This is a genomic window from Nocardia altamirensis NBRC 108246 (assembly GCF_001612685.1).
In the GTDB taxonomy this organism is placed as follows: Bacteria; Actinomycetota; Actinomycetes; order Mycobacteriales; family Mycobacteriaceae; genus Nocardia; species Nocardia altamirensis.
The window spans coordinates 1-42,837 of record NZ_BDAY01000098.1 but is presented as its reverse complement, the minus strand read 5'-3'; the positions used below and the strand labels follow the sequence as shown (position 1 = coordinate 42,837).

The following is a 42,837-nucleotide window of genomic DNA, read 5'->3' as shown; positions in this document are numbered from 1 at the left end:
AACCGACCAATCCAGCGCCGCAGTCGAACCGATCGGATAGCACTACTTCCGAAGCGGGCGCCGGGCTTCCAGCTTGGCGTCATCAGCGGCGGCACGGCCATCGTCCCAACCGTTGGCGTTGCCGATGGCGACGCCGCGATTGCGGACTGTCGGGAAGAGGGTGTCGAATGCCTTGTCCACCTGCACCTGATGGGAGGCGAGCACCGGCAGTAGACGCGCCGATTCGGTGGATTGCGCGATGGTGGTCTCGGTGGCGGCGGTCAACCGCTCACCGATCCGCGTGGCATAGGCGAGCAGGAACGACTTGCGGTACGCGCGGCTGCGCGAGTCCGCACTGCGCTGTTCCTGATTGCCGCTGGCGATCATCGCCCTGGTGGCCTGCACGAGTAGCGATGTCGTCAACAGCTCGATGACCTCCAGATCGCTGTCGTCCCCGACGACGGTCATGAATCCCCATTCCGAACTGAAGATCGCCCGGCTGCGGTTGGCTTGGGCGACCGTGTCGACGAGCAGCGCCTTGGCTTCGAGATACGGAGTGTCCAGCCAGATCCTCTGTGCGCCGGGCAGATCGGGCGCAGCGGTGTCCGCGTCGATCAGCACGCGGTCGAGTGCGTATTTCGTCATCAGCTCTTGTGCCTTCGCCGAAAGCGCTTCGGCCTCTTCGGGAAACGAGGTGGACTCGGCCTTCGCGAGCAGCCCACGGACCCGGCCCAATACCTTCTCGTCGACGTGATGGTGCGAGGCGGTGTTCGGTCGCGCGGTGCCAGGAAGCGGACGGATGAGTTCGAGCCGCGGCAGCCGGATCAGCAGCGCCAGCGCCTGGACCGCGGTGGTGAGCGCTTCGGTCGGAGTCAGGAGGTGCTTCGTCGCCCACTGACCGAGGTGTGGTGCCGACGTCGACCACCAGACAACAGCCTCGAGTTGGTCGAGCTGTGCGCGCCAGGTCTCGTCGACCGATGCGGCGGCGAAAGGCTGCATGTACGTGGTGATGACGTCGGTGAGCAGCGCGATCGCGTGCTCGTCGAGGTGCCGCCGCGCGGCCCGGTGGACGTCCCACGGCAGCCATCCGTTCTGGAAGATCCGGGCGATGATGCGCTGACCCGCTAGGTGCACGCCGTGCTCCACCTGCGGTGTCAGTCGATCCCGACCAGCGAGCGCCGCCGCGCAACGCTCTGCTGCCGCCACAGCCCCACGTGCGGTCTCCATCGCAGCGGCCATCAGCATGTTGGCGATCTCGGCCGCGTCCGCCGATGAATCTGGGGTCTTCTGTTCAGACCAGAAGTCGCCGCCCCCAGTCGGACCGCTGTGCGGCCGTCGGCCGGTGCGCCGCCGACGGTTCTGCTTGCCCATGTACCCAACCTATTCGCGATCCGCCGGCATCGATGCCTCGCAACGATAGAGCAACCTACCGACCTCGAATCCACCTGAGTCAGTGATATTGGGTGGCAGTGTTCCAGCCGTTGAACATTCGCATGCCGTAGAGCAGTGGCCTGCCTGCGGCGTCGCTGTGGGTGATCTGGATGGGCCGCCCGAAAATTACTGTGTGCGTTTCTATTTGGAGATGGCCGACCACCTTGCAGTCGGCGACCGCGAAGGCATCGGATGTCAAGGCAGGCATGCCGTTCGGAGTTCGATGCCATTCGACCGAGCGGAACCGCGCGCTGGTCGGTGCCGCGAACAGTTTCGCGACCGCGGTGGCGCCGACATGCAGGAGGTTCACCGCGAAACCGCCACTCGCCACGACCGCCGCGCCCGAACGACCCGCCTGGTTCGCGCAGACGAGCAGAGTCGGCGGATCCATCGAGACGCTGCACAGCGATGTGCAGGTGAAACCGGTGGGACAACCGTCGGGGAGCACGCTGGTCACCACGGCGACTCCGCTGGGGAACGAGCTCATGAACTGCCGGAAATCGCTTGTGTCGTACTGCTGCTGACCGGTCATCTTGTTGCTTCCTGTTGCCCGGACGTCGTCGGGGTCACACCCCGCGGAAAATCAATGCGGCCATCACGATCATCAAGATTCCGCCTGCGGCATTGATCGACGCGATGGATCCGTTGGTGCGCGCAAGCCACCCCTTCATCCGATGAGCGCCTTCGAGCCAGAGCGAGTCGACGAAGAACCCGACCAGTACCGGAACGAACGCAAGCACGGTCAGGCCGGGGAATACCGCTGTTCCGGCAGGCAGAAAACTCGGCGTGATGGTCCCGAAAATGATCATGGCCTTGGGATTGGTTGCGCCGACCAGCCAGCCGGTGGCCAGCGGTCGAGTAGAGCCTGCGGTCTCCGGCATCGAGGCCTCGGCAACCTTTCTTTTTCGGAAGGCCGCCAGCAGAAACGAGAGGCCGAGCAGGATCAGTACGACGGCGCCGACGGTTCGAAGGGCTGTTTGTACGAAGCTGCTCTGCTGTATCGCCACTCCCAAGAATGTGGTGATGAGAATGCCTGCCGTCAGCGTGCCGAGCGCGTTCCCGAGGACACTCCGGAACGCCGTGGCCTTTCCTGCCGCCAACGTCTGACCGACGATATAGAGGATGCTGGGACCTGGAATGGCGATCAGGGTGACGACAGTGGCGGCAAGTGCCCCGACTGCGGCGATCACCGGACCATTGAATCACGGGTGAGATGGTCCAGATATTCGTAACACGAGGGCAAGCTTTCGACCGCGGCAGCGGCTCGTTTGCGTACGTCGGCGAACCCGGCATCGGCGGCGCCGGTGCGGAAATTCCGCAACGCAGGCCGCGGTGTCTCGGGTCCGATGCCGAGACCGAGGATCATCGTGTTCCAGGAATACGATTCGAATCCGTGGTACTCCGGGTAGATGTTCTGCTCGTCGAGCAAGCCGTTCTCGGCGAACTTCAGGATGCGCTCGAGCTCTTGCGGAAGTGGTGTCAGTTTCACGTCTCGCCAATATTCGGTGTCGTTCCGTGCGGCGCCGACGAAATGCATGACAAGGAAGCTCTTGACCCCTTCGACCACGTGCCGAACTCGCCTGTTGTACTCCTCGCGCAACCAGGCATTGTCGTCGGTGCCGGGGAAGAAGCGGACCAACTCCTCGATGCCGTGCTGGATGAAGAAGATCCCGGTGGATTCGAGCGGCTCGACGAACGCGCTGGCGAGCCCGATGGCGACGCAGTTGGCGACCCATGATCGCCGACTACGTCCGATGCGCATGCGAATGTGGTTGGCTTCCAGGCCCGAGGTGTCGACGGGTATGGATGCTCGCAGTTCCGCCTCGGCCTGTTCGGGTGTCGTGTAGCGGTCGCAGTACACGTACCCGTAGCCGTTTCGTTCGTAGAGTGGAATCGTCCAGCGCCAGCCGCAATTCATGGTCTGGGCGGTGGTGTACGGTTCCATCTCCTCGGTGACGGCGCGGGGGACACGCAGTGCGACCGCGCGATTGTTGGGTAGCACGTCGGCGAAGGATTCGAACGGCTCGGCGAGTGCGTCCGCCAACATCAGCGATCGGAAGCCGGTGCAGTCGATGTAGAGGTCCGCCGTCAGCGTGCCGTGCTCGGACGACTCGACACCGGAGATTCCGTCGTTGTCGGTCCGCACGTCGGTCACGTCGTCGACGATGTGCCTGACTCCCCGCTCGATGGCGTACTTCGACAGAAATGCGGCTACCTTGTCCGCGTCGAAGTGATACGCATAGGGGAACTGTTCGACCTGATCCAGCATGGTCGACTGCCCGAGATCTTCGGAAACTGTTCTGCCGTAGAGACTTCCGTCGATGGCCCGCGGTGAACGTCGGGCGGCGCAGAGCGTCGGTGTGATGAACGCTGCCTCGTCGAACCGGTCCGTTCGATCGCCGGCGAGCCACCATTCGGCCAGGCTGAACCCGTGCACTCGATTCCAGCGTTCGAACGGATGATAGAAATGGTCGCCGTCGCCGCTCCAGTTCTGAAATCTAATGGCGAGCTTGTAGCCCCCTGCGCACTGCGGCAGCCACTCGCGCTCGTCGAGTTCGAGGTAGTCGAAGAAATGCCGGATGGTGCTGAATGTTGCCTCACCGACGCCGATTCGGCCCGTCGTTGCGGATTCGATCAACGAGACGGATACACCGGGCAAAGCCTTGGACAAATATGCGGCGGTCATCCAACCCGCCGTCCCGCCGCCCACGATCAAGACATTACGTGCCATAACGATAGCTCCCCGCTTATGTTCCCCCCGGCACGGCGTGCAAATGTCGGGCCTGCGGCATTGCTGTCCCTGCGGCACGCCGATGATCGCACGTGTATTTGCGCACGAGAGCTCGATTCAGCGCAAAGCTCGATTGTCTGCTGAGGCTCTGTGTGCCCTATTCGCAGGAAACGCACTGCGCGCATCGTTGCGCGACAAGATGTTTCACATGCCGAAGGATATGTCTACGCAGTTGCGTGGACCCCCCAATTCCCGTTGCCGGAACTGTCGCCTCCCTTTCTACCGATTGGAATCAACCGTGTCAACGGTCGACTTAGGCATTTCGGCATACCTGGTGGTAGGTAGAATTGGTTGCACCACAAGGGGTTTGCCGTCCTGGATGGCGACTGCGTGTTTCGAATGGGCGCTGCCGGTGGTTGCCGCCTAGGCCGGCAAGTCGAGCGCCGGGCTGTAGTCGATCTTCCAGTCGGCGTAAACACCCAGCGTGCCGTCAGCTATACAACGCAGGCCGACGCTGATCCACCGGATGTCCCCGTTGTCGCGTAGGGCATATCCGACGGCGACCGCGAATTCCATACCGCCACACGGGCATGCGCACTCGCCGTGATCGGCGTCGTCCCAGTACTCCGCGCTGTCGGCGATGAAACTCGCTGTGCCGCAGCCGGTGCAGGTGCGCCGCGCGGCGCCTTCGTCGTCATCGGCCTCGACCCGGAAGGCGCGCCCATCGCACTGCGCACACACCGACTCGAGAACCCGGTCGACCTTGTAGCCGTTCGCCCGGAACGCACGGACGAACTCGGCGAGATCCGTGAGATCTTCACCGCGCCACCATTGACCTGACTTGTCTATAACCACGAGGCCTACAGTGCCACGTGACCGCTACCGGCGGCAGCCCCCTGTCCTGCCTGCAGCACGAAGGCCCCCAGCACGCGCCGGAGGCCTTCGGCATCTCAATTACCTACGGGTGCAGCAGGACTCACTCGCTCTCGGCGCCACTTTCCTCTTCGCCGTCTTCCTCGTCGTCTTCGTCGCTTTCCTCGGTATCGGTCTCCGCGGCGGGTTCGTCGTCGCTGTTTTCGTCGTCTGCTTCGTAGCCGGTTTCATCGACCGGAGCGGCAGGTGCGTCTGCTTCTTCGGCTGCTGGCTCGTCGGGAACTTCGGGTGCGGGTGCGGGGTCGGTCATGGATCAATCGTCCTCCGCGCGTGTCCCGCAATCGATGGATCGAAGTCACGATCGCATAGCGCTACCGCGTGTCTGACGTTTTATCTTGTGTCGCAAGAGAATCCGAATCGTCGGTTTCATCAAGTATTGGCTTTGCCGTTGCTTGACAGTGTCGCCGAGAGCTGACGTGCGGCGTCCAGTGTCGCCGAGATGTATTCGTCGCGTTCGGGTTTCGAGGTCGCCGACTGGAGCGGGCCGAGCTGGACTTCGTAGGCCGCGATGCCGGTGGCGTCGAAGACGGGGGCCGCGAGGTAGCTGAGGGGGAGTGCGTCGGTGGAGTCGAGTTCGGACTTGGTGTAGGGCCGGGAGGTGAGTTCGGCGAGCTGGCGGAGCACGCGGGAGCGTAGATGTGGTTGCAGGAGTTCGGTTCCCACGGCGCTGAGCAGATCGGCGAGCAGGTCGACCATGCCTGCGTCGTCGGCACGCGGACGGAAGACGGCGACGCCGTTGGCGCGGACGAGGGTGAGGAGCGCGCCCGCGGTGCGTTGGTCGGCGCCTGCGGCGGTGCGCAGCCAAGTGTTCTGTTCGGTCGCGGTACGCCAGGGCATGACGCTGGCGCCTGCCGGGAATTGGAGTGGGATGCGGTGGCCCACCGGGATTCCGGGGACGACGCGGTGGGTGCCGTGCCGGATGTCGAGCACGGTGAGGCGGTCCGGCTCGATGCGGCTGAAGGTGGCGCCGTAGCCGGTGCGGGTGGCGAGGGCGGCGATGATGTCGCCGACGCCGGGCGGGAGCGCGGCACCGTGCAGGCCGACCAGCGCGGGGCCGATGGCGTAGCCGCGGTGCTGGTCTCGGGCGACCCAGCCCGCGTCGTCGAGTTCGGCCAGGATGGCGGTCGCGGTGGCGCGGGCGATGCCGAGGCGTTCGGCGATGCCTGCGACGCTGACCGGCTCGGTGGCGGTGGTCAGGAGGGACACGATCTCGATGACGCGGCGCGTCGGCGGGGACGCGGAGCGATCGGGCATTGGCGGAATCCCTTGTCTCGATTCGAGCGGACGACCTACTATGTCGAATATTAGATCATCCAGTGTCGAATATTCGACATCCGAAGGTTCGACACCTCGGCGCGAATGGAGCGCGAATGATTCTGGACCGGTTCCGCATCGATGGGCAGGTCGCCGTTGTCACGGGCGCGGGTCGCGGGTTGGGTGCGGCGATCGCGGTGGCCTTTGCCGAGGCGGGCGCGGATGTGCTGATCGCGGCACGAACCAAGAGCCAGTTGGACGCGGTGGCCGAGCAGGTGTCGCAGGCCGGGCGGCAGGCGCATGTCGTTGCGGCGGATCTGAGCGATCTCGACGCGACCGCCGCGCTGGCGGAGGCGGCGGTGCAGCGGTTCGGTCGCCTGGACATCGTGGTGAACAACGTCGGCGGCGCGATGCCGTGCCCGTTGCTCGACACCACACCGCAGGCGCTGGTCGATGCCTTCAATTTCAATGTCACCAACGCGCACGCACTGGTGCGGGCCGCGGTGCCGCACATCCTCGCGACGGCGGGCGGCGGCTCGATTCTCAACATCACCTCGACCATGGGCAGGCTCCCCGGCCGGGCCTTCGCGGCCTACGGCACGGCCAAGGCCGCGCTGGCGCACTACACGAAACTCGCCGCGCTCGACCTGAATCCACGCATCCGCGTGAACGCGATCGCGCCGGGCTCGATCCTGACCTCCGCGCTGGAAATCGTCGCGAGCAACGACGCGATGCGTACCCAGCTGGAGTCGAAGACACCACTACAGTCGATCGGTGATCCCGACGATATCGCGGCCGCCGCGCTCTATCTGGTCTCGCCCGCCGGAAAGTACCTCACGGGCAAGGTGCTCGAGCCCGACGGCGGCCTGATCGCCCCGAACCTCGACCTTCCGATCGGAGACCTCTGAGATGACCTATCGCGTAGTGCAGTGGGGGACTGGCAACGTCGGCAAGCACGCGCTGGCAGGCGTCATCGCCAATCCTGATCTGGAATTGACCGGCGTCTGGGTGTCCGGCCCCGCGAAGGCGGGACAGGACGCGGGAGCCCTTGCGGGACTAGATCATTCGGTCGGCGTCGCGGCGTCGATGGACGCCGACGCCATCCTCGCGGCGAAACCCGATTGCGTCGTCTACTGCTCGATGACCGACAACCGCCTGTTCGAAGCCGTCGGCGACCTGCAGCGGATACTCAGTGCCGGAATCAACGTGGTCGCCTGCGCGCCGGTGTTCTTCCAGTACCCGTACGGCGTACTGCCAGACGAACTGCTGAAGCCGGTGGAAGAGGCGGCGGCACAGGGCAATTCGTCGCTGTTCGTCAACGGCATCGATCCTGGTTTCGCCAACGACCTACTGCCGCTGGCACTCGCGGGCACCTGTCTGCGCATTGATCAGCTGCGCTGCATAGAGATCGTCGACTACGCCAGCTACGACAACCGTGAAGTCATGTTCGACATCATGGGTTTCGGTAAGCCGGTCGACGACATCCCGCTGCTGCTGCAGCCCGGCGTGCTCTCACTCGCGTGGGGTGGCGTGGTACGCCAGCTGGCCGCGGGCATCGGCGTCACCCTCGACACGGTCACCGAAACCTACGAACGGATCCCGGCAGCCCATTCCTTCGACATCGCCACCGGTCACATCGCCGAGGGCACCGCTGCCGCACTGCGTTTCGAGGTCCGCGGCATGGTTGGCGACGATGTCGTCACCGTCCTGGAGCACGTGACTCGCCTGCACCCTGACCTCTGCCCCGACTGGCCGCAGCCTGCTGAGCAGCAAGGCTCCTACCGCGTCGAAATCACCGGCGAACCCAGTTACGCCATGGATCTGGTGACATCGAGCCGCAACGGCGACCACAACTACGCCACGTTGGTCGGCACGGCCATGCGCATCGTCAACGCGATCCCCGCCGTGGTCCAGGCACCGCCGGGCATCGTGACCGCCCTCGACCTGCCGCTCATCACCAGCCCTGCGGCACGGAACGGAAAGCCCTAGCGGCGGTGGCTCATTCGCGCGATCGATACCGTTCCAGCAGCCGCACGTGGTTCGGTTCGAGTTCGGCGAGTGTGCCGACACCGAGCAGCTTCATCGTCCGCACGATCTGCGTGCGCAGGATGTCGATGGCCCGGTCGACGCCTGCCTCACCGCCCGCCATCAGCCCATACAGATAGGCCCGCCCGATGAGGGTGAACCGCGCGCCGAGGGCGACGGCGGCGACGATGTCGGCACCGTGCATGATGCCGGTGTCGAGGTGTATCTCCATGTCGTCGCCGACCTCACGCACCACCGACGGCAGCAGATGCAGCGGCACGGGCGCGCGATCCAATTGCCGCCCACCGTGATTCGACAACACGATGCCGTCGACACCGAGCCCGGCCAAGCGTTTCGCATCCTCGACGGTCTGCACGCCCTTCACCAGCATCCGCCCCGGCCAGTGCTCCCGGAGCCAGGCCAGGTCGTCGAAGCCGACCGTCGGGTCGAACATGGCGTCGAGCAGTTCACCGACCGTCCCGGACCAGCGGTCGAGCGAGGCGAAGGCCAGCGGTTCGGTGGTGAGGAAGTCCCACCACCACCATGGCCTGCGCAACGCATCGAGCGCGCCGCTCAGCGTGATCGACGGCGGCACCGTCATGCCGTTGCGCGCGTCGCGCAGCCGGGCGCCTGCCACCGGCACGTCGACGGTGACGACGAGGGTGTCGAATTTCGCTGCCGCAGCCCGTTCTACGAGCGCGAGGGAACGATCGCGGTCGGTCCACATGTAGAGCTGGAACCAGTTGCGGGCGTCGGCGCCGGTGCCTGCGGCGAGATCCTCGATGGCCGTTGTCCCCATGGTGGACAACGTGAATGGGATGCCTGCGCGTTCGGCGGCCCGCGCACCGGCCAGTTCGCCAGCGGTGTGCATCATCCTGGTGAACCCGGTCGGCGCGATGCCGAACGGCAGTGTGGCGGTGGCTCCGAGCACCTGGGTGGTGGTGTCTGCCGTCGCGACATTGCGCAGGATCGCGGGTCGGAACTCGATGTCGGAGAACGCTTCCCTGGCCCGGTTCAGGCTGATCTCGGCGTCGGCGGCGCCATCGGTGTAGTCGAAGGCGACCTTCGGGGTGCGGGTGCGCGCCATCTCCCTGAGGTCCCAGATGGTTTGGGCGCGTGCGAGTTTGCGTGCCCGTCCGCCGAACGGACGCTCGAATTTGACCAACGGCGCGAGTTCGCGCGGCCGTGGCATCCGGCGCGCGGTCACCGGCCTGCCCCGGCGGCGTGCGCGGCGGTGCGCAGCCGCAGCGAATGCATGCCGCTGTCGACTTCGAGCATGGTCCCGGTTGTCGACGCGGCCGTCGGACCGGCCAAATAGGCGACCGCACCGGCTACTTCGGCCGCGGTGACCAGCCGTCCGTGTGGCTGTCGCGCGCGGAGCGCGGCCATTTCGGCTTCGGGATCCGCGCTGGCCGCAAGCAGCCGTTGCACCCATGGTGTGTCGACGGTGCCCGGATTCACGCAGTTCACCCTAACGCCCTCGCCGAGGTGGTCGGCGGCCATCGCGCGAGTGAGTGCAAGGATGGCGCCCTTGCTTGCGCTGTAGACGGCACGGTCGGGCAGCCCGGTGGTGGCGGCGATCGAGCAGATGTGCACGATCGCGGCGGCGGGCGAGCGCCGCAGGTGGCGGAGCGCGGCGCGGGAGACGCGCACTGTGCCGAACACATTCACGTCGAATACTCGTCGCCAGTCGGCGTCGGTGCTGTCTTCGATGGTGCCCTGCGCGCCGATGCCTGCGCAGTTGACGAGGATGTCGATCCGTCCGAACGCGTCCATCACCGCCGCCATCGCGCGCCGCACCGAATCGTCCTCGGTGACATCGCAACGCAGGGCCAGTCCCGACGCGGGTGCCGTGCCGCTCGGCTCGAGATCCAGCACCGCCACCCGCGCGCCCGCGGCCGCGAACGTCTCGGCGACCGCCTGCCCGATCCCGGACGCGCCACCGGTGACTACGGCCACCAGCCCGTCGAATGTGCCATGCGACGACATACCGTCCACCTTCTCGCGTCGATCCCGGTGCGAGCAACCGCCCAGAACAGATCCGATGTTTGACCCTGGCGAAGATAGCACCGCACCCCGCGATACGGACCAGATTGCCACTGGGAAGCTGAGATTGGTCGATTTTTCTGCTCCCATTGCGTAGACAGACATCCGATGTATAGTCGTGACCCAGATCACTATCTGGAACGAGGATCCCCCATGGCGCGTCTCACGGCGCTGGACACCTTCGATGTCCGGTTCCCGACGTCGCGAGAGCTCGATGGCTCGGACGCGATGAACCCCGACCCCGACTATTCCGCGGCGTACGTGATCCTGCGGACCGACGCGGAAACGGGCGAGGACGGCCACGGTTTCGCGTTCACCATCGGCCGCGGCAACGACGTGCAACGTGTCGCCATCGAATCGCTCGCACACCTGGTTGTCGGCCGCTCAGTGGCCGAGGTCGTCGGGGACCTCGGGGGTTTCGCCCGCGCGCTTGCCGGGGACTCCCAATTGCGTTGGCTCGGCCCGGAGAAGGGTGTGCAGCACATGGCGGTGGGCGCGGTGATCAACGCCGCGTGGGATCTCGCCGCGAAATTGGCCGGAAAACCGGTGTGGCAGTTGGTCGCCGAGATGTCGCCGGAACAGATCGTCCAGCTGATCGACTTCCGCTATCTCACCGATGCACTCACGCCGGACGAGGCGCTGGCCATCCTGCGCCGCGCCGAGCCGGGCAGGCGGGAGCGGACGGATCGATTACTCGAGGCGGGCTATCCGGCCTACACCACCTCGCCAGGCTGGCTCGGGTACTCCGACGACAAGCTGGCCAGGCTGGCCAGACAGGCGGTGGCCGACGGTTTCGGCACCATCAAGATCAAGGTCGGCCGCGACGTCGACGAGGACGTGCGGCGGATCAAGGTCGCCAGGGAGGCCATCGGGCCCGACATCGGGTTGGCCGTCGACGCGAACCAGCGCTGGGACGTCGGACCCGCGGTGGACTGGATTTCCCGGCTGGCGTCGGCGAATCCGGCCTGGGTCGAGGAGCCGACCAGTCCGGACGACATTCTCGGGCACGCCGAGATCCGGCGTCGCGTTGCGCCCGTGCGGATTTCGACCGGCGAGCACGGCCAGAACCGGATCCTGTTCAAGCAGCTGCTGCAGGCAGGCGCGGTCGACATCCTGCAAATCGACGCGGCCAGGGTGGCAGGAGTCAACGAGAACCTGGCAATTCTGTTGCTGGCGGCCAAGTTCGGGGTTCCGGTGGTGCCGCACGCGGGTGGCGTCGGACTGTGCGAGCTGGTGCAACACCTGGCGATGATCGACTACATCGCGATCAGCGGCAGCATCGAGGGGCGGGCGATCGAATTCGTCGATCACCTGCACGAGCATTTCCGGTATCCGGTGCGCGTGCGCGGCGGACGCTACCTGGCGCCGCGTGAGCCGGGCTTCAGCGCCGAAATGCTACCGGCTTCACTACAGGACCACACCTACCCGACCGGCGCCGCCTGGCGCGACACCGACTCGAATTCGACACCGGGAGTTGATCTCTCGACCCACCCGCAGGAGAAATCATGAAAGCCGCCAGCATCATCGGCATAGCCATCGGCGCGACGCTGATCATCGCCAGCACAGCGTGTTCGCGGGATCCGATCGATACCGGCAAGAGTGGCGCAGGCGTCACCGTCGGCAGCGGTGCGGAATCCGGCGTCCTCGTCGGTGCGGATCAGCCACGCTCGGACTCCGACTTCTGGAGCGCTTACGCGGGCTATCTAGGCCCGAAAGCCGCTGCGGCGGGGGTGAAACTGGAGAACACCTCCTCCGACAACGACGCCAACCGGCTGAAGTCGAACGTCGACACCCTGCTGTCGAAGAACGTCAAGGCGATCATCATGGCACCGCAGGACACCGCAGCGGTGAAACCCGCACTCGCCGCCGCCTCCGCGAAAAGTGTGCCGGTGGTCAGCGTCGACACCCGGCCGGACAGTGGCGGTGTGTACATGGTGGTGCGCGCCGACAACCGCGCCTACGGCACCAAGTCCTGCATCTACCTCGGCGAAACACTCAAAGGCACAGGCAAAGTCGTCGAGTTTCAAGGTGACCTGAGCTCGATCAACGGCCGCGACCGGTCTGAGGCGTTCGCCGAGTGCATGAAGACGCGCTACCCCGGCATCAAGGTCATCGAGATCCCCACTGACTGGAAGGGCGACCGTGCCGTCTCGGGCCTGCAGGACAAACTGCTGACCGATCCCGATATCAACGGCATCTACATGCAGGCGGGTGGCGTGTTCCTGCAGTCGACACTCGCCTTGCTGAAGCGCAGCGGCAAACTGGTGAAAGCCGGTGCGCCCGGCCATATCACGATCGTGTCGAACGACGGCATCAAAGCCGAGCTGGATGCCATCGAGGCGGGCGAGATCGACGCGACGATCTCCCAGCCCGCGGATCTGTACGCGCAGTACGCGGCGGTGTACGCGAAGGCCGCTGTCGACGGCCGCACGTTCACGCCAGGCCCGACCGATCACGGATCGACCATCATCGACACCGGCATCGGCGGGATGCTCGAAGACCAACTGCCCGCTCCCGTCGTCACGAAGACCGGCGGCAAGGTGGGCGAACTCGACACGCTGACCACCTCGGCGCCCGGCCTGTGGGGGCACGGCGGCTGATGACGGCGACCGGGGAACCGATCGCCGAGGCGATCGACGTATCGAAGCGATTCGGCCGCAACGTGATCGCACTGGATCGGGTCGGGCTGCGGGTGACCGCGGGCCGCACGCACGCGCTGGTCGGCCGCAACGGCGCCGGGAAATCGACCCTGGTGTCGATCCTGACCGGACTCGCAGCTCCTGATGAGGGGGAGGTGCGCTTCAACGGTCGCCCTGCGCCGTCGCCCGCCGACCGGGACGGGTGGCGTGCCAAGGTGGCGTGCGTCTACCAGAAGTCCACGATCATCCCCGACCTGTCGGTGGCGGAGAACCTGTTCGTCAACAATCAAGGGTTCGGCGGTCGAATCATCAAGTGGCGCACCGTGCGTCGCCGCGCTCGCGACCTGCTCGACACGTGGTCGGTGCCGGTCGACGTCGACACCGTCGCCCGCGATCTCTCGGTCGAGCACCGGCAGCTGGTGGAGATCGCGCGCTCGCTGTCGCACGGCGCCCGGTTCATCATCCTGGACGAGCCGACCGCGCAGCTCGACGGGCCCGCGATCAAACGGTTGTTCGCCAGGATCGGGGACCTGCAATCGCAGGGTGTCACCTTCTTGTTCATCTCGCATCACCTGGACGAGACCTACGAGATCTGCCGGGACATCACGGTTTTCCGGGACGCCAAGCATGTGGTGACCGCTCCCGCCGAGGAGTTGGGGAAGCGGGAACTCATCGCCGCGATGACCGGTGACTCGGTGGAGCTGCAGACCTCGGTCGCCCGCCGCGACCCCGACCGCTCGGCAGCGCCGACCTTGACAGTCGACGGACTCACGCGCACCGGCGAATTCGCCGATGTGACGTTCGCGGTCCGGCCCGGTGAGATCGTCGGCCTGGCCGGCGGCGGCAGCAGTGGCCGGATCGAGGTCGCCGAGACGATCGTCGGATTGCGCAAGGCGGCAACGGGTTCGGTCCTCGTGTCCGGCAGCGCGCCGCGCGGCGGCGGCGTGCGCGGCGCGCTGGACGCGGGTATCGGCTTCGTGCCGCGCGATCGGCACGAGGAGGGCCTGGTCCCGGAAATGAGCGTCGCCGACAACGCAACGCTGACCGTGCCGCACCGGCTCGGACGGCTCGGCCTGCTGTCCCGGCGCACCCGGAACACGGTGGCGGGCAAGGCCATAGACGAGCTCGGCATCAAAACCGAAGGGCCGGACCAGAGCGTGGCGGAACTGTCGGGCGGCAACCAGCAGAAGGTGGTGTTCGCTCGTGCGCTGGCCACCGATCCCGCGGTGCTCGTGTTGATCACCCCGACGGCGGGCGTCGACGTCCGGTCGAAGGAGACGCTGCGCGCGGTCGTGCGCGCGGCCGCCGACCGCGGCACCGCCGTGCTGGTGGTGTCGGACGAACTCGACGATCTGCGCGACTGCGACCGCGTCGTGGTGATGGTGCAGGGCGCGATCGTGCAGGAATTCGAGCAGGGCTGGGGCGACAAGGAACTCGTCGCCGCGATGGAAGGATTGTCATGACCCCGATCGCGACCGGGCGCGAACCCGCGACCCGCGAGCCGACCGCGACCCGGCGCACGGTGCGCTGGGGTGCGCTGCGCGATTTCCTGCTGGTGCCGCCGATCCTGCTGGTGCTGGTGGTCGGCTACTTCATCAATACCAACTTCGTCTCGCGCGACAACCTCACCAACGTGCTGACCACCATGAGCGGCATCTCGCTGATCGTGCTTGCCGAGGTGCTGGTGCTGGTGGTCGGCCGGATGGACCTGTCGCTGGAATCGACGTTCGGGCTCGCGCCCGGTGTCGCCATCTGGGCGACCATGGGCACCGCGCAGATGGGCGCCTACGCGTGGACGTCGCCGTGGATGGCCATTCCGATCGCGCTGCTCGTCGGTCTTGCGGTCGGCGCGCTGAACGGGGTGCTGATCGTGCGCTTCGGGTTGAACGGCTTCATCGTCACCCTGGCCATGCTCATCGCGCTGCGTGGGTTGCTGACCTTCCTCACCGAGGGGTTCACGCTCACCAAGATTCCGCCGTCGGTCGAATGGTTGGGCAACACCAGGGTTTTGGGGGTGCCGGTCGATGTGGCGCTCTGTTTGGCGCTGTTCGTCCTCGGCTATCTGGTGTTGACCTACACGACGGTGGGGCGGTCGTTGTATGCGGTCGGCGGCAACGAGGCTGCCGCGCGGGCCGCGGGCATTCGCACCGATAACGTCGTTATCGGCGTGCTGGTCATCGCCGGTGGGCTCGCGGCGATCGGGGGCCTGATCTACTCGGGGCAGTTCGCCAGTGTGCAGGTGAGTCAGGGCGACGGGATGATCTTCCAGGTGTTCGCCGCCTGCGTGATCGGCGGCGTCGCGCTCAACGGCGGGCGCGGTTCGGTGCTCGGCGCCTTCTTCGGTGTCCTGATCCTGACCTTGATTCAGAAGCTGCTGTCCTACGGCGGAGTGAGTGCCGACTCGCTCAAGTTCATCAACGGTGCGCTGATCCTGGTCGCCTTGGTGATCACCCGGGTCGCCAGTGGACGACGGCAGGAGTAGCGGTGCGAATCGCGTTGCACACCAGGCTGAAACCCGGCGCCGAAGCCGAGTACGCGGCGGCGCATCGAGCGGTGCCCGCCGAGTTGGTCGCGGCGATCAGGTCTGCCGGGGCCACCGACTGGACCATCTGGCGCAGCGGCAGCGAGCTGTTCCACGTGATCGACTGCGCCGCATACGATGTGCTGCTCGAGCGGCTGGCCGAGCTGCCGGTGAACATCGCATGGCAGGTGCGGATGGACGAGTATCTGGCAGCGGCGCACGACTATTCGGCCGCGGGCGCCGGCGCGGGGCTGCCGGTGGTGTGGGAGCTGAATCCCGCACCGGTAGCGGGAGAATGACGTGGCACAGCGGTACGACGAAGAATTGCCAGTGCGATCCGGTGGCACGACGACGCGGCACAGCGGAGTGACGCAAGGCCTCGAGCACATTGTGCTCGGCGGTGCCGGGTATGCGGGGTTGTTTCGCCCGGTGCGGGCCGAGGACGCGCAGGCGGCGCTCACGGCGGCCTGGGAGGCGGGCATCCGTGCTTTCGACACCGCGCCGCACTATGGCGCAGGCGGCAGCGAGGAGCGGCTCGGCGCGTTCCTGCGCGAGCGCCCACGAGGGGCCTACCGGCTCTCCACCAAGGTCGGACGTCTGCTCTATGACGATCCGCTGGCTCCCGACGGTGCGGCCGACTTCTACGGCATGCCGAAACGTTCACGGCGACGGGACTATTCGGGGGGCGGTGTCCGCCGGTCGCTGATGGAGTCGCTCGACCGGCTGGCCCTGGATCGGGTCGACCTGCTCCTGATTCATGATCCCGACGACTACCAGGAGGAAGCGCTGGCCGGGGCGATGCCCGAGCTGCAACGAATGCGGGACCGCGGCGTGGTCGCGGAAATCGGCATCGGCGTCAACGACGTAGCGGTCGCATTGCGCTTCGTTCGGGAGGCCGACATCGATCAGGTGATGATCGCGGGCCGATACACCCTGCTCGACCGGCGTGCAGAGGCTGAGCTGCTCCCCGAATGCGCGCGCCGTGGGATCAGGGTGCAAGTGGCCGGTGTGTTGAACAGCGGCATCCTGGCGGATCCCGTGCGTAAGGCGACCTTTGATTACCGGCAGGCCGTTGGCGAGGTTGTCGAGCGTGCGCTGGCGATGGACCGGCTCTGCGCGGCCTATGACGTTCCGTTGCGGGCGGCGGCGTTGCAATTCCCGCGTCGCAACGCCGCGGTCACCGCGACGGTGATCGGTGCGGGTACCAGTGAAGAGCTCGCCGATACGATCGCGATGCTGAATACTGTTGTGCCGGTGGAACTCTGGGATGAACTAGACGAGGTAGCGCCGTGCTGATCCGCAGGCGAGTGTCACCCTGCCGCGCGTTGCAGCCACTCCATCACGCCAGCCACGTGGGCGAGGGCGCGCGCATGCGCGAGTTCGGGGTCGCGCGCGGCGATCGCGTCACAGATCCCGCGGTGCTCGGCAACGGTCCGCTCGAACGCTCGCTCCTCGGTGATCCCCCGCCAGATCCGCGCCCGCATGGTCGGCATCGACAGCGAATCCAACAGCGAGCCAAGCACTTTGTTGCCGGAGGCGGCGGCGATCGCGGCGTGGAATTCCAGGTCGAGGGTCACCAGCTCGGTCACCGAGGACGTCTCGGGCACGACCAGCGTCCGCAAGTGCTCGATGCGCTCCTCGGGCATGTGTTGCGCGGCCAGCGCGGTGGCGGCGGGCTCGAGGATCCGCCGCACGCCGAGAATGTCCAAAACCGAATCGTCCTGGTGGAATTCGAGCAGGAAGCTCATCGCGTCGAGCAGCGACTTGGGCTCGAGGCTGGACACGTAGGTGCCGTCGCCTTGGCGCACGTCCAGGATCCGCACCAGCGACAGCGCCCGCACCGCCTCGCGCAGCGAGTTGCGCGAGACGCCGAGCTCGGCGGCCAGATCTGCCTCGCGGGGGAGTCGCGAGCCCGGCTCGAGATCGCCGGAGATGATCATCGCCTTGATCTTCGCTATCGCGTCGTCGGTGACCGACACCTGTTTCCTTCGCCTTCGAGGATGTGAAGCTATGCCTCCGATGACTGTAGACTCCCACGTCCATGTCTGGCAGGTTGACGGCGGAAAATTCGACGTACAGTACGATTGGCTGAACGAAACATCGGATGTATTGCGCCAAAACTACACTTTGGCCGACGTGGATCCGACACTGGCCGACCACGGTGTCGGCGCGATCGTGCTGGTGCAGGCGGCCGATTCGCTCGCCGAGAACCACGCACTGCTTGCCGCGGCCGTCGCCACCCAGCGCCCCGCGGCGGTGGTCGGCTGGTTGCCGCTGCATCGGCCCGAGCTCGTCGCCGCCGAATTGCCGCGCTGGCGGGCACATCCGGAGTTCGTCGGCGTCCGGCACATGATCCATCGCGATCCGGACCCGAAATGGTTACTGCGCCAGGAAGTTTCCGAGAGTCTGGCACTGCTCGCCGAAGCGGGCTTGGCGTTCGACGCGGTGGCCGAACGGCCGGATCTGCTTGCCCAAGTTCCGTTGATCGCGGGTGAACACCCCGACCTGACGATCATCCTCGACCATCTCGGCAAGCCGCCGATCGCGTCGAATGGCTGGCAGCCGTGGGCCGACCTACTCGCCGACGCGGCGGCCGCGCCGAACGTGGTGGCCAAGATCTCCGGATTGGCGACGGTATCCGGCACGGAGATCAGCGCCGCACGCTGGCAACCGTATGTCGACCACGCACTGGCGGTCTTCGGGCCGGGACGCCTGATGGTCGGCGGCGATTGGCCTTTCACCCTGACCGCTGCGTCCTATCCCACCGTATGGCGCACCACCATGGCCACCCTCGCCCACCTCGATCCGGCCGAACGGGTGCAGGTGCTGACCGAAGTGGCTTGGCGGACATACCAACTGCCCCTCGCGCCAACCTGGATGACCTTAGGAGAACTCGAATGAAGTTGCAGCGCATCGGTGCACCCGGCGCGGAACAGCCGATCGTCGTCGACGGCGAGTACGCCTACGATCTGCGACCACTCACCGGCGACATCGACGGCGACTTCCTCGCCGCAGGCGGCATCGAGACCGTCGCCGCCGCACTCGCGGCCGGACAGCTGCCCCGGGTCGACATCGACGGGCAGCGCATCGGCGCGCCGATCGCGCGGCCCCAGGCGGTGTGGTGCGTCGGCATGAACTACGCCGCGCACGCCGCGGAATCGGGTTCGGCGCCGCCGCAGGCGCCCGTCGTGTTCTTCAAGACGCCCAACACCGTGGTCGGGCCGTACGACGACGTGCTGATTCCGCGTGATTCCCGCAAGACCGACTGGGAAGTCGAACTCGCGCTGGTGATCGGGCGGCGGGCGCGCTACCTCGACTCGGCCGAAGCGGGGCTGAATCACATTGCCGGATACACCATCTCGAACGACGTCTCGGAACGTGCGTTCCAGCTCGAACATTCGGGCGGGCAGTGGTCGAAAGGTAAGTGCTGCGAGACATTCAATCCGCTGGGCCCCGCGCTGGTGCCGCGCGACCGGCTCGACCCGGCCGATCTGCGGCTGCGGTCGTTCGTGAACGGTGAAGCGAGGCAAGACTCCAGCACCGCCGACCTCATCTTCGACGTCGGCTTCCTCGTCTGGCATCTGTCGCAGTACGCCGTCCTCGAACCCGGCGATGTCATCAACACCGGAACGCCTGCGGGGGTTGCACTTTCCGGCCGGTACCCGTATCTGCGCGACGGTGATGTGGTCGAAGTCGAGATCGAAGGGATCGGGCGCGCGAGGCAGCTGTTCCGGGACGCTGCGTAGGTGCGTAGGTGCGGTGCGGTGGTGCCGCGGGGTCGTGGCGGAGGGTGCCCTACGGCCCCGGTCCGGTGGCGGGGGCTGCGGTGCGGTGATGAGTGGCCGCGTTGCGGTGGCTGGGTGCCTGCCCCCGCCCGCCGAAATCACTTGTCGGCGAGCACCTCCAGCGCCCGATCGACATCGTCGATGTCGTTGTACAGATGGAACGAGAACCGCAGCCCGCCGTTGCGTGCCGAGGTCATCACCCCAGCCCGCTCCAGCCGCTGCGCCGCATCGCCCGCCCCTTGCACCGACACGATCGGCGAACGGTTCGGCACGAACGCCACGTCGAGCGCGGACAACCCGGCCCGGAAGCGGTCGGCCAGGTCGAGGTTGTGTGCGTTGATCTTCTCGACCGTGAGCTCCTCGATCAGCGAGATGCCCGCACTCGCGGCGATCACACCGAGCCAGTCCGGAGTCGAATCGAATCGCCGTGCGGCGGTCGACAAGGCGACCGGCTTGTACAGCTCGGCCCACCGATCCTCGGCCGCGTACCAGCTCAAGTTGACCGGGCGCGCGGCAGCAGCGGCCTCGGGTCCCGCTGCGAAGAAGGTGACGCTGCGCGCACCGATCAACCATTTGAACGTCGCGCACACCCAGTAGTCGGCGTCGGCGAAGGTCAGCGGCAGCCAGCTCGCCGCCTGCGTGGCGTCCACCAGCAGTCTGGCGCTGTTCGCCGTGGTGGCCGCGCGCAGGGCGGGCAGATCGGTCATCCGGCCGTCCGCCGACTGCACCACACTCACCGCGACCAGATCGGTCTCCGGCCGCACCTCCTCGATGATGCGTTCCAGCGGCACGACCCGCACCGTGAGATCGCCGCGATACAGGAAAGGCATGGTCACCGAGGCGAACTCGCCCTCGGCCACCAGAACTTCGGCGTTGGGTGGCAGCGCGACGGCGATCGGTGCGATCAACGGGGCGACGCCGCCGCCGAGCGCGATATCGTCGGCGGTCGCGCCGTCGAGCAGCCTGGCGAACGACTCGCGCAGTTGTGGTACCAGGTGATCCTGTGTCGCCGGTGCGCCTCGGCCGCTCGACCACCGCGCGTTGGCTTCTTGGACCGCGGTCAGCGACCGCGCGGACGGCAGGCCGTAGGAGGCCGTGTTGAGGTAGGTGGCTTCGGGCGCGAACTCATCGGGGGCGAGGGAGGTCATAGTGGCAGCATTCGCCGCCCGCGACGCGTCGTCCAGCGCCAGGGAGCCGAAAGTGGACCGTTCTACCTGCCGCTACTCCGGTGCCGATGTTGCCCACATGTTCGCCAGCAGTTGATAACTGGGGGTGTCCGACAGCGTCTGCATCGATTCGTAGATCCGTTGATACTTGGTCGAGGTGATCCGCCAGTGGCCGTCGTTGTCCAAGCGGTAAGTGTCGGAATAGTATCCGGCACCCCTGATCAGCACCCCGTACTGCGTCGCGATCACAGTATCCTCGAAAGCCCATGAGCCGCTGGCGGTGTCGCCGTCCACGCTGATCTCGGGATGGTTCGCGATATGCACGGAGACAACCTCGGGGCCGAGGTTCTCTCGCATGAATGCGGTAATCGCCGCCCGCCCATCCAATTCGAGCGGTTCGCCGAGCGCACGGGTGCCGTACCGCCCGATCGCGTCGACGGCGAGAGTGTCCGCGAACCCATCCCACTGCTTCAGATCCAGCGTGCGGAAGTATCGATACTTGAGCTGCCGAACCGCTTCCATGGCCTCGAGATCCATGGATCCAGCCTGACACATCAAACAGTAACCTGTTCTACTTTCACGGGACGATGTCGCGGATTGCGTGCCGCTGCTGAGCGTTCAGCCCGTCACCCCCAGTACTCGCCGCGCTCCTTGCGTCGCTCGACCTCGGCCAGATACTCGGCCTCCTTGGATGTGCCCAGCCGGTCTTCGTCGCCGTACTTGTCCGGCAGGTGCCTGAGCTGGTCGGGAGGTATGGCGTCACGAATGCGGTCGAATTCGGCGACCAGCGCCAATGTCTCGGCCTTTTGCTCCTCGGTCAGCGGGTCCTCTACCTCATGTGCTTCATGAAAGGTCTTGCCGTCTATTTCTTTCGGCATTGATCTACTCCTCCTTTGTTCACTTTTCTCGCAATATGATGACAGTCCGTCCGCCGTCGATGGTTTCGTTCTTGATTACCTCGAATCGGGTGTCGGTTCTGAACAGTACTTCTAGCTCTTCAGGACTGCCGCCGTTGTGTCCAATGTATTTTCCGTTGACCGATTGGATCTTGAATTCTACGTTGCGGTCTTTAGCGGCGTCGGGCGATGCGGAAGAGGACGTGAACGAGTGCTCAGTCACGTTGTCACCCTCCTTGTATCGCGCGATCTCGTCGGGGGTGAGCTCGACACGGCGGGTAACCACACCCTCGTACGGTGGCATCTTGTCCAGCCCAGCGTTGACATTGGCGACCCACGCCTTCTCATCAGCGCTCAGCTCGCGTCCCTCTCGAATCGCCTTGTTGATCACCGACCCGTCACTGACGTACCGATTCAGCGCGGCTTGCTCAGTGGGCGACAATTCGGTTCTCGCAGTGCCGGGTGGATGCCGAGTCGGCAGTATCTCGACCGGATCCTTGACAGTCGGAGCCGATTTCGGATCCGGTTTCGGCCGCAGCGCCGCTATGCGGTCCATTTCCGCGGAGTACCGCGCAATGTCTTGGTCCATCTTCACCCCGGCGCGAATGCCGCGTTCACGCAGCCAACTCTGGATCAAGGCGCGCATGGGCCGCGCGTAGCGGGCGCAGATGGCCGCCGTCGCGGCCAACCCGATAGCCGCACCTGCCCCGAAGGTGATGAACGAGGACGCCACCGAAATCGCGGCGGTGACCGCCAGCTCTTGGATGAGCGCGTCCCGCACCATCTCGAGTTGCTGTTTGAGTTGGTCGCGAAGTTCATCCAGCGCGGCGCGGTGATCGCGGCACGACTGCGCTAGATCTCCCATGGCTGCCAGGGTCGTTTCCGCCGCAGCTTTCATCGCGCGCAGGTCTTCGTCGATGTAGGCCGCTTCCGGCGCGATCACCACCTCGAACGCGACTGCGGCGGCTTCGAGCACCGCAGGGAACCCGGCTGCGCCTTCAGCATTCTTCGCGGCATCCCAGGTATTGGCGGCGTTGCTGATGGTGGTGGCGTTGCCGTCGGGAACCGTGAGCCCGATCTCCCGCACCAGGCCGAGTCCGCCGTCGACCAACCCGTTGCCGGACCCGCCCGCCGACGGGAGCGGTACCCGGCAGTTGAGCACGGGATACATCGGTGCAGTCGGTTTGATCGGCGAGGGTCCGGCGTTGACGGTCGCACCGTGCTCATCGAGGGCACGCTGATAGCCCATGCTGTTGAGCAGGACCGCGTAGGAGTGCGCGGCATCGGCCACCCGCGTGACCATCTGCAAGATCTCTTTGGCCCGCTTGTCGTAGGACTCGGCCCATTTCACCGCGTCCTCGTACGAACCAGCCATCTGGACGGTTTGCTCCATGGCGGGCCATTGCGCGTCGACCGCCGACCACCATGCGGACGCGCCAGCGGCAATCTTGTTGGCGGCGTCGTAGTAGACGGCTGTGTCGACGTCCAGAACTGTGCCGGTCACTGGCTGGTTCCACCGCCGCGGCCGAGCATCGCGAGATTGGCAGCGGTGCCGCTCTCATAGGATTGGCGTGCCGCAGCGGCAGCCCGCTTCATCTTGTCCAGCCCCTCGTTGACTTTCGCGGCGGCAGTAACCCATTCAGCGTGTGCCGTCGCGTGTGCGTCGGCTGCCTGACCGGTCCATGTCTGCTGCACGGTGGCGACGCGTTCGTCGATCTCCCGCAGCGTCTCGGCGACGAACGCGGTGAGTCCGCCGACTTTCGCCGTCACAGCTTCGAGTTGTGCAAGATCGACGCGGTATTGATCAACCATGTGCGTTGTACCCCAGCCACTTTCGTTGGTGAATGGATGATGCGGGCGGTCAGGGCAGATCGAGCGAGCTGACGGTGCTCGCGGTGTTGGTATCGGTGGCCTGGCTCCGGTCGACCACCACGCCAAGCAGTTCGGCCATTTCGGCGAGGGCTTCGAACACATCCAATGCCGCAGTGTGGGTTTCGTCCCATGCCACGGCGTAGGCGATGGCAGCGCTGCCGCGCCAACTCGACATCAGACCGTCGACGTCCGCGGATGCGGTGCGCAGACCGCTGATCAGATGCTGTGCGGCCTGCTGCACGTAGCGTCCGGCGTCGGTGACTTCATCGGGCACCAGCGCAAACGTTGGCGCTGACTCTGTCATGCTGCGAACCCCCTCATTAACCCGGAACCGACGTGCGATCTGATAGCTGACAAACATACGGCCAGTTGGTTCCATGCGAAAGTTCGCGGACGGCTTTGGCAGCGTCGGGGAGTGTCCGATCCGGTTGGGTGGGTACTCGGTAGAGCGAGGCATGCCGATGCCATGCATGCGCTCATCGCATCGATCGTCACGGGAGCCTGCTGTGAACGAGAGTCCTGTCACCCCGACCACGACCCGCCTGCATGATCCTGCCTTGGATCAGTCCGTCGCCTTGGATGCCGCGGCGGACCGTTTGGAGAAGGAGTTCGACGGCATTATCGAGGACGACGCCATCGAGAAGTTCCTCCATTCGGCCTACGACCATGTCGCCGACCACGCGACCATCGACACCTTCCTGCCGCTGCTTGCTGAGCGTTACACCCGAGAGTGGTTGTACGCCTTGGTCGGTCAGCGGGTCGGCTCCGCATAGTTGTCAACACTCGGTTCCGGCTACCGAGAAGATCCGTAGTGGTCTCCGTAGTTTCCGGGATTCCACTTCGTGCTCGCCGAGGCATTGTGATGGGGGACACAAAGGTGTGTGCCGAAAACGCACATGCCTAATAGAAATACTTCTAAGCTCTAGGCGAGCACACGTGGAGGTGAGCTATGACGGTCGAGGCGGTGACCCATCCCGAGTCCGGAGAGTTGTGGACGGGATCGGGACCAGCGTCCGCTCGGCCGCCACAGCCGCCGGTGTCCATGATCGAGCGAATGACGCTGATACTGGAGGCTTTCGACGGCGCGACGCCGACGCTCACCCTACTCGGTCTCGCTGAACGCACCGGCCTGCCCCGGTCCACGGTGCATCGCATTCTCGATCAGATGATCCGCTTGCGCTGGCTCGCGCACGCGCCCGGCGGCTATCGGCTCGGCATGCGCAATCTGGAGCTGGGCGGACTTGCCGCCGACCACAACGAGATTCGCGATGTGGTGAGCCCGCTGCTGCACGATCTGTGTCAACGCACCGGCATGGTCGGGCATCTCGGTGTGCTGGACGGTCGCGAGGTGCTCTACCTGGACAAGGCAGGCGGTCGGTGTACCGCGAGCGTGCCGACCCGGCTCGGCGGCCGGATGCCCGCGCACAGTACGGCTTTGGGTAAAGCGCTGCTCGCGTCGCTGGAACCGAGCATCGTGGAAACCTCGTTCCGGGACCGACTACCGCAGCTCACGCCGCGAACCATTTGTGAGAGAACCGAATTGCACCGGGAACTCGCGCGGGTCAGACACCGGCAGGGTGTCGCGGTGGACAACGAAGAATCGGTGCTCGGCATCGCCTGCGTCGCGGTGCCGATTCGCGGGCGCGGCGCTGCGGTGGCCGCGTTGTCGTTGTCCGGGAACATCGGTGGTGAGCGAACCACGTTGGACACCGCCCGCCTCGCCCGCGTCCTCGTCGAGGTCGCACACGAGGCAGGCCGCTCACTGTTCCCGCGCCACGCTCGGTGGCGCTGAATTCCGCAGCTGAACTCCTGCCCGCTGCGGACTTCCGCCCGCCGCGGAACACCCGTCCGCTGCGGACTCCCGCCCGCCGCGGACTTCCGCTCAGTGCGGAATAGAGTCGATCAACGCCCGCGCACCCTGGCGAAGCAGATCCGCGCCGACGAAGAACCCGAGCGCCTGCGGATCCTCCGGCACACCCCAGTGATGCGAGTCCAACCACTGACTTCCGTCCAGGTTGAACACCTTGCCGTGCAACGTGAGCCGACCGGTGCGGTCGGTGGTCGCATAGCCCGCGATGGGGGAGTTGCAGTGCCCTTGCAGCGCGTGCAACATCGCGCGTTCCGCATCCGCCTGCCGGTGCGTGTCCGCGTGATCCAGCTTCGCACCGAGTTCGAGCAGTTCGGTGTCGTTGTTGCGGCATTCGAGGACGATGATGCCCGCGCCGATCGGCGGGCACATGGTGTCGAGGTCGAGGGTCTCGGTGATCCGATGCGCCTGGTCGACGCGGTGCAGTCCGGAGACGGCCGCGATCAGCACATCGATGTGCCCCTCTTCGAGGCGAGCCAGGCGGGTATTGACGTTGCCGCGCAACGGCCGCACCGTCAGTTGCGGGTAGTGCAGCCGAAGTTGAGCGGTCCGGCGCACCGAACTGGTACCGACCACGGTCCCCTCGGGCAGCTCGGCCAGCGGCGCGCCACTGCTGGTGATGACCGCGTCGTGCACGTCGTCGCGGGGCAGATAGCCGGCGAACGCGAGCCCTTCCGGCACCGGGATATCGCCGGGGATGTCCTTGAGGCAGTGCACGGCAACGTCGGCCTCGTCGACGAGCAAGGCATGGTCGATCTCTTTGACGAAGGCGCCTTTGCCGCCGAGCTTGGCCAGGTCGCCCATCCACCGATCCCCGGCGGTGGTGACCTTGACCAGTTCACTGTCCATTCCGAGCCCGGCAAGCAGCCCGGCGACCTGTTCGGCCTGGGCCAACGCCATCGGACTCGAGCGGGTGGCAATGCGAATAATGCGCGAACGCGACATGCCGACCGACATTACTCCCGGCGCCGACTCGTTCTCGACCGAGGCCCGCCTTACCTATCGGACTATCTCTCCCGCGGAACCTGCCGCGCGCATCCCCGAGGCGACGACAATGGGAGGGCCGGGGCGAGACTGGCCGGGGTAAGGAGCACCACGTGCTGTACAGCGACGAACATCAGGAATTCCGGGCGATGGTCCGGCGCTACCTGGAACAGAAGATCAACCCCCACGTCGACGCGTGGGAAGAAGCCGAAATGATGCCGCTGCACGAGATTTTCGCCGATATGGCGAAACTCGGGATGCTCGGGCTCGAATACGACCCCGCCTATTCGGGCCAGGGCGCTGACCACCTTTTCACGGTGGTGCTGTGCCAGGAGCTCGGCCGGGTTGCCCACGGATCGTTTCCGATGGCGCTCGGCGTGCACGTCGCGATGGCGACGCCGTCGCTGCACGCGCATGGCAGCGAGGAGCTCAAGCAGGAGTATCTCGCACCGGCTATGCGCGGTGAAACCGTTTGTGGCGTTGCGGTTACCGAGCCGGAGGCCGGTTCGGATGTGGCGGCCATCCGGACGCAGGCGCGCCGCGACGGCGACGACTGGGTGATCAACGGCTCGAAGATGTTCATCACCAACGCCGTCCAGGCGGATTGGCTGTGCACGTTGGTGCGCACCTCGCCCGAGGGCGGGTATCGGGGCATCAGCCAGATCATCGTGCCGACCGACGCTCCTGGCTTCAAGGTGCATCGCAAGCTGGACAAGCTCGGCATGCGCGCCTCCGACACCGGCCTGCTCACCTTCGAGGATGTGCGAGTTCCGGTGCGCAACACGATCGGTGAGATCGGCCGCGGCTTCCAGCAGCAGATGTCGCAGTTCGTGATGGAGCGGATGTTCGCGGCCTACAGCGCGCCGATCAGCTGCGCTCTGCAGCTGGAGATGACTCGCGATTATGCCAAGCAGCGCAAGGTATTCGGCCAGCCGCTGACGGCGAACCAGTATCTGCAATACACCTACGCCGAACTGGCCGCCAAGGTCGACATGCTTCGCGTCTACACCGAGGCGATCGGGCAGTCCTACGCCGACGGCGGCGATGTCATCAGGATGGCGACGATCGCCAAGCTCGACGCGGGCAGGCTGACTCGGCAGGTGGCGGACTGGTGTCTGCAGGTGCACGGCGGGATGGGTTATATGTCGGAGACCTGGACCTCTCGGGCGTTCCGGGACAGTCGTCTGCTCAGCATCGGCGGCGGCGCGGACGAGGTGATGCTGCGGGTGCTTTCCCTGATGGACGGCTTCGCCTGACCCTCCGGTATATGCCTAGGCGATATAGTCCTAGTCGTGACCGATGCGCAGCCAGACCCGGCGGACGCCGAGGTGCCCGATCTCCCGACGACCAGCTGGGCCGTGCTCGGCATGCTGTCGCACGCCGACGAGCTCTCCGGTTACGACCTGAAGAAATGGGCTGACAGCAGCCTGCAGTTCTTCTACTGGAGTCCGTCGTTCAGTCAGATCTACGCCGAGCTCAAACGGTTGGAGAAGCACGGCTACGCCAGCTCGCGCACGGTGCTGCAGGAGGATGGCGTGCGCGGCAAGCGGATGTATGCGATCACCGCGAGTGGGCGTGCGGCAGCGGCACATTGGGTCAATCACGCGCCGGTGGAGGCGCCGGTGCTCAAGCACAGCGTGATGCTGCGGGCCTGGCTCGGCCATCTCGCCGAGCCGGATCGGCTGCGGGAAATCCTCACCGAGCACATCGGTTACGCGGAGCGGATGCGCGGGCTCGCCGAGGCGGATGCCGCGACCGAGCAACCACAGCGTCCGTATCCCGCCGCTGTACTGCGCTGGTGCGTCCGGCATTACGAGGCGGAGGCGGAGTTCGGCAGGGAGCTGCTCGCCGATGTCGACAAGGGCGCGGCCAAGATCACCAGGAAGGCGCGGAGCCGCGCGTCGTGACCGGACGATTTCCGGTGGGCTGCCGGAGTGTCCAGTTGGATGCTGGGGATTTGCCCCATGCTTGCTGAAGCGTGAGTCTTTCACTGCGAAGAATTTTCGTTCATCGCATGCGGCGGGCGTTCGGCTGCTTTCCTAAGGGACGTCAGGATGGACAGTCCGTGAGGGAGCGCAGCGAGCGAGGTTGCCGCGTACCCTGCGCGTGACGGAGCCGAGCGTGTGTGCGGCGCAGTCATGCATAGGTGAGCCGGAGTCGGGGAGCGATGCACCGGATACCGATCAACCAGCGACATTTCCGTTCCGGATGGCTGTGGACCGGCATCGGGCTGGTAGCCATCGCAGGCGCCGCCGTCTGGCTCACCCGCCCCGAGCCGGTGCGCTGCGACGCGCGGGACGCGATGATGGCCCAGTCGGCGACGTCGCGAACGCCCGCTGTCACCATGACTTTCGGCCCGCTCACCACCTCCGCGCCGCCGCCGCAGCCGGTCGTTTCGGGGGAGGCGCGCTATTACGCGTTCAGCAGCGGAGTGGCGTGTTCGTTCCCCGGACTGCCGCTGGACGGCTTCTACGTCGGGATGTCGACGCCGGAATACGGCACCGCCGATCCATGCGGTGCGTTTCTCGACATCCAAGGTCCGCACGGCGACGTGCGGGCACAAATCGTCGACCGTTGCCCGGGATGTGCTCCGGGACAACTGGATCTGAGCAAGGCAGCGTTCGACCAGATCGCCGACCCGGTCGAAGGGGTGGCGAAGGTCCGCTACTCGGTGGTGCGCAATCCGGAGCCGCCGTCGGAGCTGTCCTATCAGGTGAAGCCGGACTCCACCTCCGTGTGGTTCTCGATGCTCGTCAGCGGAGCTGGAAACCCATTGCGGGAGGTGACTATTCGGCCCGCGGCCGGTGGCGCGTGGCAGACCCTGTCCCGCGGCATGGACAACTACTGGTCCATCACCGGCGCCGGGGCAGGGCCGTTCGCCGCGCGGATCACCGATGTGCACGGCAACCAGGCGGAGATCCAGGGCATTACGTTGGATGCGGGAGCGCGAGCGAGCGGTGCCCGGCTCTATACCGGCGAACCACTGATCACGGCCCCGATCTCGCCGCCGCCACCGATCACCTCACCGACCACGCTGGCGGCAGCGCCACGACCGCAACCCGACTCGGAGCTGACTGCGATCAGCTGTAAACCGTAGACCCCAGCCGTAAGTCGTAGATGTCAGCCGAAAGTCGGTGGGGTAGCCGTCGGCGGTAGCTCCTACCTGTAAACCCCAGTCCCTAACCGACTTTCGCCGCAATCGCACGCCCCGCGGCCCGCCCGGAGAAGATGCACCCGCCGAGGAACGTGCCCTCCAACGCGTTGTACCCGTGCACACCGCCACCACCGAACCCGGCCACCTCGCCCGCCGCGTACAACCCGGGGAACGCGCTGCCGTCCTGCCGGATCACCTGCGAGTCGAGGTTGGTCTGCAAGCCGCCCAACGTCTTTCGGGTCAGGATGTTCAACCGGACCGCGATGAGCGGTCCGGCCGCCGGGTCGAGGATCCGGTGTGGTTTGGCCACCCGGACCACCTTGTCGCCGATGTACTGCCGCGCGTTGGTGATCGCCATCAGCTGGCTGTCCTTGGAATACTTGTTGGTCACCTCGCGATCCCGGGCCACGATCTGACGCTCCAACGCGTCGTGGTCGAGCTGCGGGCCGCGCGCGATCTTGTTCATCCCGGTGACGAGGTCACGCAGGTTGTCGGCGACCACGAAGTCGACGCCGTGCTCCTTGAACGCCTCCACCGGGCCGGGCGCACCCTTGGCGATGCGGCTCTTCAGCGCGAATTTCAGGTCCTTGCCGGTGATATCCGGGTTCTGCTCGGACCCGGACAGCGCGAACTCCTTCTCGATGATCGACTGGGTGAGCACGAACCAGGAGTAGTCGTAGCCGGTGGACAGGATCTCCTTCATGGTGGCGTTGTTGTCGAAACCGGGGAAACACGGTGCGGGCAAACGCCTTCCGTTCGCGTCGAACCACAGCGACGACGGCCCGGGGATGATCCGGATGGCATGGTCGGGCCAGATCGGATCCCAGTTCATGATGCCTTCGGTGTAGTGCCACATCCGATCCCGGTTGACGATGGCGCCGCCTGCGGCCTCGGTGATGCCGAGCATCCGGCCGTCCACGTGCGCGGGCACTCCGGAGATCATCGTCTCCGGGCATGTGCCGAGACGCTCGGTGGGCCAGTTGCGGCGGATCAGGTCGTGGTTGTGGCCGATGCCGCCGGACGTCACGATCACTGCCTTGGCGCGGAACTCGAACTCGCCCACCACGGTTCGGGACGACTTCTTGCCGCGTTCGAGGTCGGTCGCCTCGAGGATGCTGCCACGCACTCCGACGACGGCGTCGTTCTCGACGATCAACTCGTCCACCTGATGCCGGAAGTTGAAGCCGACCAGCCCGCGCTGTTCACCGGCAAGCACCGGCTCGGCGAACACCCGCACGACTTCCGGCCCGGTGCCCCAGGTGAGGTGGAAGCGCGGCACCGAATTGCCGTGCCCGTCGGCGAATCCGCCGCCGCGCTCGGCCCAGCCGAGCACCGGCGTCACCTTCAGGCCGAGATCGTGCAGATAGTCCCGCTTCTCGGTGGCCGCGAACCGCACGTACGCCTGCGCCCACTGGCGTGCCCACAGATCCTCGTCCTCCCGGTCGAAGCCGGCCGAGCCGAGCCAATCTTGCAGCGCCAGTTCGTAGGAGTCCTTGATGCCGAGGCGGCGCTGTTCCGGCGAGTCGACGAAGAACAACCCGCCGAGCGACCAAAAGGCCTGTCCGCCAAGGTTGTTGCGATTCTCCTGGTCGAGCACGAGCACCTTGCGGCCCGCCTTGACCAACTCGTGGGTCGCGACCAACCCGGCTAGGCCTGCGCCGACCACGATGACATCCGCCGCGGCGGCGAATTCGGGACTGGTGTTGGACATGGTCATCCTTCGGTTTCGGTGCTGTAGGCCAGCACGACATGGAAGAAGAGTTCGGTGCGCCTGCGGCGCACGGCACGGCTGCGTGGTTCCATCAGCACTTGAACGCTGGTGCCGTCGTGCACCGCGACGAGCGCCTGGCCGAGTGTTTCCGGATCGGGCACGGTGCGCCCGATGCGCGCCAACGCGGCGATGATGGTTGGCATCAGCGCGGTGCTGATGGCTTCCTCCCGCGCGGCCATCACCTGCCGCAACCCGGGATTGCGTAAGGCGTGCGCGGTGAATTCCGCGGTGATCCGGTACCACGCCTCGTCGATCGGCACCGCGCGCTCGAGGCGTTCGATCGAGCCGCGCACGTCGTCGCCGCCGGTGACGGTGATCTCGTCGAGGACGCGCTGGACCTCGGCGAGCATCGCGGCCGACCGCTGTTCCCACATGGCGAGGAACAGCTCGTCGAGCGAGGCGAAGTTGGAGTAGAAGGCGCCGCGGGTGAAGCCGGCCCGGTCGCAGACTCGTTCCACGGTGGCCCGGCCGAAGCCTTCCTCGGCGAAGGCGTCGTAGGCGGCGGCGAGCAGGCGGTCTCTGGTTTCGGCGCGGCGGCGGGTCACCCTGGTCGCCGCGGCTCCTGCCTCGGTGGATGACGCCAACGGGTACCTCCTCGGACGGGACCGGGAACAGACGGCCGGTTGGATACAAAAACGTATTCGATACATAAATGTATCAGACGCGGAGCTGTGACGTGGCGAAATCGGCCTAGTAGGGTCGAACCCAACTCGAGACGACCGTTGCTTTCTTACGACACAGGGGAGATCGGCATGAACGAGATGGCTCGGTCGGCGTCGATGACCGGTTGGCGCGTGCGCCGTCCCGGGCCGATCGATGGAGGTCCGCTGGACCAGGTGCGCGAACCGGTGCCCGAACCCGCGTCCGACGAACTGCTGATCCGGGTGCTCGCCTGCGGCGTGTGCCGGACGGACCTGCACGTGGCCGAGGGTGATCTGCCGGTGCACCGCGCCGGGGTGGTGCCTGGCCACGAGGTGGTCGGCGAGGTCGTTGCGGTCGGCTCGGCGGTCGGGGCAACGGGGACGGACGACCGCTTCGCCGAGACGTTCGCGGTGGGCGACCGCGTCGGCATCGCCTGGCTGCGCGGGACCTGCGGCGCGTGCAAGTACTGCTTGCGCGGCAGCGAAAACCTCTGCCCCCGTTCGGTATACACCGGCTGGGACGCCGACGGCGGCTATGCCGAATTCGCCACTGTGCCAGCGGCTTACGCGCTGCGGCTGCCCGAGGGGTACACCGACGCCGAGACGGCGCCGCTGCTGTGTGCGGGCATCATCGGTTACCGCTCGCTGCAACGGGCACAGCTGCCGCCCGGTGGCCGCCTCGGTGTCTACGGCTTCGGTGGCAGTGCGCACATCGCCGCGCAGGTCGCGCTCGCCCGTGGTGCCGAGGTGCACGTGATGACCCGTGATCCGGCGGCCCAGGAGCTGGCGCTGGAGCTCGGCGCCGCCTCCGCGCAGGGCGCCGCGGATCCGCCTCCGGTGCAACTGGATTCGGCGATCCTGTTCGCGCCCGTCGGCACCCTGGTGTTGCCCGCGCTCGAGGCGCTCGATCGGGGCGGCATCCTCGCCATCGCAGGCATTCACCTGAGCGATATCCCGGCGCTGAACTATCAGCGGCACCTGTTCCAGGAGCGGGAGATTCGCTCCGTCACCGCCAACACCCGCACCGACGCCCGCGAATTTCTCGCGCTCGCAGGCGAACACCGCATAGAAGTGACCACTCGTGGGTATTCCCTTGGGATGGCGGATCAGGCCCTGGCCGATCTCGCGCATGGACGTTTCACTGGCGCAGCGGTTCTCGTCCCGTAGAAATGCTGAATCAGGACACGATTCGGGGCTGAGTCCGCATCGTTCGGGTCGACTTCCTTGACGACCCGGTCAGCGGTTCTTACCTTCGCGGATATATAGCCGAGTGCCGCTTGTCTTTGACAAGCGTCACTCGGCTTCTCACAACGGCGTGAGTGGGTGATCACGATGGCAAACCGAAAGGTAATTCATTTCGACAAGTGGCGGGTGGTGCAAGCATTCGTTGTGCTACTGCTCGTCGCGGGATTCGGAACGACGACAGGATTGCCCGCGTGGGCATCGTCTTGTGCGGCGGTCGATGTGGTGGTGGCACGAGGAACGCAAGAACCCGGATTTCTGGGTTCGGCGATCGGTGACCCCGTCTTCGACACGATCCGCCAGGCGCTTCCGGTGAGCGTCAGCGCATACCGGGTGAATTATCCTGCCGACCTGCTCGATCCGAGTTCGATCGGTCGTGGCACCTCCGATATGACAGCGCATGTGATGTGGCAGTCCGCGGTCTGCCCGGATCAGCGATTCATCCTGGTGGGGTACTCACAGGGCGCGGTCGTCACGCACGGTGTGCTCGGCACCGGCCCGGCGGCCGGGCTCGGCGGCATCAGCACGTTGCCGTTCGAGTACGAGTCGCGGGTGGCTGCGGTGCTGCTGTTCGGTGATCCGCTCCTGGTGAACGGCACGACGGTGCCAGGTCTCTACGCCTGGCGCACCGGCAATTACTGCACCGGCGGCGATCCGGTGTGCGGTGCCGGTGCGGATCCGGCACAGCACGGCAACTACGGCTGGGCGATGTGGCCTGCGGCGAGCCTCGCCGCCAGGTTGGTGTGAGTTCGTCGGCGGGAAATCGGCGGGGTCGACCCTCTTGTCGGCCCCGCCGACGCCGTGCGCAGGGTAGCGAATTGTTTCATATTGCACAGCAAATTCTCTGAAACGCCTGTGGTCCTTTTCGATTCGGAAACGGTGCGGCGAAATCCGATGAAACGCGGACAGTTCGGGTGGTGTGGCCCCGGTCAGCGTGATAGGAACAGCAAATGTCCGATGATCCCGACATCGCACAAGCCCGGGTGTTTCTGGACTTGCTCGCCGCTCACGCCCGTGGACTCACGCGGGCAATCTCAACTGCCGAAAGGACATTCCAAACGCATCGACTGCGCGAACTTCATGCCGAGCTGCACACCGTGCGCAACTGCATCGCGCGAATCCACTACCGATATCCGAATATTACGCCGACCTACCAGGCTCGCGCCTGATCCGGTCGTTTCATTCGCTCACAATTTGCGCACTCTGGTGGCGCGGAACTGAAAGCTGTCCTGCTGCGCTGCCTCGTAATCGAAGTCGACGCGCTCCCCCGGATCGAGGGCACGGAACCCCGTGCCCTCGATGACGCTGAAGTGGACGAACGCGTCGCAGCCGGCAGGCAGCTCGGTGGACGCGATCGCACCCCAACCCTTTTCGGTCTTGTAGAACTTGACGATGCCCTCGGTCATGCGTCGATCATCGCGCGATTACCACTGCAGGCCGGGGACCACCCGTGCCACTCGCGCGGCGGGCCCTGGCAGCGCCATCAACGGCATGAGCACCGGACCGAGCACCGTCAACGGATTCCGGCCCGAGTCGCCCGCCTGCGCGGCGCTCTTCTTCTTCCCCTGTGCCGCAGTCGATTCCCCGAAGAGGCGGAAGCCCTGATGCAGGATCGTCCGCTTCACCGACGGCATCAGCAGCTCGACCGCCTGGGCGAAGGTGCCGACGGGGGTGTCGATGCGGTGCGGCCGATCCTCCAGCGCGCGCAACACGATGGCGGCGGCCTGATCCGGATCGGGCACCGGCAGCGAGCGGTAGAGATCGGTCGGCGCGATCATCGGGGTGCGCACCAGCGGCATCCGCACCGAGGTGAACGTGATTCCGGCATCCCGGTTTTCGACTGCGGCGATCTCGCTGAAGTTGTCCAGCGCCGACTTGCTCGCGACGTAGGCGGCGAACCGGGGCACCTTGGTCTGCACCGCGATCGAGGAGATGTTGACGACGTGGCCGAAGCGCCTGGCGCGCATCGACGGCAGCAACGCGAGGATGAGCCGGACCGCGCCGAAGTAGTTGACCGCCATCGTCCGCTCGAAATCGTGCATGCGGTCGGTGGAGTTGAGCACCGAACGGCGGATCGAGCGGCCCGCGTTGTTGACCAGATAGTCGACGTGACCGTGCTCGGTGAGGATGGTCTGCACCAGCGTCTCGACCGCGTCCGCGTCGGTGATGTCGCAAGGATAGTCATGTGCCACACCGCCTTCCGCACGCACCGAGTCGGCGGCGTCGGCCAGGTCGTCCTTGCCGCGCGCCACCATCAGCACCACCGCGCCGCGCCGGGCGACCGCGTGCGCTGTGGCGAGACCGATGCCCGACGACGCGCCGGTGATCAGCACGACCCGGCCGTCGAGTGCCGCGCGGGGGAGCTCGGGGCGATCGCGATGCGTGTCGAGGTGCGCCCGCCAGTACTGCCACAGCTGGTCGGCGTAGCTGTCGAACGACGGCACCGACAGGCCTGCGCCGCGCAGCTGCGCCCTGGTCGAGTCGGAGATGAACTCCGCCGAGAACGACACGTGCGGCGCGACGGCGGCGGGAATGCCCAACTGCTCCAACAGGAAATCGCGCACGGTCGGAACACCGGGCAGCTGTGCGAGTCCGCTCAGCGCCATGGCGCTGCCCGGCACGACGCCGATCCCGGTGGGTGCGCCCGCGGCCGTGGCGAGCGCGCGGTACACCTCGCGGAACGGCTGCGGCTCCGGGTTGACCAGGTGGAAGGTGCGTCCGTCCAGGCCGGGCCTGCGCACCAGGGTGGCCATTGCGGCGGCCACGTAGTCGACCGGCACGATGTTGGTGGCGCCGAGGTCGGGCAGCGGCAGCGGCACCTCGGACGGCAGCGCGGCGAGCTTGGCGATGGCGGAGAAGAAGTAGTACGGGCCGTCGATCTTGTCCATCTCGCCGGTGCGGGAATCGCCGACCACGATCGCGGGCCGGTACACCCGCCAGCGCACCCCGTGCGATTCGCGCACGAGCTTTTCGGCCGCGAACTTGGTCCGGTGGTACGGCGAGGTCAGCTGCTGGCCGAGGTCGAAGTCCTCTTCGAAGAACTTGCCCTTGTGGTCGCCTGCGACGGCGACCGACGAAACATGGTGCAGCACAGCGTCGATCTCGCGGGCCAAGGCGAGCACCGACCTGGTGCCCGCGACGTTGGCCGCGTGCGCGGTGTCTTCGTCGGCGGTCATGTCGTAGACGGCGCCGAGGTGGATCACGTGGTCGGCGCGCGGCGCCTCGCGGGTGAGGCCGAGTCCGTCGGCGGTGAGATCGCCGACCAGCGAGAACACTCGCTCGCCGCCGCGCCATGCGGTGGCGAGGTCGGCGAACTTCTGCAGTGATTCCTCGCGCACCAGCACATGAATGACCGCGTCGGGATCATTGTCCAGGAGCTCCTGAACGACCCGCCGCCCCAAGAATCCGGTACCGCCCGTCACGATGTAGGTAGCCATCGCCCTCTCCTGCTGTTCATTCGAACCGTGTTGTCGCACAAGTCATCCGGCATGCAACGGTGAATGCGGAGGGTTGGTGTGGTTCGGCCGCGACGCGCGGCAACAGCGGTCGGGGCCGAAGTAGGAACCCCTTCGTCCTGACTTATAGGAAACAGTAATTGATCCTGGACAACCCCGGCAAGCGCTCCGGGCTGGATCACGCTGTGGGACTGGTCACCTATCGGTGCAGGTCAAAGGGTAAGTGTTACAACAATTTCCAGCTAACTTCGTACTGGTCACTTGTCCAGTAAATTGCTGGGTAGCGCAAGTTAACGCTTTTCGACTCGCGCGGTCGGTGGTTGGATCGGCGGCTTGTCGCGGAAGAACGCTTCGAGCGCATCGAGATCGGTCGGGCCTGCGACGTTGTCGGTGCCCTCGGTGAAGGTGGTGAAGCCGTCGCCGCCGGCCGCCAGGAAGCTGTTGGTGCTGATGCGGTACGTGGCGACCGGATCGAGTGGTCGCCCGGCAATCCGGACGGTATCGCCAATTATCTTGGCGCCCTTGGGTGCTGAGTCGGAGTAGGCGTAGGTGATGCCCGCGGGGGAGAGCACGGCAGGCCTACTGGTGTTGGTCCATTGCTGTTCGAGCAGGCGCAGCACTTGCTGGCCGGTGAGCGTCAGCGTGACCACCTGATTGCCGAACGGCTGGACCGTGAAGATGTCGCCGTAGGTGACCGGCCCCGCCTTGAGATCGGCGCGCACGCCGCCAGGGTTCATGAAGGCCGCAACCGCGCCTGCCGGTCCGCTCGTCGCCGCGAGCATCGCGTCGGCGATGACCTCGCCGAGCGGTGAGGTACCCGCCGGAGTCGGGCTCTGCGACAGCACCTCGGCGGCCGTGCCGACCACCCGCGCCGTGCGCGGGCGCGCCTGCTCGGCATAGAAATCGACCAGCGCGGTGGTGGCCGCGTCCGGCGTCACCTCCCTGGTGACCACCCGATTGACCGCCGAGGCTTGCACGCCGTCCGGGGCGAACCGCAGCGTGAGATCGGTGATCAGCCTGCCGTAGGACGCGGCCTGGGTGACCACCTTGCCGTCGATGGTGCACACGTAGGACTGGTGGCTGTGCCCGGTGAAGAGCGCCTTGACCGCTGGGTCGACGCGGGTGGCGAGACCGGTGACATTGGGGGAGATGTCGGCGCAGTCGTTGTAGTCGACCGGAACGTCCTTGGCGGTCTGCTGGCTGCCGCCGTCGTGCAGCAGCGCCACCACCGTCTCGGCGCCCGCTGCCTTCAGCTCGGGCACGTATCGGTTGATCGCCTCGGCCTCGTCGCCGAAGCGGAAGCCGCGAATGCCCTCCGGGAAAACAAGATTCGTGGTGTCCGGGGTCACCGTGCCGACGACGCCGATCTTGTGCCCGCCGACCTCGAGGATCGTCCACGGCTTCAGCGCGGGCGGCAGCTTGCCTTCGGCGTCGGTCACGTTCGCGGCCAGGTACGGAAACCTCGCGCCGGTGAACGGTGCGCCGGGCGAACACCCGTCCACTGCGCACCCGCCCTGCTGCATGCGCGCCAATTCCAGGACGCCACGGTCGAATTCGTGGTTGCCGACCGAAGAGGCGGCGACGCCGATGGTGTTCATGAACGTGACGGTCGGCTCGTCGTGGAAGAGGCCGGAGATCAGCGGGCTCGCGCCGATGTCATCGCCTGCCATGACGATCGCGCTCGCCGGGTAGGCCGCCTTCAGTCGCGCCAGATGCGTGGCGAGATAGGCCGCGCCACCCGCGTCGGTGCCCGCGATCTTGCCGGTGGCCCCGGCGGGCGGCTGCAGGTTGCCGTGGAGATCGTTGAGCCCGAACAGGTGCACCTCGTCGGGCTTGGCTTCCCGTAGGTCGTTGGTGGAGATGAGCGGGATCACCGCAGGCACGGTCGAGGTGGTCGGCTGCTCGCTCTTCGGGTCGGTGGCGCCGCACCCGGTGACCAGTGCGACGCTGAGGACTCCGGCAACAACCATGGCGATGCGACGGTGCGCTGTCATGGCAGTGACTGTCCCACGCCCCGGCCGTCCCGTGCCACCGCACACGCCTGTCTGCGTGCGTGTTTGCGCGGTGCTCCGGTTCAGTTCACCGCGAATTCCGATCGGGTGGCTAGCTATTGAGCGAACGACCAAGTCCCGCTGTGCAGACGATCGGAGTGATGTCACCATGACGAGTTCGATAACGCGACGCAATGCGATGAGAGTGCTGGGGACGGCAGGCGGTGTGCTTGCCGCCAGCGCCGGAGTGCCGATGGCCGCGGCGGCGCCTGCGGCCGGGGAGCTCCGGGTGCTCGCGATCAACATCTGGCTCGGTGCCAGCAAGATTTCCAACGGGATCGGGCTGGTCACCGATCTCATCATCGACACGCAGGCGTCGCTGGTGCTGCTGTCCGAGGCGAATCAGGCGACCAAGAAGATCGCGGACGCGTTGGCGAAGAAGGGGCACAAGTTCAACGCGGTGTCCTCCGGGGACACCGGGCTGCTCTCGGCGTATCCGGTCGAGGACAGCGCGGATCAGCAGTGGATGGTCAAGGCGCGGTTGAACATCGACGGCAAGCGGGTGACCGCCTACGCCGCGCACCTGGAATATCGGTGGTACGCGACCTACCTGCCGCGCGGCTACGGCGCCGGTGTGCCCGCGCCGGGCGAGTTCTCCGAGTTCGGCTGGAACAAGATGCCCGGCGGGCCGGTGACCGATCCAGCGACGGTGCAACGGGTGAACGTGGCATCGAGTCGCCCTGATGTGATCGGCCGGTTCATCGACGACGCGAAAGCCGAAGCGGCGGCGGGGCGTTCGGTGATCATGGGCGGCGACTTCAACGAACCATCGGTGTTCGACTGGGTGCCTGCGACGGCGAACCTGTTCGACCACAACGGTGTCGTGGTGCCGTGGGAGAGCACCCGCCGACTGCAGCAGGCCGGTTTCGTCGACGCCTATCGGTCGGCTTACCCGAACCCGGTGACCCACCCCGGCTTCACGTGGCCGGCCAGTAACCCGGATGCGCCGGTCTCCCAGCTCACCTGGGCGCCGGAGGCCGACGAGCGCGACCGCATCGACTACATCTTCACCGGCCCCGGCGCCGGGCTGAACCTGACCGGCGCCGGCATCGTCGGTCCGCGCGGCTCGATCGTGCGCAACGCCCGCAAGGACGAGGACACCAAGGACAATTTCATTTCCTCGCCCGCGAAATGGGTGACCGATCACAAGGCGGTGCTCGCCACCTACCGAATCAACTGATCACCTCGCTGTAGACCGACATCGCCGCGCCATTGTGTCGCGGCGATGTTTGCGTTCCATGGCGCGGCGCACCGGCCGATGCGGGAATTTCGGGGTCGAGCAGGTTTGAGTGCAATACTGCGTGGCTAATGGATAGGCAGATGAGTACGCGGCCATAGTTCACAACCATATGGAGGGCTCGGTCTTTGAAATTCTCACGCATAACCTGGTCGGTCACTGCTGTGCTTGCCACCGTGGCGATACTGCCCGGAACGGCCGCTTCGGCCGAGAGCTCGCTGTTCGGTGTGGCGCCCGAGGTGACGCAGCGGATTTGCGACGGTATCGACCACGACGCTCGATGGTATACGGAGGTCGCGGGCTGGCTGGAACTGTCGCCCGCCATCTTCGATCAGCCGGTGCACACCGAAACCCGGCGCGAAATCTTCGCGAATCCGGTGTTCGACACGCAAACCAGGCAGGCGACATGCGAAAGGAAGGATGAATACAACGACAAGCTCAAGGAACTGATCACGAAGTACTACAAGCAAGGGAATTTGAACACCGACTGCGGCAGCAAAGACGGGTTGCAGCGATTTATCGAGCGTCGCTTGACGCTATTCGACTGGATCGCGGCGAGCGACTGGGATGCGCCACGGCCCGCAGACGTTACGTGCGTGGCCTGAGCCGGTCAACTCTCGAGTTGTTGCTCAGGGGGTGGGAGCACGCGGTGGGTCAGCTGGACGAGGCGTGAGTTCGGTGGTTGCCAGACGGCGCTGTCCTCGAATGGCCATGCGTAGGTCAAGGCTCCGTCGCGGATGCAGTCCAGCAGGCCTGGTGTCGCGAGCTCGTCGGCTGACCACTCATAGAGTCGCTGCGACCTCGGTGTGATCACCCCATAGTCCAGCAACCTGCCGAATCCGAGTTCGGCGCTGAGGTAGGACGCGACACTGTTGTGGAGTGGGTACTCGTCGGGGAGTATGCGCGACAGTTGCAGGAAGATCCCGGTCATGCCGAGTCTCGGGTCGCCGAGGGGTGGGGCGATCGGGTGGAGCCAAGCCAGTGCGAGGCGGGGGTTCGCGACGAGAGCGTGCGCGTACAACACCCGGCAGAGCACGACATTCATGAAGAAGCGCTCGGCTGCGTTCTCCGCCGCCGCGAGATCGTGATGCGCGAGATAGGCGGCTACCACGCTGCCGTTGTGCGCCCGATACCAGGCGCGGGCGGTCGGATGCTCGGCGAACGACAGCCAAAGGTCGACGGTCGGCGAGGACGACGGTCCAGGAAGACCTCCACTCAGCGCTACGGCCTCGCAGCCGTCCTGGAGGACGCGTTCGTTCACAGCCCGCCACCACGGACTCCCCGGACGGTCGCTGGACATGGGGTGCAGCAAACCTCGCCGATGCTGCCAGCGCATGAACGACAGCGCCGCCCGCCGGAAAGGCAGATGCCGCGGTGCCTTGCCGAACGGGCCGTCGTAACAGCGCCGCATCAGGGCAATCCTGGCCGCCGGATCGTCACGGACCGCGGCGACCTGCTGCTCGGCCCAGACGGCGGCGGCACCAGCAGCAGTCATGCGCTGGAGCTGACGCTCGAGTCAGAGCCGAAAGGCACTGTCCGCGTGGGATTGTCGCTCATACCATCGATCGAAGGTGCTTGCCACCTCCGGTACTGGGAGAAACTGATGCTGAACATAAAAGACCCGACCTCGACCGACATCACCACCTCGCGAGGTATTCCGCAGCAAGATTTCTTGAAGGCTACCGAGCTGGTCGTCCAGTTCGTCGCCCCGAAACCCAAGGCGTCTACCTCCGCCTACAAACTCCTCAGCATCATCGTCAAGAATGCGATCGACGACAAGTCGGAGACATACACCGAAATCGACGTCGCCTACGCCTACGCGAAACTGTACAAGCTCGCCGAGTCTAGGAAGACGCAGAGCGAAGCTGACCGCGCGTACCTCCTCGGGGTCATGGACGGCAAAGAGAATCAGACACGGGCACGGAAACTTGCTGGTGCGCAACGTGATCAATCCAAGAAGAGCAGCGACGACCTCGACAAGCTGGAATCCGAGCAGTATGTCTTCATCGCACGTGGCACCGATGCTTCGCAGGCGCGAAAGATCCTGACCGAGGAGACGTTCGGCGGTCTGGCGTCCAATCCCGACCGCACCAGCGCGCCGACGGCCGACGACGCGGACAAGCAAACCGGCTTCGGCGACAAGGGAACTGAGGCAGGCGTCATCGAGGAATGGTCGCTCGGGCAATTGGATGGGTTCGCCACGAACGGGTTCATGATGCTGGCCGCCGCCGAACCGGTGTATGTCACCTTGCCGCCGAAAGGCAAACGCAGTGCCGGAGAACGCGGGGTGTGCGGCTACGCCGATCGGCGGCTCGCTGGTGTCGCTATCGGCGGTCTGGGGCGGGCGGGGGAGGGTATCGACCCGTTGGTTCGTGAGGTCGACGGCATTGTCAAGGCTGACCATCGCACGCTCGCCGCCCTCTCGGCGCTCCAGGAATCGGCTGCGCGGCGAGTGATGTAAGCGAGCGGCGCAGTCGGACAACGCAATCTGCCTCGACGTCCAGCGGGTTGGTGACACCTGCAAGCCCTAGCGTGATGTGTGGCGCTATCTCTGCTGGGCGTCCATTCGTCGGTCCACGACCAGCAGCCGTCGTAATCCATGGATTACGACGGTCGGGGGTCTTAGTGAGACCTGCCGGCCCTGGGCCGCTCACCCGGGGCCGGAGTCGTTGGCTCGCTGTCAGCCGGAGTCGATAGAGGCAGTCGAATTATCTGTGGGCGTGAGGTATTCGTTGGGGTGGTGGTAGTGGTTGATCCTTGGTTTGCGTTGGGGGTCGATGTGGATGGGTGGGGTCCATTGGGTGCGGCCGGGTGTGTGGTGGTGGGTGGGGGTGGCGGTGGTGGTCCAGCGGCCGGTGGTGGCGAGTTTGTGGTGGGGTTCGCAGGCGAAGGTGAGTTGGTCGGCGTCGGTCGACCCGTCAGCGGCCCAGTCGGTGCGGTGGTGGGTTTGGCACAGGTAGCCGGGTTTGGAGCAGCCGGGGTAGGTGCAGCCGATGTCTTTGGCGTGTAGGACGATGCGTTGGTCGGCGGTGGCGATGCGTTTGGCGCGTCCGAGGTAGAGGGGGCGGCCGTCGGTGTCGTCGAACAGGGCGAGGTAGTGGCGGGCGTGGGCGGCCATGCGGATGGCGTCGTGGATCGGCAGCAGGCTGCCGCCGCC

At 66.0% G+C, this 42,837-nt stretch carries 46 protein-coding genes; 21 read left to right on the top strand and 25 right to left on the bottom strand.

Annotation, left to right across the window (positions count from 1 at the left end; all coding sequences use genetic code 11):
- Nucleotides 1-42: 42 nt before the first annotated feature.
- From NA11_RS37930 to NA11_RS37900, 7 genes are all read right to left on the bottom strand, one after another.
- Complete coding sequence (locus NA11_RS37930; RefSeq protein ID WP_069166915.1) at nucleotides 43-1,350, bottom strand: DUF2786 domain-containing protein; 1,308 nt, start codon at nucleotides 1,348-1,350, stop codon at nucleotides 43-45.
- A gap of 79 nt (nucleotides 1,351-1,429) precedes the next feature.
- Nucleotides 1,430-1,942: a flavin reductase family protein gene (locus NA11_RS37925; protein ID WP_069166914.1), complete on the bottom strand. Its 513-nt coding sequence runs from the start codon at nucleotides 1,940-1,942 to the stop codon at nucleotides 1,430-1,432.
- A 34-nt stretch (nucleotides 1,943-1,976) separates the two neighbouring features.
- Entirely contained in the window at nucleotides 1,977-2,600 is a 624-nt protein-coding gene (locus NA11_RS37920; protein ID WP_069166913.1) for a LysE family translocator, read from the bottom strand.
- Nucleotides 2,597-4,141 (bottom strand): tryptophan halogenase family protein, encoded by a 1,545-nt coding sequence (locus NA11_RS37915; RefSeq protein ID WP_084655421.1) that lies wholly within the window; start codon nucleotides 4,139-4,141, stop codon nucleotides 2,597-2,599. The genes NA11_RS37920 and NA11_RS37915 overlap by 4 nt, the downstream gene beginning before the upstream one ends.
- A 423-nt stretch (nucleotides 4,142-4,564) precedes the next feature.
- The gene (locus NA11_RS37910) at nucleotides 4,565-4,996 is read right to left on the bottom strand and encodes a hypothetical protein (protein ID WP_069166912.1); all 432 of its coding nucleotides are present in this window, start codon (nucleotides 4,994-4,996) and stop codon (nucleotides 4,565-4,567) included.
- 121 nt (nucleotides 4,997-5,117) lie between these two features.
- Complete coding sequence (locus NA11_RS37905) at nucleotides 5,118-5,324, bottom strand: hypothetical protein (RefSeq protein ID WP_069166911.1); 207 nt, start codon at nucleotides 5,322-5,324, stop codon at nucleotides 5,118-5,120.
- A gap of 119 nt (nucleotides 5,325-5,443) precedes the next feature.
- Entirely contained in the window at nucleotides 5,444-6,328 is an 885-nt protein-coding gene (locus NA11_RS37900) for a helix-turn-helix domain-containing protein (RefSeq protein WP_069166910.1), read from the bottom strand.
- A 116-nt stretch (nucleotides 6,329-6,444) separates the two neighbouring features.
- Here NA11_RS37900 and NA11_RS37895 point away from each other — a divergent pair, with 116 nt between their 5' ends.
- A complete protein-coding gene (locus tag NA11_RS37895; RefSeq protein WP_069166909.1) occupies nucleotides 6,445-7,236 on the top strand; it encodes an SDR family oxidoreductase in 792 nt (263 codons plus the stop codon).
- A 1-nt stretch (nucleotide 7,237) separates the two neighbouring features.
- Complete coding sequence (locus NA11_RS37890) at nucleotides 7,238-8,317, top strand: NAD(P)H-dependent amine dehydrogenase family protein (RefSeq protein ID WP_069166908.1); 1,080 nt, start codon at nucleotides 7,238-7,240, stop codon at nucleotides 8,315-8,317.
- 10 nt (nucleotides 8,318-8,327) lie between these two features.
- Here the strand turns inward: NA11_RS37890 and NA11_RS37885 are convergent, their stop codons facing one another.
- Both NA11_RS37885 and NA11_RS37880 read right to left on the bottom strand, forming a co-directional pair.
- The gene (locus NA11_RS37885) at nucleotides 8,328-9,545 is read right to left on the bottom strand and encodes an alpha-hydroxy acid oxidase (RefSeq protein WP_069166923.1); all 1,218 of its coding nucleotides are present in this window, start codon (nucleotides 9,543-9,545) and stop codon (nucleotides 8,328-8,330) included.
- Nucleotides 9,546-9,556: 11 nt separating this feature from the next.
- Nucleotides 9,557-10,342 carry an SDR family NAD(P)-dependent oxidoreductase gene (locus tag NA11_RS37880; protein ID WP_069166907.1) on the bottom strand — a complete coding sequence of 262 codons (786 nt, stop codon included), beginning with the start codon at nucleotides 10,340-10,342 and terminating at the stop codon, nucleotides 9,557-9,559.
- 210 nt (nucleotides 10,343-10,552) lie between these two features.
- Between NA11_RS37880 and NA11_RS37875 the strand changes: the two genes are divergently transcribed.
- The 6 genes from NA11_RS37875 to NA11_RS37850 are packed head-to-tail and all read left to right on the top strand — an operon-like array spanning nucleotide 10,553 to nucleotide 16,855.
- Nucleotides 10,553-11,908, top strand: a complete 1,356-nt coding sequence (locus NA11_RS37875; RefSeq protein WP_084655420.1) for an L-fuconate dehydratase — start codon at nucleotides 10,553-10,555, stop codon at nucleotides 11,906-11,908.
- Nucleotides 11,905-12,999, top strand: a complete 1,095-nt coding sequence (locus NA11_RS37870; protein WP_069166906.1) for a sugar ABC transporter substrate-binding protein — start codon at nucleotides 11,905-11,907, stop codon at nucleotides 12,997-12,999. The genes NA11_RS37875 and NA11_RS37870 overlap by 4 nt, the downstream gene beginning before the upstream one ends.
- Entirely contained in the window at nucleotides 12,999-14,501 is a 1,503-nt protein-coding gene (locus NA11_RS37865) for a sugar ABC transporter ATP-binding protein (protein WP_069166922.1), read from the top strand. The genes NA11_RS37870 and NA11_RS37865 overlap by 1 nt, the downstream gene beginning before the upstream one ends.
- Nucleotides 14,498-15,520, top strand: a complete 1,023-nt coding sequence (locus NA11_RS37860) for an ABC transporter permease (RefSeq protein WP_069166905.1) — start codon at nucleotides 14,498-14,500, stop codon at nucleotides 15,518-15,520. Before NA11_RS37865 ends, NA11_RS37860 begins: the two co-directional genes overlap by 4 nt.
- A 2-nt stretch (nucleotides 15,521-15,522) precedes the next feature.
- Nucleotides 15,523-15,858 (top strand): L-rhamnose mutarotase, encoded by a 336-nt coding sequence (locus tag NA11_RS37855; RefSeq protein ID WP_069166904.1) that lies wholly within the window; start codon nucleotides 15,523-15,525, stop codon nucleotides 15,856-15,858.
- Between the two features lies 1 nt (nucleotide 15,859).
- Nucleotides 15,860-16,855: an aldo/keto reductase gene (locus tag NA11_RS37850; protein ID WP_245746512.1), complete on the top strand. Its 996-nt coding sequence runs from the start codon at nucleotides 15,860-15,862 to the stop codon at nucleotides 16,853-16,855.
- 14 nt (nucleotides 16,856-16,869) lie between these two features.
- Here the strand turns inward: NA11_RS37850 and NA11_RS37845 are convergent, their stop codons facing one another.
- Nucleotides 16,870-17,538 (bottom strand): FadR/GntR family transcriptional regulator, encoded by a 669-nt coding sequence (locus NA11_RS37845; protein WP_069166903.1) that lies wholly within the window; start codon nucleotides 17,536-17,538, stop codon nucleotides 16,870-16,872.
- Between the two features lie 31 nt (nucleotides 17,539-17,569).
- Between NA11_RS37845 and NA11_RS37840 the strand changes: the two genes are divergently transcribed.
- Together NA11_RS37840 and NA11_RS37835 are read left to right on the top strand one after the other, a co-directional pair.
- The gene (locus NA11_RS37840) at nucleotides 17,570-18,460 is read left to right on the top strand and encodes an amidohydrolase family protein (RefSeq protein ID WP_369691189.1); all 891 of its coding nucleotides are present in this window, start codon (nucleotides 17,570-17,572) and stop codon (nucleotides 18,458-18,460) included.
- Nucleotides 18,457-19,305, top strand: a complete 849-nt coding sequence (locus NA11_RS37835; RefSeq protein ID WP_069166901.1) for a fumarylacetoacetate hydrolase family protein — start codon at nucleotides 18,457-18,459, stop codon at nucleotides 19,303-19,305. Before NA11_RS37840 ends, NA11_RS37835 begins: the two co-directional genes overlap by 4 nt.
- A gap of 137 nt (nucleotides 19,306-19,442) precedes the next feature.
- Here the strand turns inward: NA11_RS37835 and NA11_RS37830 are convergent, their stop codons facing one another.
- The 6 genes from NA11_RS37830 to NA11_RS44365 form a co-directional block, all read right to left on the bottom strand.
- Nucleotides 19,443-20,492: an aminotransferase class V-fold PLP-dependent enzyme gene (locus NA11_RS37830; RefSeq protein ID WP_069166900.1), complete on the bottom strand. Its 1,050-nt coding sequence runs from the start codon at nucleotides 20,490-20,492 to the stop codon at nucleotides 19,443-19,445.
- Between the two features lie 72 nt (nucleotides 20,493-20,564).
- Nucleotides 20,565-21,047 (bottom strand): nuclear transport factor 2 family protein, encoded by a 483-nt coding sequence (locus NA11_RS37825; protein WP_069166899.1) that lies wholly within the window; start codon nucleotides 21,045-21,047, stop codon nucleotides 20,565-20,567.
- An 89-nt stretch (nucleotides 21,048-21,136) separates the two neighbouring features.
- Nucleotides 21,137-21,388, bottom strand: a complete 252-nt coding sequence (locus tag NA11_RS37820; protein WP_069166898.1) for a hypothetical protein — start codon at nucleotides 21,386-21,388, stop codon at nucleotides 21,137-21,139.
- A 19-nt stretch (nucleotides 21,389-21,407) separates the two neighbouring features.
- Nucleotides 21,408-22,910: an ADP-ribosyltransferase gene (locus NA11_RS37815; RefSeq protein WP_069166897.1), complete on the bottom strand. Its 1,503-nt coding sequence runs from the start codon at nucleotides 22,908-22,910 to the stop codon at nucleotides 21,408-21,410.
- Nucleotides 22,907-23,218 carry a WXG100 family type VII secretion target gene (locus tag NA11_RS37810; protein WP_069166896.1) on the bottom strand — a complete coding sequence of 104 codons (312 nt, stop codon included), beginning with the start codon at nucleotides 23,216-23,218 and terminating at the stop codon, nucleotides 22,907-22,909. The genes NA11_RS37815 and NA11_RS37810 overlap by 4 nt, the downstream gene beginning before the upstream one ends.
- Before the next feature lie 49 nt (nucleotides 23,219-23,267).
- The gene (locus NA11_RS44365) at nucleotides 23,268-23,582 is read right to left on the bottom strand and encodes a WXG100 family type VII secretion target (protein ID WP_167837819.1); all 315 of its coding nucleotides are present in this window, start codon (nucleotides 23,580-23,582) and stop codon (nucleotides 23,268-23,270) included.
- A gap of 202 nt (nucleotides 23,583-23,784) precedes the next feature.
- On the opposite strand from NA11_RS44365, the gene NA11_RS37800 reads away from it, so the two are divergent.
- Both NA11_RS37800 and NA11_RS37795 read left to right on the top strand, forming a co-directional pair.
- Nucleotides 23,785-24,051 (top strand): three-helix bundle dimerization domain-containing protein, encoded by a 267-nt coding sequence (locus NA11_RS37800; protein WP_069166894.1) that lies wholly within the window; start codon nucleotides 23,785-23,787, stop codon nucleotides 24,049-24,051.
- Between the two features lie 176 nt (nucleotides 24,052-24,227).
- A complete protein-coding gene (locus tag NA11_RS37795; RefSeq protein WP_069166893.1) occupies nucleotides 24,228-25,070 on the top strand; it encodes an IclR family transcriptional regulator in 843 nt (280 codons plus the stop codon).
- 90 nt (nucleotides 25,071-25,160) lie between these two features.
- Here the strand turns inward: NA11_RS37795 and hemC are convergent, their stop codons facing one another.
- Complete coding sequence (hemC, locus tag NA11_RS37790; protein ID WP_069166920.1) at nucleotides 25,161-26,090, bottom strand: hydroxymethylbilane synthase; 930 nt, start codon at nucleotides 26,088-26,090, stop codon at nucleotides 25,161-25,163.
- Between the two features lie 152 nt (nucleotides 26,091-26,242).
- Between hemC and NA11_RS37785 the strand changes: the two genes are divergently transcribed.
- The 3 genes from NA11_RS37785 (at nucleotide 26,243) to NA11_RS37775 (ending at nucleotide 29,226) form a co-directional block, all read left to right on the top strand.
- Complete coding sequence (locus NA11_RS37785) at nucleotides 26,243-27,385, top strand: acyl-CoA dehydrogenase family protein (protein WP_069166892.1); 1,143 nt, start codon at nucleotides 26,243-26,245, stop codon at nucleotides 27,383-27,385.
- A gap of 36 nt (nucleotides 27,386-27,421) precedes the next feature.
- Entirely contained in the window at nucleotides 27,422-28,036 is a 615-nt protein-coding gene (locus NA11_RS37780; RefSeq protein ID WP_218023461.1) for a PadR family transcriptional regulator, read from the top strand.
- Between the two features lie 260 nt (nucleotides 28,037-28,296).
- A complete protein-coding gene (locus tag NA11_RS37775; protein WP_069166891.1) occupies nucleotides 28,297-29,226 on the top strand; it encodes an expansin EXLX1 family cellulose-binding protein in 930 nt (309 codons plus the stop codon).
- Nucleotides 29,227-29,308: 82 nt separating this feature from the next.
- Here the strand turns inward: NA11_RS37775 and NA11_RS37770 are convergent, their stop codons facing one another.
- Nucleotides 29,309-31,000, bottom strand: coding sequence for an FAD-binding dehydrogenase (locus NA11_RS37770; protein ID WP_069166890.1), 1,692 nt, complete (start codon nucleotides 30,998-31,000; stop codon nucleotides 29,309-29,311).
- Nucleotides 30,997-31,638, bottom strand: coding sequence for a TetR/AcrR family transcriptional regulator (locus NA11_RS37765; RefSeq protein WP_069166889.1), 642 nt, complete (start codon nucleotides 31,636-31,638; stop codon nucleotides 30,997-30,999). Before NA11_RS37765 ends, NA11_RS37770 begins: the two co-directional genes overlap by 4 nt.
- A 168-nt stretch (nucleotides 31,639-31,806) precedes the next feature.
- Here NA11_RS37765 and NA11_RS37760 point away from each other — a divergent pair, with 168 nt between their 5' ends.
- The 3 genes from NA11_RS37760 (at nucleotide 31,807) to NA11_RS45280 (ending at nucleotide 34,106) form a co-directional block, all read left to right on the top strand.
- Nucleotides 31,807-32,862: a zinc-binding alcohol dehydrogenase family protein gene (locus NA11_RS37760; RefSeq protein ID WP_369691188.1), complete on the top strand. Its 1,056-nt coding sequence runs from the start codon at nucleotides 31,807-31,809 to the stop codon at nucleotides 32,860-32,862.
- A 165-nt stretch (nucleotides 32,863-33,027) separates the two neighbouring features.
- On the top strand, nucleotides 33,028-33,684 hold the full coding sequence (locus tag NA11_RS37755; RefSeq protein ID WP_069166917.1) for a cutinase family protein: 657 nt from the start codon (nucleotides 33,028-33,030) through the stop codon (nucleotides 33,682-33,684).
- Between the two features lie 203 nt (nucleotides 33,685-33,887).
- Nucleotides 33,888-34,106 (top strand): hypothetical protein, encoded by a 219-nt coding sequence (locus tag NA11_RS45280; protein ID WP_141718075.1) that lies wholly within the window; start codon nucleotides 33,888-33,890, stop codon nucleotides 34,104-34,106.
- Nucleotides 34,107-34,124: 18 nt separating this feature from the next.
- Here NA11_RS45280 and NA11_RS37750 read toward each other — a convergent pair whose 3' ends face one another.
- The 3 genes from NA11_RS37750 to NA11_RS37740 form a co-directional block, all read right to left on the bottom strand.
- On the bottom strand, nucleotides 34,125-34,343 hold the full coding sequence (locus NA11_RS37750; RefSeq protein WP_069166888.1) for a cold-shock protein: 219 nt from the start codon (nucleotides 34,341-34,343) through the stop codon (nucleotides 34,125-34,127).
- Between the two features lie 18 nt (nucleotides 34,344-34,361).
- Nucleotides 34,362-36,374, bottom strand: a complete 2,013-nt coding sequence (locus NA11_RS37745; RefSeq protein WP_069166887.1) for an SDR family oxidoreductase — start codon at nucleotides 36,372-36,374, stop codon at nucleotides 34,362-34,364.
- A gap of 308 nt (nucleotides 36,375-36,682) precedes the next feature.
- A complete protein-coding gene (locus NA11_RS37740) occupies nucleotides 36,683-38,386 on the bottom strand; it encodes a bifunctional metallophosphatase/5'-nucleotidase (RefSeq protein ID WP_245746511.1) in 1,704 nt (567 codons plus the stop codon).
- A gap of 196 nt (nucleotides 38,387-38,582) precedes the next feature.
- On the opposite strand from NA11_RS37740, the gene NA11_RS37735 reads away from it, so the two are divergent.
- Nucleotides 38,583-39,623, top strand: a complete 1,041-nt coding sequence (locus NA11_RS37735; RefSeq protein WP_245746510.1) for an endonuclease/exonuclease/phosphatase family protein — start codon at nucleotides 38,583-38,585, stop codon at nucleotides 39,621-39,623.
- Here NA11_RS37735 and NA11_RS45275 read toward each other — a convergent pair.
- On the bottom strand, nucleotides 39,616-39,855 hold the full coding sequence (locus NA11_RS45275) for a hypothetical protein (RefSeq protein WP_141718074.1): 240 nt from the start codon (nucleotides 39,853-39,855) through the stop codon (nucleotides 39,616-39,618). The genes NA11_RS37735 and NA11_RS45275 overlap by 8 nt on opposite strands.
- 1 nt (nucleotide 39,856) lies before the next feature.
- Between NA11_RS45275 and NA11_RS37730 the strand changes: the two genes are divergently transcribed.
- The gene (locus NA11_RS37730) at nucleotides 39,857-40,285 is read left to right on the top strand and encodes a hypothetical protein (RefSeq protein WP_141718073.1); all 429 of its coding nucleotides are present in this window, start codon (nucleotides 39,857-39,859) and stop codon (nucleotides 40,283-40,285) included.
- Between the two features lie 5 nt (nucleotides 40,286-40,290).
- On the opposite strand, the gene NA11_RS37725 is transcribed toward NA11_RS37730, so the two are convergent.
- Nucleotides 40,291-40,941 carry a hypothetical protein gene (locus tag NA11_RS37725; protein ID WP_245746509.1) on the bottom strand — a complete coding sequence of 217 codons (651 nt, stop codon included), beginning with the start codon at nucleotides 40,939-40,941 and terminating at the stop codon, nucleotides 40,291-40,293.
- 42 nt (nucleotides 40,942-40,983) lie between these two features.
- Between NA11_RS37725 and NA11_RS37720 the strand changes: the two genes are divergently transcribed.
- Nucleotides 40,984-42,141, top strand: coding sequence for a hypothetical protein (locus tag NA11_RS37720; protein ID WP_245746508.1), 1,158 nt, complete (start codon nucleotides 40,984-40,986; stop codon nucleotides 42,139-42,141).
- Nucleotides 42,142-42,360: 219 nt separating this feature from the next.
- Here the strand turns inward: NA11_RS37720 and NA11_RS37715 are convergent.
- Nucleotides 42,361-42,837 (bottom strand): HNH endonuclease signature motif containing protein (locus tag NA11_RS37715; RefSeq protein ID WP_141718072.1); only part of this gene is annotated, 477 nt, incomplete at its 5' end.

Coding starts and splice junctions, on each gene's coding strand:
- NA11_RS37740 (WP_245746511.1), bottom strand. CDS start 38,386: ATGACAGCGCACCGTCGCATCGCCATGGTTGTTGCCGGAGTCCTCAGC.
- NA11_RS37760 (WP_369691188.1), top strand. CDS start 31,807: ATGAACGAGATGGCTCGGTCGGCGTCGATGACCGGTTGGCGCGTGCGC.
- NA11_RS37915 (WP_084655421.1), bottom strand. CDS start 4,141: ATGGCACGTAATGTCTTGATCGTGGGCGGCGGGACGGCGGGTTGGATG.
- NA11_RS37900 (WP_069166910.1), bottom strand. CDS start 6,328: ATGCCCGATCGCTCCGCGTCCCCGCCGACGCGCCGCGTCATCGAGATC.
- NA11_RS37880 (WP_069166907.1), bottom strand. CDS start 10,342: ATGTCGTCGCATGGCACATTCGACGGGCTGGTGGCCGTAGTCACCGGT.
- NA11_RS37745 (WP_069166887.1), bottom strand. CDS start 36,374: ATGGCTACCTACATCGTGACGGGCGGTACCGGATTCTTGGGGCGGCGG.
- NA11_RS37750 (WP_069166888.1), bottom strand. CDS start 34,343: ATGACCGAGGGCATCGTCAAGTTCTACAAGACCGAAAAGGGTTGGGGT.
- NA11_RS37895 (WP_069166909.1), top strand. CDS start 6,445: ATGATTCTGGACCGGTTCCGCATCGATGGGCAGGTCGCCGTTGTCACG.
- NA11_RS37870 (WP_069166906.1), top strand. CDS start 11,905: ATGAAAGCCGCCAGCATCATCGGCATAGCCATCGGCGCGACGCTGATC.
- NA11_RS37930 (WP_069166915.1), bottom strand. CDS start 1,350: ATGGGCAAGCAGAACCGTCGGCGGCGCACCGGCCGACGGCCGCACAGC.
- NA11_RS37770 (WP_069166890.1), bottom strand. CDS start 31,000: ATGACCATGTCCAACACCAGTCCCGAATTCGCCGCCGCGGCGGATGTC.
- NA11_RS37775 (WP_069166891.1), top strand. CDS start 28,297: ATGCACCGGATACCGATCAACCAGCGACATTTCCGTTCCGGATGGCTG.
- NA11_RS37835 (WP_069166901.1), top strand. CDS start 18,457: ATGAAGTTGCAGCGCATCGGTGCACCCGGCGCGGAACAGCCGATCGTC.
- NA11_RS37830 (WP_069166900.1), bottom strand. CDS start 20,492: ATGACCTCCCTCGCCCCCGATGAGTTCGCGCCCGAAGCCACCTACCTC.
- NA11_RS37795 (WP_069166893.1), top strand. CDS start 24,228: ATGACGGTCGAGGCGGTGACCCATCCCGAGTCCGGAGAGTTGTGGACG.
- NA11_RS37865 (WP_069166922.1), top strand. CDS start 12,999: ATGACGGCGACCGGGGAACCGATCGCCGAGGCGATCGACGTATCGAAG.
- NA11_RS44365 (WP_167837819.1), bottom strand. CDS start 23,582: ATGACAGAGTCAGCGCCAACGTTTGCGCTGGTGCCCGATGAAGTCACC.
- NA11_RS37875 (WP_084655420.1), top strand. CDS start 10,553: ATGGCGCGTCTCACGGCGCTGGACACCTTCGATGTCCGGTTCCCGACG.
- NA11_RS37735 (WP_245746510.1), top strand. CDS start 38,583: ATGAGAGTGCTGGGGACGGCAGGCGGTGTGCTTGCCGCCAGCGCCGGA.
- NA11_RS37925 (WP_069166914.1), bottom strand. CDS start 1,942: ATGACCGGTCAGCAGCAGTACGACACAAGCGATTTCCGGCAGTTCATG.
- NA11_RS37825 (WP_069166899.1), bottom strand. CDS start 21,047: ATGGATCTCGAGGCCATGGAAGCGGTTCGGCAGCTCAAGTATCGATAC.
- NA11_RS37820 (WP_069166898.1), bottom strand. CDS start 21,388: ATGCCGAAAGAAATAGACGGCAAGACCTTTCATGAAGCACATGAGGTA.
- NA11_RS37860 (WP_069166905.1), top strand. CDS start 14,498: ATGACCCCGATCGCGACCGGGCGCGAACCCGCGACCCGCGAGCCGACC.
- NA11_RS37890 (WP_069166908.1), top strand. CDS start 7,238: ATGACCTATCGCGTAGTGCAGTGGGGGACTGGCAACGTCGGCAAGCAC.
- NA11_RS37810 (WP_069166896.1), bottom strand. CDS start 23,218: ATGGTTGATCAATACCGCGTCGATCTTGCACAACTCGAAGCTGTGACG.
- hemC (WP_069166920.1), bottom strand. CDS start 26,090: ATGTCGCGTTCGCGCATTATTCGCATTGCCACCCGCTCGAGTCCGATG.
- NA11_RS37840 (WP_369691189.1), top strand. CDS start 17,570: ATGCCTCCGATGACTGTAGACTCCCACGTCCATGTCTGGCAGGTTGAC.
- NA11_RS37905 (WP_069166911.1), bottom strand. CDS start 5,324: ATGACCGACCCCGCACCCGCACCCGAAGTTCCCGACGAGCCAGCAGCC.
- NA11_RS37755 (WP_069166917.1), top strand. CDS start 33,028: ATGGCAAACCGAAAGGTAATTCATTTCGACAAGTGGCGGGTGGTGCAA.
- NA11_RS45280 (WP_141718075.1), top strand. CDS start 33,888: ATGTCCGATGATCCCGACATCGCACAAGCCCGGGTGTTTCTGGACTTG.
- NA11_RS37885 (WP_069166923.1), bottom strand. CDS start 9,545: ATGCCACGGCCGCGCGAACTCGCGCCGTTGGTCAAATTCGAGCGTCCG.